Genomic DNA, 56,241 nt, shown 5'->3' with positions numbered 1-56,241 from the left:
CATCACATCGTGCTGTCGCTGGAGGGCAGCCCCAGTTCGCCCAATAGCCAGATCGCCGAAACCTTCCATCTGCAAGGCATCCTCGATCAGGACTGGCAGGACGGCCACGCCAGCTATCGCTTCTTCTACCAGGAAGCCTGGCACACCGTCGCGCACGCCATCGTCACCGAAGCGCCGGCCGTGCACCCGGAGCCGCGCGCCGGCAGCAAGCCCTATCCGCACCCCATCCCGCTGTACGCCGCCGCGCTGCAACAATCGCGCGTCAGCAGCAATCTGGCGCAGATGAAGTCCTTGGCCGGCCAGGCGGAAGAGCAGCTGAAGCAGCACGACAATATCGAGGCCGCGCTGAAGCAGCTGCATGCTGAAATCGCCCGCCTCGAAGGCAGGCACTAAACCGCCCCGCCTCATCCGCGCTTGTTCAAAGCCCAGGAGCGCCCGCCGGGCGCTCCTCGCCCTCTCTCAAGGACCCGCCCATGCTAGACGACAGCCCCGCCGTCCGCCCGGCACGCTATCTGGACGACGAAGACTTCAAGCGCTATGTCCCGGTGCACGTGGTTTGGGAAATCACCCTGGCCTGCGATCTGAAATGCCTGCACTGCGGCTCCCGCGCCGGCCACCGCCGCCCGAACGAGCTGTCCACCGCCGAATGCCTGGAAGTGATAGACGCGCTGGCGGCGCTGGGCACCCGCGAAATCACCTTGATCGGCGGCGAGGCCTATCTGCGCAAGGACTGGACCCAGCTGATCCGCGCCATCCGCGGCCACGGCATGTATTGCGCGATTCAGACCGGCGGCCGCAATCTGAACCCCGCCCGGCTGCAACAGGCGATAGACGCCGGCCTCAACGGCGTCGGCGTGTCGCTGGACGGCCTCGCGCCCCTGCACGACAAGGTGCGCAATGTGCCGGGCGCTTTCGACAAGGCGGTGGACGCCTTGCGCCGCGCCAAGGCCTCCGGCCTCGCCGTCAGCGTCAACACCCAGATCGGCGCGGCCACCATGCCGGACTTGCCGGCGCTGATGGATCAGATCATCGAGCTGGGCGCCACCCACTGGCAGATCCAGCTGACGGTGGCGATGGGCAATGCGGTGGACAACGACGAACTCTTGCTGCAGCCCTACCAATTGCTAGAGCTGATGCCCTTGCTGGCGCGGCTTTACCGCGAGGGGGTGGAACGCGGCCTGTTGATGAACGTGGGCAACAATATCGGCTACTACGGCCCTTACGAGCGGCTGTGGCGCGGCTTCGGCGACGAGCGGGTGCACTGGAGCGGCTGCGCCGCCGGCCAGACCGTGCTGGCGCTGGAGGCGGACGGCACCGTCAAGGGCTGTCCCTCGCTGGCCACCGTCGGCTTTTCCGGCGGCAATGTGCGCGATATGAGCCTGGACGACATCTGGCATCACAGCGAGGGCATCCATTTCGGCCGGCTGCGCTCGGTGGACGATTTATGGGGCTATTGCCGCGGCTGCTACTACAACGACGTCTGCCGCGGCGGCTGCACCTGGACCTCCCACTCGCTGCTGGGCAAGCCCGGCAACAATCCCTACTGCCATTACCGCGCGCTGGAACTGGAAAAACAGGGCCTGCGCGAGCGCATCGTCAAACTGCAGGACGCCGCGCCGGCCTCCTTCGCCGTCGGGCGTTTCGACCTGATCACCGAGGACATCGCCAGCGGCCAGGAAGTCGGCCGCATCAGCCGCAGCGGCCAGGTGATCGCGCTGACTTGGAAAAACAAGGGCAAGACCGCGCCGCGCGAAGGCCGGCCGCCGGCCAAGCTGGCGCTGTGCCGGCAGTGCCAGCAATACATCCACCCCGACGAGACCTGTTGTCCGCACTGCGCGGCCGACGTCGCCGCCGCCGAACGCGATTACCTGCAAGAACAGGCCAGACGCCAGCAGGTGATCAACAATCTGCGCCGCCTGCTGGGTTTGCCGGACGATTAAGGCGCCGCGCCGGCGCCGAAACGCGGTTTTATGCCAAAAAACTCGGCGCCGCCGCCACGGCCATCCACTGGCCATAGCTCATTTGACGAAAATCGGTCTACAATCGCGGCTTGCCTAGCCTCACCACGCCGCCATGGGAGCCCGATGCCCGCATGAACCGTTTCGCGCCGTTCGCCCTATCCCCGGAAGCCGTCGCTTCCGCCTTGCCGGGCCCGCGTCATGAGCGATAAGCCGCGCCGCCCGTCGCTGCAGGACATCGCCGACCGGGTAGGCACTTCCAAGATGACGGTCAGCCGTTATCTGCGCAACGCCAGCCTGGTGTCGGACGCCACCGGCCAGCGCATCGCCGGCGCGATGGAGCAACTGGGCTATATCCCCAACCGGGTGCCGGACCTGCTGGCCCGCGCCAAGAGCCGCGCCATCGGCGTGCTCTTGCCGTCCATGTCCAATCAGGTGTTCTCCAGCCTGGTGCACGGCGTCGAAGCCATGACCCGCGAGGCCGGCTACCACACGCTTTACGGCCATTACTGCTACGACATCGAACAGGAAACCCGGCAAGTGGAGCAGCTGCTGTCCTTCCAGGTGGACGGGCTGATCCTATGCGAAACCGTTCACTCCGAACGCACTTTGCGCATGCTGCAGGTGGCGGCCATCCCGGTGGTGGAAGTGATGGAGTTGCCGACCCAGCCCATAGACCTGGCCGTGGGCCTGGACCATCGGGCCGCCGCCGAGGACATGACCCGGGCCATGATCGCGCGCGGCAAGCGGCGCATCGCCTATCTGGCCGCCCGCCTCGACCGCCGCACCCGCTTGCGCGCCGCCGGCTACCGGGCGGCGATGGAGCAGGCCGGGCTGATCCCGCTGGAGATCCAGACCGAACAACATTCCAGCTTTCAGCTTGGCGGCGAAATGCTGCGCCAGGCCATGGCCTCCGCGCCGGATCTGGACGGCGTGTTCTGCACCAACGACGACATCGCCGCCGGCGCGCTGCTGGAGGCCCAGGCCATGGGCCTGGCGGTGCCGGAGCGCATCGCCGTCGCCGGCTTCAACGCGCTGGACATCGGCGCCGCGCTGCACCCGCGGCTGGCCAGCGTCGTCACGCCGCGCGAAGCGATAGGCCGGCTGGCGGCGCAACGCCTGCTCGGCCGCATCCACGGCCAGCGTTACGCCGATCCGGTCGTGGACCTGGGCTATACCCTGAGCCTGGGCGGCAGCGTCTAAGCCGGTGCCGGAATACGACACCGGCCTCCCCGTAAAATCCCTTAGCAATCAAGCCCTCAAGCAATGACGCCGGTTCCGGATCAAGCCCGGCGCTCAAAACGCTTGCCTGCTCGCCGCAAAGCCGACATATTGTCATCGGCATGATGTTACCGGTAACAATCACGATCCGCCTTCAAACGAAAGCGACAACTCATTGGAGTGGCTTCATGAATTCCACACCACATCAGGTTTACGTGCTGATGGGCGTCTCCGGCTGCGGCAAATCGGCGCTCGCCGCGCGGCTGGCCCAACACCTGACATGCGCCGTGCTGGACGGCGATTTCCTGCATCCGCGCGCCAATATCGACAAAATGGCCGCAGGAACGCCGCTGGACGACGCCGATAGGCTGCCCTGGCTTGCCGCGCTCAGCGACGCCGCCTACGCCATGCAACGCAGCAACGCGCTGTCCATCATCGTCTGCTCCGCGCTGAAACGGCGATACCGCGATCAGTTGCGCGCCGGCAACCCCCAGCTGTCCTTCCTCTACCTGAAAGGCGACTTCGACTTGATCCTGCAACGGCTTCAAGCCCGGCAAGGCCATTTCCAGAAGGCCGATATGCTGGCCTCTCAATTCGCCGCGCTGGAAGAGCCGGGGCCGGACGAGACCGACGTCCACGCCCTGGACATCCGACCCGAGCTGGACAGCGTCGTCGCCGGCGCGCTGCGCCTGATCCAGTCCCGCCAGGAGCGCTGACATGTCCATCGCAACCCTGGTATTGACCGCGCTGGGCTCGGTCGCTCTGTTGTTGTTGCTGGTGATGAAGGCGCGCCTGCACGCCTTCATCGCGCTGATGCTGGTCTCGATCGGAGCCGGCGTGGCCTCCGGCATGCCGGTGGAGAAAATCGCCGACACCATGCAAAAAGGCATGGCCGGCACGCTGGGTTTCCTCGCCGTGGTGGTGGCCTTGGGCGCCATGTTCGGCAAGATCCTGCACGAAACCGGCGCGCTCGATCAGATCGCCGACCGGCTGCTGAGCCGCTTCGGCGAACGACGCGCGCATTACGCGCTGGGCGTGGCCGGCCTGGTCTGCGCGTTGCCGCTGTTCTTCGACGTCGCCATCGTGCTGTTGATCGGCGTGGTGTTCGCGGTGGCGCGCCGCACCGGCGGCAATGTGGTCAAGCTGGCGGTGCCGCTGTTCGCCGGCGTGGCCGCGGCGGCGGCCTTCCTCTTGCCCGGCCCCACGCCCATGCTGCTGGCTTCGCAGATGCAGGCCGACTTCGGCTGGATGATTCTGATCGGGCTGGCGGCGGCGATTCCCGGCATGCTGCTGGCCGGACCGCTGTTCGGCAGCTTCATCAGCCGGCACGTCAGCCTGGCGCTGCCGGACGACATCAGCGAGCCGGCTCTGGACCGCGGCCGCATGCCCTCCTTCGCCTTCAGCCTGACCCTGGTGCTGTTCCCGCTGGTCATGGTGGCCTGCAAGACCCTGGGCAGCCATCTGGCCGCGCCGGGCTCGGCCGTCTACCACTGGCTGCAGTTCATCGGCCACCCGTTCAGCGCCATCCTGGCCGCCTGCCTGATCGCCATCTACGGCCTGGCGATCCGCCGCGGCATGGACGCGGAACAGGTCATGCGCGTCTGCAACGCCGCGCTGCAACCGGCCGGCATCATCCTATTGGTGACCGGCGCCGGCGGCGTGTTCAAGCAGGTGCTGGTGGATTCGGGCGTGGGGCCGGCGCTGGGCAACGCGCTGATCGGCGCCGGCCTGCCCATCGCCGTCGCCTGCTTCGCGCTGGCGGCCGCGGTCAGGGTCATACAGGGCTCGGCCACCGTCGCCTGCCTGACCACGGTGGGCCTGGTGCTGCCGGCCATCGAAACCATGGGCTTGTCCGGCGCGCAGCTGGCGGCGCTGTCCATCTGCATCGCCGGCGGCTCCATCGTGCTCAGCCACGTCAACGACTCCGGCTTCTGGCTGTTCGGCAAATTCACCGGCGCCGACGAGGCTCAGACGCTGAAAACCTGGTCGCTGATGGAGACCATACTGGGCACGACCGGCGCCCTGGTCGGCATGGCGGCCTTCGCCATGCTGTGACGCGCGGCATGCGCCTTGGCAAGCATGGCCGCCGGGTACGATACTCACTGAAACACGCTTGAGTAGCCCACCGCCATGACGGACCCCCTCTGCACCACCCTGCTTGCCTTGCTGGACGACAGCGCGGTCCTGATCGCGCTGTTCGACCCGCAAGACATGCTGCGCTACGCCAACACCGCCTTTCGCCAAAGCTTCTTCCTGTCCCAAGAAGAACACCTGAGTTGGGCGGAACTCATGCGACGAAACTACCGGCAGAAGCAAGGCTCGCGGATAGAAACCGACGATATCGAAGCCTGGCTGCGCTCCGCCTGTTCGCGCCGCGGCAAACTGCCTTACCGCGCATTCGAGGCCGATCTATGCGACGGCCGCTGGATGTGGATGACGGAAACCATGAGCGCGGACGGCTGGATGCTGTGCCAGGCCAGCGATATCACCGAACTGCGCGCCGACAAGCGCGAACTGCGCCAGGCCCGCGACGTGGCCGTGCGCGCCGCCCAGACCGACCCGATGACCGGCATCAGCAACCGCACCCATCTGATGCAGTTATTGCAACTGCTGTTGCAGCAGCGGCTTCAGCACGCGGCGCCGTCCTGTCTCGCCATTCTCGATCTCGACCACTTCAAGCGCATCAACGACCTGGAGGGCCATCCGGCCGGCGACCACGTCATCTGCGGCTTCGTCCAGACCGCGCGCGCTCAGTTGCGGCAAAGAGACGGCTTCGGCCGCTTGGGCGGCGAGGAATTCATGCTGCTGCTGCCGCAAACCTCGCTGCTGGAGGCCGAGCAATGCTGTGAACGGATTCTCGCCGCCGCGCGGCTGGACCGCCCCCTGGCGGCCAAGCCGGAGCTGGGCTACACCTGCTCGATCGGGCTGACCGAGCTGCGGCCCGACGACGACATCGCCAGCTGCTACGCGCGCGCCGACGAAGCGCTGTACCACGCCAAGGGCAGCGGGCGGGATTGCGTGAGCAGCGTGCGTTAAAACCGGCTCAGTCGGCCGTGGCCAACAGCTCGGACGCTTGCCAGCGCAGGAATCGCCGCTGCGCCGCCGCCACGCTGGACGCGGTCAGCGTCAGGCCGCCGCAAGCCGGCGCCCAGTCTTCCGCGCGCTCCGGCGCGTCGTCGAAGGCCAGCAAATGCGGCGCGCCGCCGGCCGCCATGCCTGCGCCCAGCAACACCGCGCCGTCCGGATTGCCGGCGCTTTCCACCAGGCCCACCCGCCCCTCGTTCAGCAGCATCGGGAAGCGATGGCTGGCCGCCACCGCCTGGCGCGCGTCGCGAGCGATCTGCAGCTTGTCCGCGTCGCCGGGCTCCAGCAATACCGGGCATGGCAGCGCCGAAGCCAGCTCCCGATGAATCTGACTCTCGATCACGGTGGGCGGCAGCAACACCGCGCTGACCAGATCGCTCAGATACGCCATCTCATTGGGCTGAATCAAGACATGCGCCAAGGGAACGCCCGCGACCAGGCATTGCAGATAAATCTTTCTTTGCTCCAACAGCGCTTGCCGTCCGCGCCCCGTCGTCGCGACGGCAAGCGGCTGGGCCAACACGCTCCAGCCCGCCTCCCGCGCCAGCCAGGCGCTCAGCTGTTCAGCCTGCTCCAGCAAGGCCGGCAGCGGCAAACGCAGCAACAGCAGGCGGCGCGTCCCCGCTCCGGCTATCGCGGCCTGAGTCAGGCGGCGGCCGCGCGCCACCGTCTCCCGCGCCCTGTCGTCCGCCATCGCGTCGGCCATCAGTTCCCGCGGCGAGGGCAAGCGCAGCAAGCCCATCGGCTCCGCCGCCTGCGCACTATCGGGAACACCGTCCATGCTGTCGCTGCCTTCAAAATACATTGTCGTTCTCCATCCTGCGCCTGCCATGCAAGCGGTTCAATTGGCGGCTACGATATTTTTATTGAGAATGATTGTCAATTGCGTTTTTACCAAAATTAGTCCAATCCCTCGGCATGAGACACCGCCTCCCGCCCTTGCGCCGCATGCCAAAAAGTAGCTGAGAACGGCCTCTGGCGCGCCTTTGAGATGACGTCAACATGAGGCGGCGCCGCCAAATCCGGACCTGCGCCTCCACGAAGTCCTAGAGCAAAAATGTGGAATCAATATCATCTGTACGCAATATCACCGTATTGCAATGGATAACGATTATCATTTATATTCGCCCTCGACGCTCAGACGAGCCATCCCCCACCTACCCAGTGGACTCAGGAATAGCGATGAACCAAACCTCACTCGACCCAGCCTATAGCGGCGAACACAATCTGTTGGCCGCCTACCAGGCCGATTCCGCCTTCTTCTTCGCCTCGCCATGCCACACCCTGCTGGCCGAAGGCATCCAGCAAGTGATCACCGACACCGATCCCAGCGCCGCCATCGCCGCCGCGCTGGCCGCCCAGCCGGACCCGGCTCAGGCCGTGGTCGTCGGCGCCATCCCCTTCATGCCGGAACAACAGCCGTGGTTGTTCGTGCCGCAACAAGTGCGCCGCGCCGACGCGCTGAGTCAGGAACAGCGCAGCGCCCTGCGCCAGCCCTTGCAAGCCGATTGCCAATTGACGCCGCAGCCGGCGCCGGCCGCTTACTGCCAGGGCGTCAGCGACGCGCTGGCCCGCATCGGCAGCGGCGCGCTGGACAAGGTGGTGCTGTCGCGCACCTTAGAGCTTTCCGCCAAGCAGGCCATAGACCAGCGTCAATTGCTGCTCAATCTGGCCAGCCAGAACCAGCACGGCTACACCTTCGCCGTGCAGCTGAGCGAAGACGGCGCGCCGCGCCGCGCGCTGATGGGCGCCAGCCCGGAACTGCTGCTGGCCCGCTACGGCCGGCAAGTGATCACCAATCCGCTGGCCGGCTCCGCCGCGCGCAGCCCGGACCCGGCGGAAGACCGCCGCCGCGCCGACGCGCTGCTGGAGTCCGGCAAGGACTTGTTCGAGCACAAGCTGGTGATCGACGCCGTGGTCGAGGCGCTGGCGCCGTACTGCCGCGATCTGCAAGTGCCGGCCGGTCCGTCCCTGGTGTCCACCGCCACCATGTGGCATCTGTCCACCCGCATCAGCGGCGAGCTGATCGATCCGGCGGTGGGCTCCTTCGAACTGGCGCGCGCGCTGCACCCCACCCCGGCGGTGTGCGGCTTCCCGGCGGACCCGGCGCGCAGCCTGATCCGCGAGATCGAGCCCTTCGACCGCGGCTTCTTCACCGGCATGGTGGGCTGGTGCGACGGCAAGGGCGACGGCGAATGGGCGGTCACCATCCGCTGCGCCGAAATCGCCGAACGCACGCTGCGCCTGTTCGCCGGCGCCGGCATCGTCACCGGCTCGCTGCCGGAAAGCGAATTGGCCGAAACCGCGGCCAAATTCCGCACCATGCTGCGCGCAATGGGCCTGGCCGACCTGGCGGAGGCGGCATGAGCGAGCAACAACTGGACTGGACGCCGTGGCCTGAAGATTTCGCCCGCCGCTACCGCGAGGCCGGTTATTGGCAAGGCCAGACCCTGTTTTCCATGCTGGCGGCCCAGGCCGAGCAGCAGCCGGAAAAGCTGGCGCTGGTGGCCGGCAAGCAGCGGCTGAACTACCGCGAGCTCAAGCTCTACGCCGAACGCCTGGCCGCCGGCCTGTACGCGCGCGGCCTGCGTCCCGGCCAGCGCGCCGTGGTGCAGCTGCCCAATTGCGCCGAATTCTTCATCGTCGCCTTCGCGCTGTTCCGCCTCGGCATGCTGCCGGTGTTCGCTTTGCCGGCGCACCGCCGCGCCGAAGTGTCCTACTTCTGCCAGCACACCGACGCCGCGGTCTATTTCTGCGCCGATCAGCACGCCGGCTTCGACTACCGCGCGCTGGCGGCCGAGCTGCTGCCGCTGGCGCCCTCGCTACAGCAGGTGATCGTGGCCGGCGACGCCGGCGACTACACCCCGCTCAACAGCCTCTATCTGATGGACCAGCCCTTGCCGGCGGAGCCGGACCCCAGCGGCCTGGCCTTCTTCCAGCTCTCCGGCGGCAGCACCGGCGTGCCCAAGCTGATTCCGCGCACCCATGACGACTATCTGTACAGCTTCGCCGCCAGCGCAGAGATCTGCGGCCTGAGCCGCGACAGCGTCTATCTGTGCGTGCTGCCGGCCGGCCACAACTTCCCGATGAGCTCGCCCGGCAGCTTCGGCGTCTTCCACGCCGGCGGCACCGTGGTGCTGGCCTCCGGCCCCAGCGTCGACGAATCCTTCGAGCTGATCGAGACCGAGGCCGTCACCATCGCCGCCCTGGTGCCGCCGCTGGTGCCGCTGTGGCTGGACGCCGCCGCCAAGCAGCCGGGCAAGCTGGCCAGCCTGCGCCTGCTGCAAGTGGGCGGCGCCAAGTTCGGCCCCGAGCTCGCCGCCCGCGTCGAGCCCGCGCTCGGCTGCAAGCTGCAGCAGGTCTTCGGCATGGCCGAAGGCCTGGTCAACTACACCCGGCTGGACGACGGCCCGGAACAGGTGCTGAACACACAAGGCCGGCCGATCAGCGCCGACGACGAAGTGCGCATCGTCGACGACGAGGACCAGCCGGTGGCGCCGGGCGAAGTCGGCCACCTGCTGACGCGCGGCCCCTACACCATCCGCGGCTACTGGCGCGCCGCCGACCACAATCAGCGCGCCTTCACCGCCGACGGCTTCTACCGCACCGGCGACCTGGTCAGTATGAACGCCGACGGCTATCTGACGGTGGAAGGCCGCGCCAAGGACCAGATCAACCGCGGCGGCGAGAAAATCTCCGCCGAGGAAGTGGAAAACCACCTGCTGGCCCACCCGCTGGTGCGCGACGTCGCCATCGTGGCGATGAGCGACCCCTATCTGGGCGAGCGCTCCTGCGCCTTCATCATCCCGCGCGAGCAACAGGCGATCCGCCTGCCCCAGGTGGCCGCCTTCCTGCGCGAGCGCGGCCTCGCCGCCTACAAGATTCCGGACCGGCTGGAGCTGGTCGACACCCTGCCGCAAACCAGCGTCGGCAAGGTCAGCAAGAAAACCCTGCGCCAGATGCTGGAACAGAAACTGGCCGCGCAGTCCACCCAAAGGTCACAAGCATGAGCATTCCCCGCATCGCCCCCTACGCCATCCCGTCGCAACTGCCGGACAACCGCGTCAACTGGACGGTGGCGCCGCAGCGCGCCGCGCTGCTGATCCACGACATGCAGGAATACTTCCTGGATTTCTATGACCGCGAGGCCGAGCCGGTGGCCACCGCGCTGCGCAATATCGCCGCCATCCGCGCGCGCTGCCGCGAGCTGAACATTCCGGTGTTCTACACCGCCCAGCCGGCGGAACAGGCCGACAGCGACCGCGGCCTGCTCAACGATATGTGGGGCCCCGGTCTGCCGGCGCGTCCGGAACGCCACCCCATCGTCGCCAGCCTGAGCCCGGCCGCCGACGACACCGTGCTGACCAAGTGGCGCTACAGCGCCTTCCAGCGCTCGCCCTTCCTCAACCTGCTGCGCCAGCAAGGCCGCGACCAGCTGATCATCTGCGGCATCTACGCCCACATCGGCTGCATGAGCACCGCGCTGGACGCCTTCATGTACGACATCCAGCCCTTCTTCGTCGCCGACGGCCTGGCCGACTTCTCCGCCGACCGCCACGCGATGGCGCTGGAATACGTGGCCCAGCGCTGCGGCGTGACCCTGGACAGCCAGCGTCTGCTGGGCCAGCTGGACCAGCAGGCCGCACCGGCCAGCGCCGCGCCCAGCGCGGAAGCGCTGCGCGCCGCCATCGCCGAACTGCTGCAACAGCCGGCCAGCGACATCGGCCTGGACGACAATCTGCTGGACTGGGGCCTGGACTCCATCCGCCTGATGAGCTTGCTGGAACAATGGCGCGCGCTGGGCGCGGAAATCGACTTCATCGAACTGGCGCAACAACCCACCGTCAACGCCTGGCAGGCGCTGCTGGCGCGCCAGCTGGACGGGGCCGCCGCATGAGCGCCAGCTACCCGGAATTCCACGGCCGGCTGGCCGTGGTCAGCGGCGCGGCCCAGGGCATAGGCGCGGCGCTGGCGCGCTCGCTGGCGGACCAGGGCTGCCGCGTGGCGGCGCTGGACCTGCGCGCCGACGGCCTGCAGCAGCTGGCGCTCCACGCGCCGGCCCACGCCGACGGCCGCATCATCCCGCTGCCGCTGGACATCCGCGACGGCGCGGCGGTGGAACAGGCGGTGGCCCGCATCGAGGACGAGATCGGCGCCATCGACATGCTGGCCAATGTCGCCGGCGTGCTGCGCCTGGGCACGGTGGAACAGCTCAGCGACGAGGACTGGCTGCAAAGCTTCGCCGTCAACACTCACGGTGTGTTCTTCCTCAGCCGCGCGGTGGCGCGGCGCATGCAGGCGCGCCGCCGGGGCGGCATCGTCACCGTGGGCTCCAACGCCGCCGAAGTGCCGCGCACCCAGATGGCGGCCTACGCCGCGTCCAAGGCCGCCACCACCCAGTTCAGCAAATGCCTGGGCCTGGAGCTGGCCGAGTTCGGCGTGCGTTGCAACATCGTGTCGCCCGGCTCCACCGACACTGCGATGCAGCGCCAGTTGTGGAGCGACGACGCCATCCCGCCGGCCATTCTGCAAGGCTCGCTGGAGCAGTACCGCACCGGCATCCCGCTGCAACGCATCGCCGCGCCGCAGGATGTGGCCAATGCCGCGCTGTTCCTGCTGTCGGATCAGGCGCGCCACATCACGCTGCATAATCTGTACGTGGACGGCGGCGCGACGCTGGGGATCTAAGCACCTATTCACGAGCCGCAAAGAAAAACGGGCAAGACCATTGGTCTTGCCCGTTGTCACGTCGCCGCGCCAAGCGCGGCGCGGCTCCGGCGGATCAGTTCACCGGGCAGCGGTTGGCGGCGCGGTAATCCACCACCTTGATCTTGCCGCTGACGATGTCCTTGCGCGCCTGCAGAATCTTCTTCTCCATCTCAGGCGTGATCAGCGAACGGTTGTGCGGGTCCAAGGCCCAGTCCACGCCGTTTTCCTTCAGGCCCATCAGCTTGACGTCCGGCTTCCACGCGCCGTTCTTGGCGTCGCGCATGGTTTCGTACACCGCGTTGTCCACGCGCTTGACCATGGAGGTCAGCACCACGCCAGGCTGCAGATAGTTCTGATTGCTGTCCACGCCGATGTAGAACTTCTTGGCGCCCTTGGCCGCCTGGATCACGCCCATATTCGACAGCGCCGCCGCGGCGAACACCACGTCCACGCCGCGATCGAACTGGCTCTTGGCCAATTCCCCGCCGCGCGCCGGGTCGTTGAAGGCGGCGTGGGTGGTGCCTATCATGTTCTGCATCACCACCGCCTTGGGATTGGCGTACTTGGCGCCCTGGGCGTAACCGCAGCCGAAGGCGCGGATCAGCGGCACGTCCATGCCGCCCAGATAGCCCACCTTGCCGCTCTTGGACTTGAGCGCGGCGGCCATGCCCACCAGGAAGGAGCCTTCCTGCTCCTTGAAGGCGATGCTCTGCACATTCGGGCCCTTGGCCACCGAATCCACCAGGGTGAACTTCACCTTGGGGAATTCCTTGGCCACGGTCTCGATGGACTGGGTGTAGGCGAAGCCCACCGCCACCACCAGGTCGGCGCCCTTGCGCGCCATATTGCGCAGCATCTGCTCTTTCTGAGCGTCGTTGCTGACCTGGCCTTCGCGGTAGTTGATGTGGAATTCTTTCTTGAAACGTTCGGCGCCGTTGAATGCCGCTTCATTGAAGCTCTTGTCGAACTTGCCCGCCTGATCGTAGATCACGGCGACAGTGAAATCCTTGGCTGCAACCGGGCCTGCCAGCAAGATGGCAGCGGTTGCGCCTGCGATGTGTTTCAGCGCAAACGTCATGTTTTATCTTTTCTATGTGGATTACAGGCGATGCGACAGCGCCGCGGGCGGCGTTGCCGGCGCTTCAAGCGAAAGACGGAGGGGGAAACCGAGTGGACCGCGGCTGCCGGAGCAGACGGGACGAAACAGAACCACGCCGCTGCGAACCGCAGCGGATACAACGCGCCAATTGAAGCTGCCGGATTGTAGGCAGCCCGCCGCCGGCTGTAAACCGGCGTGGCCGAATCCTGCAACAACAGGTCGAAAAACGGACAGCCCGCCGTAAGAACCTGTTCACGATCTTTTCAAACCGGAACGGAAGTATTGTTCAAAGCATTGAATCCGCTACGCGGATGATGATTTAGGGCCGGTTCCGCCCGGCGAACGGAAAGGGAGATTTGCGCGGCCAAATCTCCCTTTACCCTAAAGGCCGCCCTGCAAGCCTGGCCTGCGGCTACCCGTCGGGTCCCGTCAGGCCCGAGGCGCGGCTGAACTCGCAGCGCGCTAACGTCGCGCTGCTCGAACAAGCAGCCGCTTAAAACCTCGGGCCTGCCACCCGACGGCAGGCTTGAAGGGACCCGGGGCGCGTCGAATACATGGTTTCCTACGTATCTAGCAACGGTTAAACACATCTACAAAAGATCGTAAACAGGTTCTAAGATCTTGTTCAAAGTCCGCAGCGCCTCATGAGAGGTGACGGCTTCGAAATGCTCATATACCAAACGTACATTCCGCTTTCTCAGCCGCGGCACCTTGTCCCGCTCCCGCTCGCTAGACTTTGAACAGGCTCTGAAAACTAGGGCGACGGGCCGTCGGCAACGCTCAACACACGCTCAGAGCGGAAACAGCTGGCCGATGTCCTTGGCCTCCCAATGCGGGAAGTATTTGCGCACCAGCGCGTTCAACTCCAGCTCGAAGGCGCGCAAGCGCTGCAATTCGTCCTGCGGCGCGGCAGCCTGCTCCGTCCTGGCCGCCGTGATCATGCCGGCGCCGGCGGTGGCGTTGCTCAGCCGGTCGATCACGATGAAGCTGCCGGTGCCGCGGCAGGCGGCGTAGGCGTCTATCACCGCCGGCGCGTTCAGGCTGATCCGGCACAGCGCGATCTCGTTCAGGTGCAGCGCCTCGGCCGGCTTCTGCTCCAGCGTGTTGACGTCCACCTGGTGCAGGATGGCCTCCACCCGGCCGGTGACGAATTTGCCGGCCAGCTTGAAGCCGTACTCCTTGCCGGCGCGCAAGGGCGCGTCCTGCATCCACACCAGATGCGCGTCCAGGCTGGCCGCCACCGCCGGCGGCGGCTGGTCGGCGCGCACCAGCATATCGCCGCGCGACACGTCGATCTCGTCCTCCAGCGTCAATGTGATCGCCTCGCCGGCCCCGGCCGCGGCCAGTTCGCCCTCGTAAGCCACCACGGCCTTGACCTTGCTGCGGCGGCCGGACGGCAGCGCCAGCACCTCGTCGCCGGGGCGGATCTCGCCGGCGGCGATGGTGCCGCAGAAGCCGCGGAAGTCCAGATTGGGCCGGTTCACGTACTGCACCGGCAGGCGGAAGCCTTCCAGCGCCGCGTCGCTGCGCACTTCCACCGTTTCCAGCAACTGCATCAGCGTCGGCCCCTGATACCAGGGCGCGCCCTCGCCGCGGCTGACCACATTGTCGCCGCGCAGCGCGGAGATCGGCACAAAGCGGATGTCCGGAATCGCCAGGCCCTCGGCGAAGGCCAGATACTCGTCGCGAATGCGCTCGAACACCGCCGGATCGTAATCCACCAGGTCCATTTTGTTCACCGCCACGATCACATGACGGATGCCCAGCAAGCTGACGATGTAGCTGTGGCGGCGGGTCTGGGTCTGCACCCCGCGCCGCGCGTCGATCAGAATGATGGCCAGATTGCTGGTGGACGCGCCGGTGGCCATATTGCGGGTGTACTGCTCATGGCCCGGGCAATCGGCGATGATGAACTTGCGCTTGTCGGTGCTGAAATAGCGGTAGGCGACGTCGATGGTGATGCCCTGCTCGCGCTCCGCCTGCAAACCGTCCACCAGCAAGGCCAGGTCTATCTCCTGATCGGTGGTGTTGTATTTCTTGGAGTCGCGCTCTATCGCCGCCAGCTGATCCTCGAAGATCAGCTTGGAATCGTGCAGCAGCCGGCCGATCAAGGTGGACTTGCCGTCGTCCACGTTGCCACAGGTGATGAAGCGCAGCAGATCCTTGTTTTCGTGCTGGCGCAGGTATTCCAGGATGTCGCCGGCGATCAGATCGGATTGGTGGGTCATCAGAAATATCCTTCCATCTTTTTCTTTTCCATCGAACCGGCGCTGTCGTGGTCTATCACCCGGCCCTGACGCTCGGAAGTGCGGGTCAGCAGCATCTCCTGAATGATGTCCGGCAGTGTGGCCGCCTGCGATTCCACCGCGCCGGTCAGCGGATAACAGCCCAGGGTGCGGAAGCGGACGCGGCGGGTTTCAATGCTCGCCTTCTCCGCCGGGCTCAGATAATCCAGTATCCGCTCGTCGTCTATCATGATCAGCGTGCCGTCGCGCGCTATCACCGGCCGTTCGGCGGCGAAGTACAGCGGCACGATCTCGATGTTTTCCAGGAAGATGTATTGCCAGATGTCTAGCTCGGTCCAGTTGGACAGCGGGAACACCCGTATGCTCTCGCCCTTGTCTATCTTGCTGTTGTAGATGTTCCAGAGCTCGGGCCGCTGGTTCTTCGGGTCCCAGCGGTGGTTGCGGTCGCGGAAGGAATACACCCGCTCCTTGGCCCGGCTTTTTTCCTCGTCGCGGCGAGCGCCGCCGAAAGCGGCGTCGAAACCGTATTTGTTCAAAGCCTGCTTCAGGCCCTCGGTCTTCATCACGTCGGTGTGCTTGGCGCTGCCGGCGGTGAACGGATTGATGCCGGCGTCCACGCCCTCCTGGTTGACGTGGACGATCAGATCCCAGCCGTACTCGCGCGCCTGCTTGTCGCGCAGCGCGATCATTTCCTTGAACTTCCAGGTGGTGTCCACGTGCATCAAGGGAAACGGCGGCTTGCCCGGCGCAAACGCTTTCTTGGCCAGATGCAGCATCACCGCCGAATCCTTGCCTATCGAATACAGCATCACCGGGTTTTCGAATTCCGCGGCCACTTCGCGAATGATGTGGATAGACTCCGCTTCCAACTGCTTGAGGTGAGTCAGCCTCTGTTGACCGATGTTCATGCTTCCTGCCCATCCTGTAGATGCGCTCAAATCTACCGAAAGCCCATCGGCGCATCAAAACCGATGGGTTATATCAATATGCTCTTAGCAAATCAACAATTAGTCCAAAGGGCAATAAGAACGCCAGGACGGACGCTGCGGAATCTTCGGCCCACGCGGCAATAACTGTCTACATTAGTACAAATACGCAAGCCGCACGGAGACAGCGATGAGCCCCGCCGCAGAGCCGGAATACCAAATCGTCGCCACGCTGCACTGCCCGGACGGCCTGTCGGTGCTGCTGGCCAGCCGCGACGGCGCGGCGCTGGCGCTGGTGGAGTCCGCGTCCGAGCTGCCGGACGCGCCGCCGCGCCCGGCCTTCCGCCATCCCTTGCTGCAAGCCTGGCAGGGCCAGGCCCGCCTGGACGGCAAACCCTACGCCGTCTATCGGCAGGACACGCTGCAGCCCTTGCGTCTGAAGGCGCTGGCCGCGCTGCCGCTGGCCGAGCGCATCGGCCTGGCCTGCGACATCCTGGAGCCGCTGATCCACCTGCACGCCAGCGGCAAATGCCTGGGGCGGCTCTATCCCGAAACCGTGCTCGCCGACATCCACCAGCGCGTCGCGCTGCTGGGCGAACACGCCTGCCAGGCCTTGAACCCGGAACGGCTGCGCCAAGAGCTGTCTCAGGCCGAACAACTGCTGCGCTGGCTGATCAGCGCCGGCGCGCCGGAGCGGGACTGCGATCCGGAGCTGGAACAATGGCTGGACGCGCTGCGCGATCCGGCGGCCGACGCCGGCGCCTGTCGCCGCGCGCTGGCCGGGCTACAGGACTGGCTGGCCCGCCATCAACGCTTCAACCGCCAGGAAGGCGGCCGCGCCGCGCTGGACCACTTGCTGCAACGCATGCGCCACGCGCCGGACTTTCCGGCGCTGTCCCAGGCCATCGCCGCCATCAACAAGAGCAACAACGCCGACAGCGAGCGCCTGCAAGCGCTGTCCAGCGCCATCCTCAAAGACGTGTCGCTGACCAATAAGCTGCTGAAAGTGGTGAATTCCGCCAATTTCAGCCAGTACGGCGGCGCGGTCAGCACCATCTCGCGCGCCATCGTGATCCTGGGTTTCGACACCATACGCAATCTGGCGCTCAGCCTGCTGCTGTTCGAACACCTGCACAACCGCGCCCACGCCGACGAGATCCGCGACGTGGCGATCAAGACCTTGTTCACCGGCCTGCTGGCCCGCTCGCTGGCGCCGGCCTGCGGCGTGCGCGAGGCGGAAGAAGCCTTGATTTGCGGCATGCTGCAAAACCTGGGCGAACTGCTGTGCGTCAACTACTTCCGCGACGAGTACCGGCAAATCCAGACGCTGATCGCCGCCGGCGCCGGCGTCGACCAGGCCGCGCACCAGACGCTGGGCGCTCATTACGCCGACCTGGGCGCCGCCACCGCCGCCTTGTGGCGTTTTCCGGAACGGATTCTGACCGGCATGGAACCGATGCCGGCCGGCGCGGTGCGCCAGCCGCAAACCGGCGAGATGCGGATGAAGGCGCTAAGCTCGCTGTGCCGCGAACTGGTCTGCCAGCTGACCCAGAGCGGCATCGACCAGGCCGAGGCCAGCCGCAAGCTGCTGCAACGCTACAGCCGGGCGCTGGCGCTGGAGTGGGCGCCGCTGGAACGGGAACTGGCGCAGGCGCAAACCCAGCTCACCGCCTATCTGGCGGAACTGGGCCCGGAAGCCGGCCAAGGGCCGCGCTCGCAGGCCTTGCGCCAGGCCAGGCTGGACAAAAGCGCGCCGCCGCCCAGCCCCGCCGCGCCGCCGCCGCCCGCGCCGGACCCCACCCGGCTGCAGGCCACCGCCGGCTCCGCCGGCCGGATCGCCGTGCTGTCCGCCGGCGTGCAGGACATCACCAACACCCTGCTGGGCGATTACAAGCTCAACGACCTGCTGCGCATCATTCTGGAAACCATGTACCGCGGACTGGGCTTCGACCACGCGCTGATCTGCGCGCGCAGCGGGGCCGATCTGCCGCTGCAGGCGCGCTTCGGTTTCGGCGAAAAAGTGGAGTTGCTGCTGCCGGCGCTGCGCGCCGACATCGACAGCGGCGACAGCCTGTTCCGCAAGGCGCTGGAACGCAACGCCGACATGCTGATAGACGACATCGACGCGCCGGCCATCGCCCAGCACATCCCGGCCTGGTTCCGCCAGATGGGCGTCGCCCATACCTTTGTGCTGCTGCCGCTGTCCTTGGACAAACGCAAGCTGGGCATACTCTACGGCGACCGCCGCCAGGCCGGCTCGCTGGCCATCGCGCCGGAGCAGCTCAGCCTGCTGAAGACGCTGCGCAATCAGGCCTTGCTCGCCATCCGCCAGCAGCCCGCGCGCTAAGAAGCGGTTTACGATCTGCTGCGCGTCGTGAGACGTGGCACGGTGAGTACCGCTTCGAAATGCTCACGCCCCCCTTGTACACTCCGCTTTCTCAGCCGCAACGCCTTGTTCCGCTCTGGCTCGCGAGGGGTTGAACCGGCGCTAAACCACCTCGCCGGCGAAACCGTCCAAGGCCTCCAGCAGGCGATCGATGTCGGCGAACTCCGCGTCCGGACACAGCAGCAACATATTGTGGAAGGGCGTGATCAGGAAACCGCGGTTGAGCAGGTAAAGATGGATCACCCGCTCCAGCTCCTCGTCCAGCATCGCCCCCGCCTCGCTGCCGTTGCGCGGCGGGCGCGGGGAAAACTGGAACTCGCAGCGCGCGCCGACGCGGCTCACGCACCACGGCAGCCGCCAGCGTTCTATCCAGTCCTGCAAGCCGTCCGCCAGATGCTGGGCCAGCGCGAACATCCGCTGATAGGCGGCGTCGCTCATCACCTCGGCCAGGTTGGCGCGCATCGCCGCCGCGGCCAGCATATTGCCGCTCAAGGTGGTGCCGATGCCGGAATGACCGGGCGCGGCCGCGCGCTTGGCGCGCTGCGCCCGCTCCGCCAGCTCGGCGCTGAAGCCGTACACCGCGCACGGCAGGCCGCCGCCCAGCGGCTTGCCCAACACCAGCGCGTCCGGCTTCAGGCCGTAGGCCGCGCCGTAGCCGCCCGGCCCGCTGCTGATGGTGTGGGTTTCGTCCAAGAGCAGATAGCTGCCGTAGCGGCGGATCAAATCCTGGGCCTCGCTCCAGTAACCGGGATCCGGCAACACCATGCCGATATTGGTCATCACCGGCTCGGCCAGCACGCAGGCCGCCCGCTCGTCGCTGAGGGCCCGCTCCAGCGCTTCCAGATCGTTGAACTCCACCACCCGGGTATGCGCGGCCGGATCGTGGACCTGGCCCAGCAGGCTGGCGCGCCGCCTGGGCCGGCCGTCGACCAGATCGACGAAGGCATCGTCCACCGTGCCGTGGTAACAGCCGTTGAACACGACGACCTGATCCCGGCCGCTGGCGGCGCGCAGCCAGCGCAGCGCGAAGCGGTTGGCGTCGCTGGCGCTGAGGGCGAACTGCCAGTGCGACAGGCCGAAGCGCCGCGCCAGTTCCTCCGCCACCCAGACCGCGTCCGGCGACGGCAGCATGGCGGTCAGGCCGCGCGCCGCCTGTTCGGCGATGGCGCGCGCCACCGGCTCCGGCGAATGGCCGAACATCGCGCCGGTGTCGCCCAGGCAGAAATCCAGGTATTCATGGCCGTCCACGTCGCGCAGCCGCGCGCCCCGGGCCTCTTCCACGTAGAGATTGAAGGGAGTGGACCAGTCCGCCATCCAGTGCAAGGGCGCGCCGAACAGCAAATGCTCGCCGCCGGCGGCGGACAGCTGCCGCGAGCGCGGGCGCCGCTCGGAAAACATCGCCAGTTCCTGCCGGTGCAAGGCCTGGGCCTTGTCGAAATCGATGCCGTGACGCAAAGCCATGAAGCTCTCCTTGAAGGGGAAGACTGCGCGTCAGTATATCCAGATGCCGCCGACGGCGGCAGCGGCGCCGGCCCTCCCCGGCACAAGGAACAGCCTGAATGCGACGAAGCCCGGCCGAGGCCGGGCTTCGTCAGCGCCGCGATGGCGGCTTTACAAGGGCAGATGGCCTGCCAGAGCGTTGATTTTTTGCAGCGCGCGTCGGAAGCGGCTGTGAGCGCGGGACACGGTGGACTCGCTGATGTCCATTTGCTGGGCGGCGAAGTAGCCGGTCATGCCCTCCACCTCCATCAGCCACACCGCTTCGCGCGAGCGTTTTTTCAGGCCGATCAGATCGGCCACCTGGTTGAAATCGTCAAGCTTCATCGCGCTGTTCTCCTCAGGCGTTCGCCTTCGCATCATGACAATCCATGCAGTGGGCGGCTTTCTCGACAATGACGTGGCCGCGCGTTTCGCGCGACATTACCAGTATAGGGGCTTGCAAAAAAAATGCAGGCAGCGCTCCGTGTAAACACGCAGTCGCCGCCTATTGCGCTGGCGTGGACGCAACAGGCTTCAAGCCTGCCGCATCCAGCGCAGCACGCCGCCGGCGGCGGCGCGCCCGGTGGAGAAGCAGGCGGTCAGCAGATAACCGCCGGTGGGCGCTTCCCAATCCAGCATCTCGCCGGCGCAGAACACGCCGGGCATCGCCTGCAACATCAGATTGTCGTCCAGCGCGCCGAAGGTCACGCCGCCGGCGGTGCTGATCGCCTCGTCCAGCGGCCGCGGCGCCAGCAAGCGCAAAGGCAAGGCCTTGATGCCCTCGGCCAGCTTGGCGGGGTCGTTGAACACGTCCTTGTCCAAGCATTCGCGCAGCAAGCCCATGCGCACGCCCTTCAGACCCAAGCGGCTTTGCAAATGGCTGGACATCGAACGCGAACCCCGCGGCCGCGCCACCTCGCCCAGAATGCGCTGCAAGCTCCAGTCCGGCATCAAGTCCAGATAACACAAGGCCGCGCCGCTGCGCGCGATTTCGTCGCGGATGGCGCCGGAGCAGGCGTAAATCAGATTGCCCTCCACGCCGCCGGCGGTGATGACGAACTCGCCGCGGCGGCTGAACGGATGACCGACGGCCGGATGGAACTGCAAAGTCACCGATTTCAACGGCGCGCCGGCGAACTTGTCGGCGAAATACTCGCTCCAGCCGGCGTCGAAGCCGCAGTTGGACGGCTGCAGCTTGGACACCTCCACGCCGCGCTCCCGCAGCATCGCCGCCCAGCTGCCGTCCGAACCCAGCTTGCGCCAGCTGCCGCCGCCCATGGCCAGCACCACGGCGTCGGCCTCGGCCAGGCGCTCGCCGTCCGGCGACGACAGCCGCAGGCGGCCGCGCTCGTCCCAGCCCAGGAAACGATGGCGCACGTGGAAGCTCACTCCCGCCTCGCGCAAGCGCGTCAGCCAGGAGCGCAGCAGCGGCGCCGCCTTCATTTCCTTGGGAAACACCTTGCCGGAACTGCCGATGAAGGTTTCTATGCCCAGGCCGTGCACCCAGGCGCGCACATGCTCGCCGTTGAACACGTCCAGCATGGGCCGCAACTCGGCGCTGTGAGCGCCGTAGCGCTGCACAAAGCTGGCGTGGGGCTCGGAATGGGTGATGTTCATGCCGCCCACGCCGGCCAGCAGGAATTTGCGGCCGACCGACGGCATCGCGTCGTAGACATCGACCCGCACGCCCGCCGCCGCCAGTTGCTCGGCGGCGGCCAGGCCGGCCGGCCCGCCGCCGATGATGGCTACGCGGCGTCCGCTTGTGTCACCCATATACTGCGCTCCTTGAAATCCATGGTGAAGAATGCGCCCAAACTGCGGCGAGGGCGGGATTTTCACAGAAAACCGCCGCAAACCCAAGCCTAATCGTTTTAACTATAAGTTTGATTTAAACCAACATTCCTACGTCATCAAATCACTACCATCGCGCTGCGACCCATTTCAATAAACCTATAGCGGCAATCGCGCGATTCTACAAACACACCGGGAGAACGGACCCTCCGTCCGCACACGCATGCGCAAATTTTCCGATTGGCCGATCTGGCTGAAACTGACCATGGCGGTATGGTGCTGCCTGGTCCTGGCCTGGAGCGGGCTGATTGCCTGGGAAACCAGCGTCAGCCGGGACATCGCCGTGGAACAGGCGCAAGACCTGGCCCACAGCATGAATGAAATGACCATGGCCGGGCTCACCGGCATGATGATTACCGGCACCGTGGGCCAACGCGACGTTTTTCTGGACCAGATCAAGGAACTGTCCGCGGTGCGCGATCTGAGGGTGATCCGCGCCCCGGCCGTCAGCAAGCAGTTCGGCCCCGGCAACGCCGGCGACAAGAATCTGAACGGCGACGCGGTGGAGCAACAGGCGCTGCGGGACGGCAAGCCTCATATCCGGATTGAATCCACGCCGGCGCTGGGCGAACATCTGCGCGTGGTCTATCCGGCGCTGGCCTCGCGCAACTATCTGGGCAAAAACTGCATGATGTGCCACCAGGTGGCGGACAAGACGCCGCTGGGCGTGGTCAGCATGCGCGTCTCCTTGGAAAAGCCTTACGCCTCGGTCAGCCGTTTCCGCGATCAGAGCATTCTGTTCGCCATCCTGGCTTCCCTGCCCCTGATGGCGGTGGTCTTCCTGCTGGCGCGCCGCCTCGTCACCCGCCCGCTGCAGGCGATGTCGGCCGGGCTCGCCGAACTGGCCCAGGGCGAAGGCGACCTGACGCGACGGCTGCCGGTGCGCAGCCGCGACGAAATCGGCGACACCGCCTTGCGCTTCAACCAGATGCTGGCCGCCATCGCCGAGCTGGTGCGCCACGTCGGCGCCTCCGCCGGCGCGGTGTCGCAGTCCTCGCGCCAACTGGCCGACGGCGCCGCCCACCTGGCGGAAAGCTCGCACAGGCAAAACCGCCAGTCCCAGTCCGCCGCCGGCGCGGTGGAGCAACTGGCCAGCCATATCGGCGAAATCGCCGGCAAGGCCGAGGACGTCAGCGCCGAAGCCGACCAGAGCCTGCAACGCTCCGAAGACGGCCGCGCCAGCCTGAGCCAGCTGCAACGCGAAGTCAGCCAGGTGGAGCAGGCGGTGCGGCTGATGGCGCAGGCGGAAACCGAGCTGGCCAGTTCCACCTCCAGCATCACCAATATGACCAAGGAAGTGCGCGAGATCGCCGAACAGACCAATCTGCTGGCGCTGAACGCGGCGATCGAGGCCGCGCGCGCCGGCGAACAGGGCCGCGGCTTCGCGGTGGTGGCCGACGAGGTGCGCAAGCTGGCGGAGAAATCGGCCCGCTCCGCCAGCGAGATCGACGCCGTGACCGGCGCGCTCAACCAGAAAACCGACGCGGTGCGCGCCGCGGTCAACGCCGGCCTCAGCTCGCTGGCCGCCAGCCGCCAGTCCGCCGACAGCGTGTCCAGCGTGCTGGACGCCGCCAATCAATCGGTGGCCGAGGTGCGCCAGGGCCTGCGCCAGATCGTCGCCGTCACCGAGCAGCAGCGCGCCGCCAGCCAATCCGTGACCGGCAGCATAGACGCCATCGCCGAAATGGCGCAGACCAACGATCAGGAGATCGGCCAAACCGTGAACGCCGCCGAACAACTGGAACAATTGGCCCAGCGGCTGACGGAATCGGTGTCGCGCTTCACCGTGTGAATCCAACTCCATGGAGCCGCCAGTCAATTTCGGCCCCGTTCGCGCGGGGCCTTCGCCTTCTTGCGGGCCGGAGCCGAAATAAATCCGCCGGCGGCGGATATCCGATTTGGCCGTTGGCCGCCGGCCTGTTACACTCGCAGCCCGATACCGTAATACGCCAAGTCATTGTGAAAAAAGCCGCTTTCTCCACCCTGCCCCTGTCCGCCGCCCTCTTGTCCAATCTGGACAGCCTGGGCTACCACAGCATGACCGCCATCCAGGCGGCCAGCCTGCCGGCCATTCTGGACGGCCAGGACCTGATCGCCCAGGCCAAGACCGGCAGCGGCAAGACAGCGGCTTTCGGACTCGGCATCCTGGCGCGCTTGAACCCGCGCTGGTTCGGCGTGCAAGCGCTGGTGCTCTGCCCCACCCGTGAGCTGGCCGACCAGGTAGCCCAGGAAATCCGCCGGCTGGCGCGCAGCATAGACAATGTCAAAGTGGTTACCCTGACCGGCGGCAGCCCGATGGGCCCGCAAATCGGCTCGCTGGAACACGGCGCCCACATCGTGGTGGGCACCCCCGGCCGGCTGCAGGATCACCTGTTCCGCGGCTCGCTGAATCTGTCCGGCGTCGGCACCCTGGTGCTGGATGAGGCGGATCGCATGGTGGACATGGGCTTCATCGAGGAAATCGTCGGCATCGTGCGCGCCTGCCCGCGCCAGCGCCAGACCCTGATGTTCTCCGCCACCTATCCGGAAAACATCCGCAAGATCAGCGCCCAGTTCATGCGCCGCCCGCAGGAAATCCAGGTGGAATCGCTGCACAGCGGCGAACGCATCGAACAATGGTTCTACAAGATCAAGCCGGAACAGCGGCTGGAAACCGTCACCACCATACTGCGGCACCTGCGCCCGACGTCCGCGCTGGCCTTCTGCAACACCAAGGAACGCTGCAAGGAGCTGGTGCGAGACCTGCAGGCGCGCGGCTTCAGCGCGCTGGCGCTGTACGGCGACCTGGAGCAGCGCGAACGCGACCAGATCCTGCTGCGCTTCGCCAACAAGAGCGCCACCGTGCTGGTGGCCACCGATGTCGCCGCGCGCGGCCTGGACATCAAGGAACTGGACCTGGTGATCAACGTCGACGTCACCCATGATCCGGAAATCCACATCCACCGCATCGGCCGCACCGGCCGCGGCGAGGCGATGGGCCTGGCGCTGACCCTGACCGCCGACAACGACGACAAGCGGCTGGCGCTGATCGAAAGCTATCAGCAGGCGCCGCTGACCTGGGCCAAGCTGGAACAGCTGACCCCGGCCCCCGGCGGCCCGCTGCTGCCGCCGATGGTCACGCTGGAAATCGCCGGCGGCAAGCGCGAAAAACTGCGCCCCGGCGACATCCTCGGCGCGCTGACCGGCGACGCCGGCTTTAGCGGCGCCCAGATCGGCAAGATCAGCATCTTCGAATTCGCCAGCTTCGTCGCGCTGGACCGCGCCATCGCCGAGCAGGCGCTGGAGCGCTTGTCCGCCGGCAAGATCAAGGGCAAGCAGTTCAAGATGCGCCTGATTTGAACGACGACGCGCCCCCGGCCCGACAAGCACTGCCGGGCCGGGGGCGTTTTTGCTAGAATACGTCTCATTAGCCGCAGACACGCACATCACCAGAATCCCATGAGCATCCAACTGAAAAACGCCCAAGACATCGAAAAGATGCGGATCGCCGGCCGCCTGGCGTCGGAAGTCCTCGACTACATCACCCCCTTCATCAAGCCCGGCGTCACCACCGAAGCCATCGACAAGCTGTGCCACGACTACATCGTCAATGAGCAGGGCGCGATCCCGGCGCCGCTGAACTACGCGCCGGACGGCCACAATCCCTACCCCAAATCCGTGTGCACCTCGGTCAACTATGTGATTTGCCACGGCATCCCGAACGACAAGCCCCTGAAAAGTGGCGACATCATGAATCTGGATGTCACCGTGATCAAGGACGGCTACCACGGCGACACCAGCCGCATGTACCACGTCGGCAACGTCAGCGAACACGCCCGCCGCCTGTCCCGCATCACTTACGAATGCATGTGGCGCGGCATCGACAAGGTCAAGCCGGGCGCCACGCTGGGCGATATCGGCTACGCCATCCAGCAGCACGCGGAAAACTCCGGCTACAGCGTGGTGCAGGAGTTCTGCGGCCACGGCATCGGCACCAAATTCCACGAAGAGCCGCAAGTGCTGCACTACGGCCGCCCCGGCACCGGGCTGGAACTGCAAGCCGGCATGATCTTCACCATCGAGCCCATGATCAACCAGGGCAAGCGCCACCTGCGCATGCTGGGCGACGGCTGGACCGTGGTCACCAAGGACCGCAGCCTGTCCGCGCAATGGGAGCACACCGTGCTGGTCACCGACAGCGGCTACGAGATCCTGACCCAGTCCGCGGGCACGCCGCCCAAGCCCGGCAAATAAGCCGGAAACGCCATCCCCAGCCCGGCGCCGCCGGGCTTTTTCACGCCCATGCCCGCGCCATCCGCCGCGACGCGACTTTACCCAAAACCCGGCTTGCCCTGCCCCGCGCGCTTTCTTACACTGAAGAAGTGAAACCACATCCAGCGGGAGCCGGCCATGGCACTGACCATCAATAGCAATCTGAGCGCGCTGCAGGGGCAGAACCAGCTGAACCAGACCCAGAAAGCCAAAGACAAGCTGCTGGCTCAACTCTCGGCCGGCAAGACCACCAACAACGCCGCCAACAACCCGGCCAACGCCGCCATTTCCGAAGCGCTGCTGGCCCAGATCAACGGCAACAATCAGGCGATCAACAACGCCAACGACGGCATCTCGCTGGCGCAAACCGCCGACGGCGCGCTCAATCAGCTGCAAAGCAATACCCAGCAAATCCAGGAGCTGGCGATCCAGGCCGGCAACGGCGCGCTCAGCGCCAGCAACCGCCAGGCGCTGCAACAGCAGGTGGACCAGCTGACCCAGGCCAACTCCGCCATCGTGCAAAGCACCGAATTCAACGGCACCCCGCTGCTGAACAGCAACGCCTCCACCACCTTCCAGGTGGGCCCCAACGGCAGCGCGGACAACCAGGTGAACATCTCCGGCGTCAATCTGTCCGCCGCGCCGGCCAGCGGCGGGCTCAACAGCTACAACGCCAATCTGAACGCCACCGGCACCATAGACATCAGCACCCAGGCCGGCGCGCTGGCCGCGCAGCAAAGCACCAACGCCGATCTGAACACCCTGGCCAACACCCGCAGCACGCTGGGCTCGATCAGCAACCGTTTCGAGGCCAGCATCAACAATCTGCAAACCGCCTCGGTCAACACCGCCGCCGCCAATAGCCGGATCAGCGACACCGACTTCGCCGCCGCGACGGCGCAGCTGGCGGCCAAACAGATCCTGGGGCAAACCGGCCTCGCCGCCCAGGCTCAGGCCAATGTCGGCCCGCGCGCGGCGCTGTCCCTGCTGGGCTGAAGCGCGAGGCCGGGGCTCCCCCCGGCCCAAAGCCCAGTATTAGCGGCGATTGCGCCGCCAAGCCTTGTTACACGCGGTTACAAGCGATATCATTGGCACACACGCTTTTCGCGCACTAAATCATCGGGCACCCTGCGGTGCCCTTTGTCTATCTGAAGGAGTTGCATATGTCGACAAGCCCGGCCATCACGGTGTCCTCTCTGGACTATGAGCGCCTCGCCGCGCTGCTGGAGGATTGCGAGAGCGGCCACCCCACCGCGGCCGCGCTGGAAGCCGAGCTGGAGCGCGCCGATGTGGTGGAGCCCGCCGCCATGCCCGCCGGCATCATCACCATGAACAGCTGCGCGCGGGTCAAGCTGGACGACGCCCAGGAAAAAACCCTGACCCTGGTCTACCCGCGCGAAGCGGACAGCGAACAGGGCAAGATCTCGGTGCTGGCGCCCATCGGCGCCGCGCTGCTCGGCCTCTCCGCCGGACAGAGCATAGATTGGCCGACGCCGGCCGGCAGCATCCGCCTGAAGGTGCTGGAAGTCACCTACCAGCCAGAAGCCGCGGGCGAACTGCACCGCTGATAAAAAAACCGGCCATCGCATGGATGACCGGTTTTTTTGCGCCAGGGCCTGACGACGCCCTACCAACAGCGCTGAATCGTCTGCGCCAGCTGCACCAGGCGGCCATGGAAGAAATGGCCGGCGCCGGGAAACACCACCACCGGCAAGCCTTGCGGCCGCGCCCATTCCATCACCGCGGACAGCGGAATCACCTCGTCCTCCTCGCCGTGAATCACCAGCGCATCGGCCGGCACCTCCGGCGTCGGCGTTTCGTATTTGCCCACCGCCACGCCCATCAGCAGCAATTTGTCCGACGCTATGCGCGCGCGGGTGCGCGCCGCAACGAAGCCGCCGAAGGAAAAACCGGCCAGCGCCAGCGGCAGATCGCCCTGCTCGCGGCGCGCGTGTTCCACCACGGCGATCACGTCCTCCACCTCGCCGATGCCGTAATCGTGCTGTCCCTCGCTGTCGCCCACGCCGCGCAGATTCGGGCAGTAGCAGACATAGCCCAGCTGCGACAAGGCCTTGGCCGCGGTCTGCACCACCTTGTTGGTGTTGGTGCCGCCCTGCAGCGGGTTGGGATGGCAGATCACCGCAATGCCGCGCGCCTCGGCCTGGGCCGCCACCACGATGGTTTCCAGACCGCCGGCGGGCCCGGCCACCACTTGCTTGTTCATCGCCTTCAACATCAGATCTTCAACCTTTCCACCACGCGCCCGCCCACCATGTGCTCGGCGACGATTTCGTCGATGTCTTCCTTGTCGACGAAGGTGTACCAGGTCTCCTCCGGATACACCACCATCACCGGGCCGTCGTCGCAGCGCCCAAGACAGCCCGCCTTGTTGACGCGGATCTTGCCCTCGCCGGCCAGGCCCAGGGCCTTGACCTTGTCCTTCATATAGCCCAGCAGTTCGCTGGCGCCGTGATTATTGCAGCAATCCTCGCAGCCGGCGCGCTGATTACAGCAGATGAATACATGCTTGTCGAAAAAGCTCATGGAATGCCTCGTATGCTCACAGAACCATCTTAGAACGTGTTTACGATCTCGCGGGCCAAGGCGAGACAAGGCGAAAACGGTTGAGAAAGCGGAGTGTACAGACGGTACATGAGCATTTCGAAACCATTTTCAACGCCGTATCGCCGACGCGCAGCAGATCGTAAACAGGTTCTTAGGAGTCGCTGTCCGCCCAACCGCTGACGCCCAGCGTGGCGGCGTTGTCGAACTTGGCGTACTTGCCGACGAAGGCCAGCCGCACCGCGCCGGTGGGACCGTTACGGTGCTTGCCGATGATGGCCTCGGCCAGGCCCTTCACTTCCTGGTTCTCCGGGTTGTAATACTCTTCCCGGTACATGAAGACGATCAAGTCGGCATCCTGCTCGATGGCGCCGGATTCCCGCAAGTCCGACATCATCGGCCGCTTGTTGGGACGCTGCTCCACCGCCCGCGACAGCTGGGACAGCGCGATCACCGGCACCTGCAGCTCCTTGGCCAGGCCTTTCAGGCCGCGCGAAATCTCGCCCAGCTCGGCGGTGCGGTTGTCGCCGCGGCCCGAGCCCGACATCAGCTGCAAGTAGTCGATCACGATCAGACCCAGCTTGCCGCCGTGCTGGCGCGCCAGACGGCGCGCGCGCGCGCGCACTTCCAGCGCGGTCAGCGCCGCGGTTTCGTCGATGTACATCGGCGCCTCGGACAGCTTGCCTATCGCGTAAGTCAGCTTCTGCCAGTCGTCGTCGCCCAGCTTGCCGGTGCGCAGCGTGTGCTGATCCAGCCGCCCCACCGAACCCAGCATACGCATCACCAGCTGCGTGCCGCCCATCTCCATCGAGAACACCGCCACCGGCAGATGCTGCTCCACCGCCACATGCTCGGCGATATTCATCGAGAACGCGGTCTTGCCCATGGACGGACGTCCGGCGACGATGATCAGATCGCCCGCTTGCAGGCCCGAGGTCTTGGCGTCCAGATCGATGAAGCCGGTGGGCACGCCGGTGACCTCGTCCGGGTTCTCCCGGCTGTAGAGCATGTCGATGCGCTCCACCACCTCTTTCAACAGGCCCGGCATCTCCAGGAAACCCTGCTTGGACTTGGCGGTGGATTCGGCGATCTGGAACACCTTGCCCTCGGCCTCGTCCAGCAGCTGCGAGGCGTCGCGCCCCATCGGCGCGTAGGCGGCCTCGGCGATCTCGGTGCCCACCAGCGCCAGCTGGCGCATGATGGAGCGCTCGCGCACGATCTCGGCGTAGCGGCGGATATTGGCGGCGGACGGCGTGTTCTGCGCCAGCGTGGCCAGATAGGACAGGCCGCCGATATTGCCCAGCTCGCCGTTCTTGTCCAGGCTTTCGGAAACGGTGACCACGTCGGCCGGACGCGCCAATTCCACCAGCCTGGCCACGTGTTTGTAGATCAGCCGGTGGTCATGGCGGTAAAAGTCCGCCTCGGACACCACGTCGGCGATCTTGTCCCAGGCGCTGTTGTCCAGCAACAAGCCGCCCAGCACCGATTGCTCGGCTTCGATCGAATGAGGCGGCGTGCGGATCGCCGCCATCTCGCTGTCAAAATTCTCGTACGATTCAGTCATGTAGACTCGGAGTGATGGCGCGGCCTGGCCGCGCGAATGAAGCAAGCCTGGATCAGGCAAAACCCGATTTTAACCCGAAACCGCCACTCGCTGAGCATGCGTTGACAAGCGCCCCGCGCGGCCCCAGCATCGAAGCTTCGTTCATCTGGAGCCGCCATGACGCCCACCGCCCTCGTCCAAAGACAACTCGACGCTTACAACCAACGCCAGCTGGAACCCTTCCTCGCCGTCTACGCCGACGACGTGACGGTGTACCGGCTGCCCGGCGCGGAGCCCAGCCTGCGCGGCAAAGCCGCCCTGAGAGATTTCTACGCCGGCCAGCGCTTCAACTTGCCGGACCTGCACGCCGAACTGGTCAAACGCATCGAGTTCGGCAACAAGGTAATCGACCACGAACGCGTTAGCGGCGTGGCCGAGCAGCCCTTCGAAGTGGCGGCCGTCTATGAAATCATCGACGGCAAGATCCAGAACGTGTGGTTCCTGGCGGCGGACTAAGAACCTGTTTACGATCTGCTACGCGTCGGCGATACGGCGTTGAAAACATCTTCAAAATGCTCATGTACCGTATGTACACTCCGCTTTTTCAGCCGTTTTCGCCTTGTCTCGCCCTTGCTCGCGAGATCATAAACAGGCTCCAAGATCAGCAATGCATCCCGGCCACATAGCCTGACGACCAGGCCCACTGGAAATTGTAGCCGCCCAGCCAGCCGGTGACGTCCACCACCTCGCCGATGAAGAACAGGCCGGGCACCGCGTTGGCCATCATGGTCTTGGACGACAGCGCCTTGGTCGACACCCCGCCCAGCGTCACCTCAGCCTTTTTATAGCCTTGGGTGCCGTTGGGTTTAACCCGCCAGCCGTGCAAGCGCTCGGCCAGCTGCTGACGCTGCTTGGGCGACAAGTCCTTCAGCCGCTTATTGCAGCCCTCGCGCTCAAGCCAGGCCTCGGCGAAGCGCTTGGGCCAGCCGAACTCGGCCAGCGCGTTGGCGATAAGCTGCTCGCTGCCCGCCTTTTGCTCCAGCCAGGCCGCGGCGTCCGCGTCCGGCAGCAGGTCCAGTTCCAGCGTCATGCCCGGCTGCCAATAGGACGACACTTGCAGAATGGCCGGGCCGGACACGCCCTTGTGAGTGAACAACACGTTCTCGCGGAAGCGCCCCTTGCCGGCGCGCGCTTCCACTTCCAAAGACACGCCGGCCAACGGCGCGAACGCTTCCGCGTCCTCCACATGAAAGGTCAGCGGCACCAGGGCCGGCGTCAGCGGCGTCAGCTCCAGGCCGAACTGTTCGGCCAACTGGTAGCCGAACGGCGTCGCGCCGATCTGCGGGATGGACAAACCGCCGGTCGCCACCACCAGCGACGCCGCGCGAAAAACGCCGGCGCCGGTCTCCAACGCGAAACCGTCCGCGTCCCGGCTCACCCGCAGAACCTGCGCCTCCATGCGCCGGTCCACCCCGCCCAGCCGGCACTCCTCGTCCAGCATGGCGATGATGCGTTCGCTGCCGTCGTCGCAGAACAGCTGGCCCAGCTTTTTCTCGTGATAGCCGATGCCGTGGCGCTCGACCATGGCGATAAAATCCTGCGGCGTGTACTGCGCCAGCGCCGAACGGCAAAAATGCGGATTGGCCGACAGATAACAGTCGAAACGGGCGTGGAGATTGGTGAAATTGCAGCGGCCGCCGCCGGAAATGCGGATCTTCTCGGCCAGCTTGCGCGCATGGTCCAGCAAGAGCACGCGCCGGCCGCGCTGGCCCGCGGTGGCCGCGCACATCAGGCCGGCGGCGCCGGCTCCAATGACAATAACATCATACTGCAATGGCGTTCATCCTTACTTTACTTTTTTAGTCAACTATTGGCGACCAGCGGCTTAATCCAGTAAACTTGCGGCTAAAGCATCCGCTTATGCGGCTTACTTTCTCAACAAGGAGAGCATAATGGAACACAAACTGCCGGAACTGCCGTACGCGCTGGACGCGCTTGCCCCGCACATTTCCAAGGAAACCCTGGAATTCCACTACGGCAAGCATCATCAGACCTACATCACCAACCTGAACAACCTGGTCAAGGGCACCGAGTTTGAAAACGCCTCCCTGGAAGAGATCGTGAAGAAATCCTCCGGCGGCATCTTCAACAACGCGGCCCAAGTTTGGAACCACACCTTCTACTGGCTGGGCTTCGCCCCCAACGCCGGCGAAGAGCGCAAGCCCACCGGCGCGCTGGCCGACGCCATCAACGCCAAATGGGGTTCCCACGACGAATTCAAGAAAGCCTTCACCCAAACCGCCATCGGCACCTTCGGTTCCGGCTGGGCCTGGCTGGTGAAGAACACCGACGGCTCGCTGGACCTGGTATCCACCAGCAACGCCGCCACCCCGCTGACCACCGACAAGAAGCCGCTGCTGACCTGTGATGTGTGGGAGCACGCGTATTATATCGATTACCGCAACAGCCGCCCGAACTATCTGGACAGCTTCTGGAAGCTGGTGAACTGGGACTTCGTCGCCAAGAACTTCGCCTGATTCGACGCTGCCTGACAGCCTGATGCAAAAGGGACCTCCGCGGTCCCTTTTTTGTCGCCCTCGCGCCATGGCCTCTCAGGTTTTTACGCCCTGCATCCGCTGCCGCAAGGCCGCCGCCGCGCGCAGGGCGAAGGCGTAAATGGACAGCTGCGGATTGGCCCCCACGCTGCTGGGAAACACCGAACCGTCCACCACGGTCAGATTGTCCAGCTGCCAATGCCGCCCCCATTCGTCCACCACCCCGGACTCGGCGTCGCCCGACATCGCCAAGCCCCCCATCACATGAGCGCTGACCACCTTGGCCAGCAAGGGCTTGAGCGTCAGCCCCGCAATCATGCCCCGGGCCTCGCCCCAGCTGCGGGCCAGGCCGGCCTGCTCATGCACCGTCAGCACCTGCCTGGCGCCGGCCGCGAACTGGATCTCGGCCATGCTCAACCAGGCGCGGCGCGCGCCCTCCCACAAGACCTCGTTCAAGGGATAGTCCAGCTCCGGCGAACCATCGCCGCGCAAGCGCACCTGGCCGCCGCGGCTTTCCGGATGAAAACCGTCGCGCAACAAGGCCAGCGTCGCGTGCAGATGCGGCAAGCGCCGCAGCAAGGCCGGCTGCGCCGCGCCGAAGCCGGGAAAGGTGATGCCGGCCAGCAAGGGATGGATGGGCGGCACCTCCAGCTTGTAGCCCACGGGACCGTCCAGCGCGTGAACATGCATGAAGTGATCGCTGTACACCGTCTGCGGCGCGCCGTTGAACGGCTCCACCGGTTCCGGCATCAAGGCCGCCGACAGCAGCACCGGATGCAGAAAGGTCCGCGTCCCGGTATGGCCGCCCGGATCGATCAGGCCGCTGCGCAGCAGAATGGCCGGCGAACCGATGGCGCCGGCGGCCAGCACCACCTGAGCCGCCTTCACCTTGAAGCGGCGCCCGGTTTCCCCCACCCCGTCCGCCGCCAGAAAACGCCCTTCCAGCCCTTCCAGCCGGGTTCTGGCGGCATTGGCGCGCAGCCGGTCCACCCGCGCCCGGCTGATCAGCCTGGCGCCATGCTCCAGCGCGGCGGGAATTGCCGTCACCAGCATGGACTGCTTGGCGTTGGTGGGGCAGCCCATGCCGCAATAACCCAGGTTCCAACAGCCGCGCACATTGCGGCGGATACGCGCATGGGCGATGCCCAGCGCCGCGCAGCCGCGGGCCAGCGCCGCGTTGTTGGGGTTCGGGTCCGGCAGCCAGTCGGCGATGCCCAGCCGCGCCTCGGCTTGCTCGAACCAGGGCCGCATCGCCTCCTCGCCCACGCCGCTCAAACGGTGGCGCTCCCGCCACCAGTTCAGCGTGTCCGGCGGCGTGCGGAAGGAACTGGTCCAGTTGACCACGGTGCTCCCGCCCACGGCCCGGCCCTGCAGGATGGAAATCCCCTTATCCGCCGTTTTGCGACAGGCGGACTCCTGATACAGCTCCGGGTAGGCCTTGGCTTCCAACAGACGAAAATCGCGCGAGCTGTACAGGCCGCCCTCCTCCAACAGCAGCACGTCCAACCCGGCCGCGGCCAATTGCTCGGCCGCCATGCCTCCGCCGGCGCCGCTGCCGACGACGACCACATCGGCCCGCAGCTCCAGATCGGGCAGGCTCGCGCCGTCCAGCGCCTTCCAGCCCGCGGCGACGCCGGCGGCCACCGGATCGGGTATCGTCGCGCGGCTCACGGCAGCATCTCCATCACCGCCGCCGGCTGCCGATAGCCCAGCGCCGGCCAACTGGCCGGATTGCCGTACCAGGCCGCGTTCAGCAATTGGTGCAAGGCCTGATAGCCGCTGCGCAGCAAGGGAAAAACGCTGCCGCGCCAGCGCCGCAGAAAGGCTTCGATGTCCTCGACCGACGCCTGGCGCCACGGCGCGGACACTCCGGCGATCCAGCGCCGCCCCCAGGGGTTGCCGAGCAAATCCAGCAATTGACGCAGTTCGGCCCGCATCGCCGGCGGCAAGCCGGCCACCGCGCGGTCCACGCCGCGCACCACGTCCTCGGGCGGCGCGACGCCCGCCCCCAGGACGCCCGGGGCGATCGCCGCCAGCAACTGGGCGTCCCGCAGCGTCAAGGCGCGCAGCTTCAAGGGCTTGGCCCAGTCCTCGGCCGGGCCGTCCGGCTGCGGCGAGGCCAACAAGGTGGCCAGCGCCAAGGCCGCGGCGCCGCCCAGACCGGTTTTGAGCAATTGGCGGCGGCTCAGCATCTCAGCGCAGCATCCACTTCAACAGCCGCTCCACGCCGGCGCCGTAAGGCGCGCGCGTCAAGGCGGTGCCGGCCCAGCGGCTTTGCCGGAACACCGGCTTGAGCTTGGAGAAGGCCATAAAGCCCTCCTTGGCGTGACAATGCCCCATCCCGGACGGGCCGACGCCGCCGAAAGGCAAATCCTCCTGCACCACCTGCAGGGCGATGTCGTTGATCGCCACCCCGCCCGACACGGTTTCGCGCAAGGTTTTCTCTATGCGCAGCGCATCCCGGTCGAACAGATACAAGGCCAGCGGCCGCGGCCGCGCGTTGACGTAGGCCAGCGCCTCGTCGAATTTGTCGTAACTCAGCACCGGCAGAATCGGCCCGAAAATCTCCTCCCGCAACAAAGTCGCGTCTTCCGGGCAGCCCTGCACCAGGGTCAGCGGGAATTTGCGGCTGGGCCGCCAGTCCTCCGCCGCCGGGTTGATCTGCTCCACCTCGGCGCCGGCCGCGCGCGCCTCCTCCAGCCATTGCAGCAGGCGCTGGCAATGACGCTCGTTGATGATGGCGCTGTAATCGGGATTGTCCGCCAGCGTTGGATAGGCGCGCCGCGCCGCGCCGCGCAACTCGTCCAGCAAAGCCTCGCGGTCCTTATCGTTGACCAGCACATAGTCCGGCGCCACGCAGGTCTGGCCGGCGTTCAGCATCTTGCCGGCGACGATGGCCTCGGCCGCGTGACGCAGATCGGCGCCCCGGGCGACGATGACCGGCGATTTGCCGCCCAGCTCCAAGGTCACCGGCGTCAGATTCTCCGCCGCCGCGCGCATGACGTGACGGCCCACCGCGGTGGAGCCGGTGAAGAACAGATGGTCGAAAGGCAGCCGGCTGAAGTCTTGGGCCAGTTCGGCATCGCCGTTGACCACGACCATCACCTCCGGCCCCAGGTAGCGCTCGGCCAGGCGCTGCAACAGCGTGCCGGTTGCCGGCGTGTATTCCGACATCTTCACCATCACCCGGTTGCCGGCCGCCAAGGCGGACACCACCGGCCCCAGCGCCAGAAACAAGGGATAGTTCCACGGCACCAGCACACCGATGACGCCCAAGGGCTGCGGCATCACGCTGTTGCCGGCCGGCTGGAACCACATAGACACCCCACGCCGTTCCGGCCGCATCCAGCGCCGCAGCCGCCGACGCGCGTAACGTATGGCCTCCAGCGAGGGAAACAGCTCGGCCAGCCGGGTTTCCACCGCGCTGCGGTGGCCGAAGTCCTGGCTGATAGCGTCGACGAAAGCCTGGCGGTTGTCCTGCAACATGCTCTCCAGGCGCTTGAGCCAATCCTGGCGCTGCTCCAGCGGCGGAAACGCTGAAGCCCGGCTAAGGCGGTACAGGCGGGAAAACTCCGCTTGCAGATGATCATCCCGGCAAATGGGCATGGCGGCGGCATTCATTGTATTATCCTTAGGATAGCAGTATCCGAACGATTGTTTAGAGCCGTGACTCTAAAACAAGAATATCATCGCCCACCCACGCTGTCACCCTCTAGCCGCGCCATGTTGATCGATTTTTTTTACGCCCTGCGCGAAGCCGGCCTGCCGGTCACGCTGAAAGAATTCCTCACCTTGCTGGAGGCGCTGCAAAAACGCGTCGCCTTCGGCGATCTGGACGCGTTTTACTATCTGGCGCGCACCGCGCTGATCAAGGATGAGAAACACTTCGACCGTTTCGACCAAGTGTTCGGCAGCCATTTCAAAGGCCTGTCGCTGGCGCTGGACGAACTGAAAACCGGCATCCCGGAAGACTGGCTGCGCAAGCAGGTGGAAAAGCACCTGTCAGAGGAAGACAAGCGCCGCCTGGAAGCGCTGGGCTGGGAGCAGTTGATGGACACCCTGCGCCAGCGGCTGCAAGAGCAGCAGGAACGGCACCAGGGCGGCAATAAATGGATAGGCACCGGCGGCACCAGCCCCTTCGGCGCCTTCGGCTACAATCCGGCCGGCATCCGCATCGGCCAGCATGAGTCGCGCCATCGCCGCGCGGTGAAAGTGTGGGACCAGCGCGAATTCCGCAATTTCGACGATTCGGTCGAGCTGGGCACCCGCAATCTCAAGATCGCGCTGCGCCGGCTGCGCGAGTTCGCCCGCGACGGCGCCGAGGAAGTGCTGGATCTGGACGCCACCATCGCCGCCACCGCCGGCAAGGCCGGCATGCTGGACCTGCGCATGCAGCGCGAGCTGCGCAACGCGGTCAAGGTGCTGGTGCTGTTCGACATCGGCGGCTCGATGGACGACCACGTCAAGGCCTGCGAGGAACTGTTCTCGGCGGTGAAGTCCGAGTTCAAGCACCTGGAGTATTTCTACTTCCACAACTGCGTCTACGAAGCGGTATGGAAGGACAACGCCCGCCGCCACACCCAGACCCTGCCCACCTGGGACCTGATCCATACTTTCGGCGGCGATTACAAACTAATCATCGTCGGCGACGCCACCATGAGCCCCTATGAGATCAGCTATCCGGGCGGCAGCGTGGAACACATGAACCAGGAGGCCGGCGAAGTCTGGCTGCGCCGCCTGCTCGCTCACTTCAAGCACGCCGCCTGGCTCAACCCGGTGCCGGAAGCGCACTGGGACTACACCCAATCGCTGCACATGCTGCGGCAACTGATGTCCGGGCGCATGTACGGGCTGACGTTGCAAGGCATTGATCAGGCGATGCGGGCGCTGAAGCGCAGCGCGCCTTGAATTTTAACTTTCCGACACAAATTATTACTTGAGCTTGCGGCGGCTTGTGTTCCAGAATGAAATCACAGGGGGCCGCCATAGACGACTTTGCTTCCAGGCCGGTTGGCCGGCAATCGTCTTCACCAACAAGTTCGTACTCAAGCCTCGGGGAGCCATGCCATGGAAATTTTGCTTTTATTCGCCCTCATCGCCGCTGTGGTCGTCGTCGCCAAGATGTTGAGCGGCCCGGTGGAAGACCAGGACCAACTGGCTCCGATCCGCATTCGCAACGATCAGGACCAGCGCCGTCGCTGACCCCCGTCCACGCATAAGAAACGAAAAAGCGCGCCGCTAGGGCGCGCTTTTTTCATGCGGCGACACGCGGATCAGAACTCGCGCTGCGGCACCAGCACCGTCCGGTTGCCGTTGCTTTCCATCGGGCTGACGATGCCCGCCGCTTCCATTTCCTCGATCAGCCGCGCGGCGCGGTTATAGCCTATGCGCAGATGGCGCTGCACCGATGAAATAGACGGCTTGCGGGTGCGCATCACGATTTCCACCGCCTCGTCGTACAGCGGGTCGCTTTCCGTCGCCGCCTGCGCCTTGGCCGTGGCCGCGGCGGACTCCTCCTCCGCCTCGCTCTCGCCGGTCAACAGGCCTTCCACGTAATCGGGCTCGCCGAACTGCTTCAGATGCTCGACGATGGCGTGCACTTCGTCGTCGGTGACGAAGGCGCCGTGCACGCGCTGCGGATAACCGGTGCCCGGCGGCAGGAACAGCATATCGCCCTGACCCAGCAGGCTTTCCGCGCCCATCTGGTCCAGAATGGTGCGGCTGTCCACCTTGCTGGACACCTGGAAGGCGATCCGCGTCGGAATATTGGCCTTGATCAGACCGGTAATCACATCCACCGACGGCCGCTGAGTGGCCAGGATCAAATGGATGCCGGCGGCGCGCGCCTTCTGCGCCAGCCGCGCGATCAATTCCTCGATCTTCTTGCCGGCCACCATCATCAGATCGGCGAACTCGTCCACCACCACTACGATGAAGGGCAGCGCCTCCAAAGGCTCCGGCGTTTCCGGCGTCAGGCTGAACGGATTGCCGATGCGCTGCCCCATGGCTTCGGCCTCGCTCACCTTGTCGTTGTAACCGGCCAGATTGCGCACGCCCAGCGCGCTCATCAGCCGGTAGCGGCGCTCCATCTCGCCCACGCACCAGTTCAAGGCGTTGGCCGCCAGCTTCATATCGGTGACCACCGGAGCCAGCAGATGCGGGATGTCGTTGTACACCGACAGTTCCAGCATCTTGGGATCTATCATGATGAAGCGCACTTCGTCCGGCCGCGCCTTGTACAGCATGGACAAAATCATCGCGTTGACGCCCACTGATTTGCCGGAGCCGGTGGTGCCGGCCACCAATAGATGCGGCGCCTTGGCCAGATCCATCGCCACCGGCTGGCCGGTGATGTCCTTGCCCAAGGCCAGAGTAAGGCGCGAACGCGGCTGCTGGAACACTTCGGAGGAGAATATCTCGGACAAACGTATCATCTGGCGCTTGGGATTGGGCAGCTCCAGACCCATGCAGGTTTTGCCGGGTATGGTTTCCACCACCCGGATCGCGGCCAGGCCCAGCGCGCGCGACAAATCCTTCATCAGATTGACCACCTGATTGCCGCGCACGCCCACCGCCGGCTCCACCTCGTAACGGGTGATCACCGGGCCGGCGTAAGCGTCCACCACGCTGACCTTGACCTTAAACTCGGCCAGCTTTTCCTCGATGACGATGCCGCGCTCCAGCAACTCCTCCTCCGAGCACGTCACCGTCGCCTCGTCCGCCGGGCGCAGCAAATCCAGCCCCGGCAAACCGTAATCGTCGTATATCGGCCGCGGCTTGGCTTCCGCTTTGGCGTCCGGCGTCGCCGCCTGCTCCACCTCGGCCTGCGCCTGCCGCGCCCATGCCTCGGACGCCTCCGGCGCCGGCTCGGCGTCCCAGGGCGGACGAAGCTCGGCCAAGACTTCCGCCGGCTTCGCTTCCGCCGCCGGCGGCTCGATCAAGACCCAGGGCATGGGTTTGGCCGCCAGCTGCCGCGCCGCGGCCGCCGCCGAAGGCGGCTCTTCCGCCGGCAACACCGCCTGCTGCACCACCGCGGGCTTTTCATCCTCCTGCACCAGAACCGAACGCGTTTGCGGCCAGCGCCACGGCGCCGGCTCCGGCGGCCGCGTCGGCTCCGCCTCGTCTACGGTCTGCGGAACGGAAACCGGAACCGGGTCGATAAGCGGCAACGCCGCCTCGTCAGCCGCGGGAGCCGGCGGCGCGGCCTCGGCCGGCGGCGCCCATTCCTGCTCGGACCTGGGCTCCACGTCAAGCAGAAACGCCGGCGCGGCGGGCTCGACCGGCGCGAATACCGGCGACGCCGGCTCCGACGACGGGGCCTGGGCCTCGTCCTCCGGCCTAGGCGGCGCGATCTCCGCCATCGGCGCGGACATCTCCTCGAACGCCACCACTTCGGGCTCGATCAACGGCGGCGCCGGTCGCGCCTGCGCAGGCGGCGGAGACAGCCAGCCGTGATGCGCGGGCCGCGCGCTGGCCGGCAATTCATGCCGCACCACGGGCGGCGGCACGATTTGCGGCTCCTCCGCCTCTTGCGGCTTCAGCGCCTGGGGGCGAATCACGAAAGCTTGAGGCGCGGCCATGGTTTTGCCGCGCTTGGAATGGATGTGGCGCAACTGCTCGCGCACCTCGCTGGGCTCGATCACCGGCAAGGCGGATGCGCCCTGATCCTTGGCGCTCTGCGTCAGAACCCGGGAGGCCTGGCGGCGACGGTAATCCGACTGCAGATTATGTTGCAGCTCATGCAGGCCGATCACCGGCAGATCCTTGGCCTGTTCTTGCTCGGCCGACGGCTGGCGCACGCGCTTGCGGTATTCGCGGGACAGTTCCAGCGTCGGCAGTTCCGGCTTGGCCTGCGGCGGCGCGGCCGGCCGTTTCGGCAAGACTACGGTTTCGCGCTCGACGGCGGCCGGCGGCGCTTCGCGTTCAGGGGACGGCTGTGGCGCGGACGGTCTGGCCGGCTCCGGCTCGGCTGGAGCGGGAGACGCGTCGCGGGGCGCGATCGGCTCGGTCCGAGGACGGCTCCACGCCTCCGCGGCGTGCGACCCGGCGTCGGCCTCCTCAGCAAAGTAGTCCGGCTCATGACGCTCCGTCGGCGACATGCCCAACAAGCGATCCAGCTTTTGGGTCCATTCGGACAAGACGACGCGGCCGGTATACACCAGCCAAGCCAGCGCACCCAGCACCAACAGCAGCACACACAGCACAAACCACACAGTTCACAACCTCTGACGATGTCGAAAATTAACGGCCGGACCCGCACCCGCTGCGGGCCCGACTGCGGCGATTGTACCGTTTTTTATAGTGTTCGCGGCAGGCGCGCGCGGACGATGAGCGCCCAGACGGAGAAAAAAATTAAGCCGCAGCATGATGCGGCGGCTTAATCCCTGCTGGCGGCGCGGTCCGGCTAGGCGGCCAGTTGCAAATACCCCTGCAGCTGACCATTGGCCAACAAGCGGCGCAGATGGCTGCCCGGCGTGGGGCCGGCATAGGCGACGCCGGCCTGTTTGCAACGCAGCACCTGACCGGTGGCCAGGGTCACGAGCTCCATTTCCAACACCCAGGCCTGAACGTCGTCCACGCCTTCGACTTCCGGCTCCAGCGTCGCGGTCAGGCGATAGCGGCCATCGCCGGAGTTCACATCCAACAAGCCCATCAGCCCCAGATTGTTGCGCACATCGGCATCGTCCGCGTCAAAAGCGCCCGTCGCCAACGCGGCGGCCGGCAGCTTGTCTTTAACAGTGTTTGCAACCATGACAGTTAATCCCCTTTGATGTTGTTATCGTTTGCCGCTTTGGGCTGGCCGCGGTTCAAAGCGCCGCGCGGGCGCGGGCTCCCGAACTAAATCAGCCGCGGAGACGGGAAACGCCGCAACATCATGCTGCATTTCATTGGCCTACTGCAATCCCTTGCCAGAGGCCTCTGCGTTGCGAGACGGACAAACTGTCCTTTTTGCCACTTCTTCACATTGCGGGACGATTACAGCAAACGCGGATTTAGCGTATAGCGGCCGCTCAGGCTGGCCGAGGCCAACACATGGCCGTCCAAAGCCGCAACGATGTTGGCAGGCGTCAAGGCGCCGTCCACCGGCAAAGCTGCCACATCCAAGGCGTAGACGGTGAACACGTAGCGGTGCTCCAGGCTGTCGTTCCACGGCGGGCAGGGGCCGTCGTAGCCGTAGTAGTCGCCGGCCATAGCCGCGTCGCCGGCGAACCAGCCGGTGTAGTCGTTGATGCCGTGACGCAAGCCCTGCGGCGCATCCGGACCGCTCTTGCCGCGCGCGCTCACCCCCGCGCTGTGGCCGCCCTCGGCGATCTCGCTCTGTCCGGCGGGAATGTCCAGCAGCAGCCAGTGATAGAAGTCCACCCGCGGCAGATCCGCCGGCACCTCCCTGCCCTCCTGATTGACGTCGTCGCCGCGCGACGGCACGTCCGGATCATGGCATATCAGCGCGAACGAGCGCGTCCCCTCCGGCGCTCCGCTCCAGACCAGATGCGGGTTGAGGTTGTCGGACAGCGCGACATGGCTGTCGGCGTCCGGCACGCAGAAGGCCAGGCGGCCCGGAATGCGTTCCCCGTCTTGAAAGCTGCGGCTGTGCAATTGCATGAATCTGCTCCTTGACTACGGCCGGCGATAGGCCGATTGAAAAAAAGCCCCGACTTGCGGGGCTTTGGCGATGCTGGATATCAAAACCGGCCAGGCTTAGCCCGCCTTCACCACCTGGGCGATGGCGGAAGCCACATAGGTCAGGTTCTTGCTGTTCAACGCCGCCAGGCAGATGCGGCCGGTGGACACGGCGTAGATGCCGAAGTCGGCGCGCAAGCGCTCCACCTGGGCCGCGCTCAGGCCGGTATAGGAGAACATGCCGCGCTGCTGGGCGACAAAGGAGAAGTCCTGAGCCACGCCTTCGGCCTTGATCGCCTCGACCAAGCCGACGCGCATCGCGCGAATGCGATCGCGCATGCCGGCCAGTTCGTCTTCCCACAGCTGGCGCAGTTCAGGGTTGGACAGCACCGCGGCCACCACCGCGCCGCCGTGAATCGGCGGGTTGGAATAGTTGGTGCGGATCACGCGCTTCAGTTGGGACAGCACGCGCGCGGATTCTTCCTTGCCGGCGGTGACGATGGACAAGGCGCCCACGCGCTCGCCGTACAGCGAGAAGCTCTTGGAGAAGGAGCTGGACACGAAGAACTGCAGGCCGGAGGCCGAAAACAGGCGCACGGCGACGGCGTCGGCGTCGATGCCGTCGGCAAAGCCCTGATAAGCCATGTCCAGGAAAGGCACCAGGCCGCGCTCGCGGCAGACCTTCACCACCTCGGCCCATTGCGCGTCGGACAGGTCGGCGCCGGTGGGATTGTGGCAGCAAGCGTGCAGCACGATCACGGAGCCGGCCGGCAGTTGCGCCAGGAAGGCGCGCATGCCGTCGAAATCGACGCCGCGGGTGGCCGCGTCGTAATACGGGTAGTTTTCCACCTCGAAGCCGGCGGACTCGAACAGCGCGCGGTGGTTTTCCCAGCTCGGGTTGCTGATATAGACCTTGGCCGCCGGGTTCAGGCGCTTCAGGAAATCCGCGCCGATTTTCAGGGCGCCGGTGCCGCCCAGCGCTTGAGCCGTCACCACCTGGCCCGCCTTGATCAGCTCGCTGTCCGCGCCGAACAGCAGGTTCTGCACCGCGCTGTCGTAAGCCTGAGCGCCTTCGATCGGCTGGTAGCCGCGCGGCGGCATGGTTTCAAGACGCGCCTTCTCCGCCGCCTTCACCGCCGCCAACAGCGGAATCTTGCCGTTGTCGTCGGAGTAAACGCCAACGCCCAGATTCACCTTGGTGGTGCGGGTGTCGGCGTTGAATGCTTCGTTCAGGCCCAGGATAGGGTCGCGCGGCGCCAGTTCTACGGCGGAGAAGATCGAGGTCATGCAAGGCTCCATTACTTTACGCAACAACCGGCCAAAAGCGCTCGCCCTGGCCGGCTGGACAAGAAAAACCGGATGGCCACAGTCTAACATGGAGAGCCGTTCTCCGGGCTCTCATCCACCGTCGCCGCGTTTTGACAGTGCGTCGCCCGGCCATTACCCTGACATCAGCCACCCAAGCATTTCCTTGCGGCAGCCACAGGAGCATGACTCAATGAAAAAAGGCATCTTGCTGTTCTGGCCCTCCTTCATCATCGCCATTCTGGCGACAGGGGTGTTCTTCTCCATTTTCGATCCGGCCGAGCTCAGTCTGCACGGCAAAATCCTGTTCAACGACAAGCTATCGGCCTACTCGGTGTTTTTCCTGGTCAGCTGGGCTTTCGGCGCGCTCAACACCAGCATTGTGCTGCTGTTGGAAAAAAACGCCCGCGAACTGAACGGCTTCACCCCGCCGCCGGTGGTGATCCCGGAAGACGACGCCGCCCAGCCCTAAACCCCTGCCGGCCGGCATGAAAAAAGGAGCCTCGCGGCTCCTTTTTCTGTTTGACGGCACGGGCTCAAATCACGCCCAGGCCCTTCAGCATCACCACCAGGATCAACAGCGGCGACACATAGCGCAGCACGAAGAACAGCGCTTTCAACAAGCCCTCGTTCTTCAGGGCGCCCTGATTGCTCAGCGCCTGCTTCAGCTGTTCGAAGCCCCACACCCAGCCAACGAACAGGCAGAGGAAGATGCCGCCCAATGGCATCAGCAGGTTAGAGGTCACGAAGTCGAACAGATCGAACAAGGTCATGCCGAAGAGCTTGAAGCCGGACAGCGTGCTGTTGGACAAGGCGCAGCCCGCGCCCACCAAGGCCAGCAGCAGCAGGTTGATCACCGTGGCCTTGACGCGGCTGATGCCGAAGCGCTCGCTGAACACCGACACCGGCACTTCCAGAATGGACAGCATCGCGCCGGTGGCGGCGATCGCGGCCAGCACGAAGAAGGCCACCATGAACACATTGCCCAGCGGCATGCTGGCGAACACCGCCGGGATGGTGATGAAGAGCAGCGACGGGCCCGCCGCCGGCTCAAAGCCGAAAGCGAACACCGCGGGGAAAATAGCGATGCCTGCCAGCAGGGAAACGAACAGGTCCGCGCACATCACCCGGAAGGTGGTGACCGGGATGTTCTGATCATCGCGGAAATAGCTGCCGTAGGTAATCATGGTGCCCATGCCTATGGACAGCTTGAAGAAGGCCAGCCCCACCGCGGTCAGCACCACCGCGCCGCTGATCTTGGAAAAATCGGGGGTAAACAGGAAGTCCAGCCCTTTGGCCGCGCCGGGCAGCATCAGGCTGCGCGCGCCTATCACCAGCAACAGCAGGAACAGCAAGGGCATCAGCTTCTTGGTCACCGCCTCGATGCCTTTGGACACCCCCATCAGCAGAATACCGCCTATCAGCAGCAAGACCAGCCATTGCCACAGCAAGGATTGCACCGGATCGGAGATCAAGGCGCCAAACGCCTGCGAGGTCACCTTGGGATCGCTGGACAAGAGGCCGCCGCCCAAGGACTTGAACACATAGGCGAAGACCCAGGCCGCCACTTCGGAATAGAAAGCCATGATCAGGAAGGCGGCCAGCACGCCGAAAGCGCTGATCAGCCACCAGGGCTGACCGGCCGGCGCCAGCGTCTTCAGCGCCGTCACCGCGTCGCGTTTGGCTTTGCGGCCCAGCATGATCTCGGCGATCATCACCGGCAAACCCACCAGCAGCGTGGCCAGCACATACACCACCAAAAAACCGGCGCCGCCATTGGTGCCGGTCAGATAAGGAAACTTCCAGATATTGCCGAGGCCCACGGCGGAACCGAGAGTCGCCGCCAACACGCCAAAGCTGGAGGTGAAGCCGTCTCGCGACTTGGCCGCGCCTCCCTGCCGCACAGATCCCACGTTCTGACTCATTTATTTTTTCTTTCTGACTACCGCGGCGCCAACGCTCGCCGGCCCCTTGGGACCGGGCGTTGAACAGCTGCTCACGCCGCCATAAAACAAGCCCGCCTAAGGGATCCCCCCGGCGGGCAACTTGAGTGTTCGGCTTGTCGCCGGCAGCGATTTTGCGGCTATTCGGTCATCAGCGCAAAAAAATCTTCACGGTTTTTGCGTCAGCTCATCTCCCAGTCGCCGCAACCAGGCTGCGCACTGCTCCAGTTGATCGATGTCGATGTATTCGTCGGGCCGGTGCGCTTGTTCGATGTTGCCGGGCCCCAACACCACGCAAGCGATGCCGGCCTCGCTGAACAGGCCGGCCTCGGTGGTGTAGGCGACGCCCTTGCCGCCGTCGCAGCCGCACAAGCGCGCCACGGTGCGGCGCACCGCGCTGTCTTCCGACGATTCGAAGGCCGGGCTGTACACCACCCGTTCGATCTCGATCTGCGCCTCCGGCGCCACCTCGCGCATCTCCAGCAACAAGGTGGCGGCGTAGTCCCGGACGGAACTGACAAAACGCTCAGGCCCATCGCCCGGCAACCAGCGGCACTCGAACATGAATTCGCAATCCTTGGGCACGATATTGCAGGCGGTGCCGCCATGAATGGTGCCGGTCTGCAAGGTGGTGAACGGCACATCATATAAGGACTGACGATGGCCGAAGGACGCTTCGGCGTCGGCCAGCTTGCGGATATGGGTGATCAGCCGCGCGGCGAACTCGATGGCGTTGACGCCTTGCGGGGTGAGCGAGGAATGCGCGGCGCGGCCTCCCACCTTGCACAGGAAATGAGCGATGCCCTTGTGCGCGATCACCGGCTGCATGCTGGTGGGCTCGCCGACGATGCAGCCCGACACCTTGACCCCGTCCGCCGCCAGGCGGTCTATCAGCCGGCCCACGCCCAGGCAGCCGACTTCCTCGTCGTAAGACAGGGCGATGCCTATGCCCTGCCTTAACTCTCCGCGCGCGGCCAACTCCGCGAACCAGGGCGCCAGCGACAGCACGCAGGCGATGAAACCCTTCATATCGGCGGAGCCGCGGCCATACAAGCGCCCATCGCCCTTATCGGTCAGAACGAAGGGATCGCTGCTCCAGACCTGGCCGTCCACCGGTACCACGTCGCTATGTCCGGACAGCATCACCAGCGGCAGTTCCGGCGCGCCGATGCGGGCGAACAGATTGGCCTTGCTGCCCTCGTCGTTGAAGGTCAGCGTGGACTCCACGCCCAATTGCGACAGATAAGCGCGCGTCCACTCGATCAACTGCAGATTGGAATGCCGGCTGGTGGTGTCGAAGCGGATCAGTTCCGCCAACAGTTCTTGCGCCGATTGAACCATCACACACTCCCACGCTTGCCGCGGTATTAATATAGATGCCGCCCAGTCTGCCTGCGCGGCCGCGCTTCGGCAACCGACGCCGCGGCCGGCGTCGCGACAAAAACGCACGCCGAGCTTGGCAAAACGGCCGCTTGTCGTTAGAATGCGTCTTCTCTTGAGGCGGGTCTCCCCGCATTGCGCGATAGCGAACCTGGTCAGGTCCGGAAGGAAGCAGCCACAGTTATTTAGCGCAAGTGCCGGGGGTCAGGCTCGCCGCCCCTCCCCTTTTTTTTCAGTCTCAAATGCCAAAACGCTTTACAAAAAAGCGACCACACAGTATCTTTTTGCGTCTCGACCTGCAAATCCCATTGTCCTTGACAATAAGAATCCACTAACATTGCAAAAAACGAAGTCGACTCTTAACGGAACTTCATGAACTTTTTTGCATCAGAATTATTCCTGATGGATTTTTTTTGCTATTTTTAGGGTGCAGGGCACGAAACCTAAAAAATATTAGAACCAATATTCTTTGATACTGAGAGGAACACTCATGAAACTGTTTGAAAAGATCCCCAACCCGCGTGAGATCCGCCGCAAGCTCGGCCTGAACCAGCAAGAATTCTGGAGCCGCATCGGCGTGACCCAGTCCGGCGGCTCCCGCTACGAAAGCGGCCGCAACATGCCCAAGCCGGTGCGCGAACTGTTGCGCCTGGTTCACGTCGAGCAGATCGACCTGTCCAAGGTTCGCCGCGAAGACTTCGAAATCGTCGAGTATCTGAAGGAAACCCACCCGGACCTGTACAAGAGTCTGCGCAAAGCGGTTCGCACCAAGCTGGAAGCCCAGGACGGCAGCGTGGAAGCCACCGCCGGCTGATCCCCTTCCGCGAGGAAAGCCAGCCCGCAGCGATGCCGGCTGGCTTTATTTTTGCCCGCGTGATTGTCCGACAAGCAACGGCGCGCCTCACTCCGTCCATGCAAGGCGCCCGCCATGCCATCAGCCTAGTCCCCCGGGTTGCGCACCAGCAACACCGGCACGTCCGCCAGTTTAAGCACGCCCTCCGCCACGCTGCCCATCAGCAAATGCATTAAGCCGCTCCAGCCATGGGTACCCATCACTATCAAATCGGCGCCCCAGACGCCGGCGTCGTCCACCAGCACCGCGGCGATTTTGTCGCCCCAGCTTTCCAGGATCTTGCAATCCGCCGTCACGCCCAGCTCCTTGGCCTTGGCCCCGGCCTGGCCCAACACCTGCTCGCCCGCCTGCTTGATCGATTTCTGCAGCTCGGTCGCGTCCAGAAACTCGGTGCCGCCCCAGCCGAACTGGGCCAAATCCACCACATGCACCAACTTCAGGCTGGCGCCCACCTCCTTGGCCAGATGGCAAGCCTCGTGCAATGCCAGGTTGGAGGTTTCACTATCATCCACGGGTACGAATATGCGCTGATACATGACTCTGCTCCTTGTTGTATTTGCCTTACACTTGCAGTCTATCAAACCATGCCACTGCCCTGTTGACTCAGGTTAAGACAAACAACTCAGCCAAACCACTCGCCCAAAGCCCACATCATGCCCAGAATCCAGATTGTCCTGCCTGAGCGCTTCGCATTCGAAACCCGCGTCGACATCCGCATCGGAGACATCAACTACGCCGGCCACCTAGGCAACGACGCCGTACTGAGACTGGCTCAGGAAGCGCGGCTGCGCTTTTTACAAAGTCTAGGCTATCCGCACGAACTCAGCATCGAGGGCCTGGGCGTCGTGGTGGCGGACACCGCCATCCTCTATCGCGCGGAGGCCTTTCACGGCGAGGTGCTGCGCTTCGCGCTGGCCGTGGACGACGTCGGCGCGCGCGGTTTCGATCTGCTCTATCAGGCAAGCAATGACAAAACCGGGAAAGAAGTGGCAAGATTGAAGACAGGCCTAGTCTTCTTCGACTACGTCAGCCGCAAGCCTGCCGCCATGCCCCCAGCGTTTCTGGAGCGGCTAGGCGTCACATCAGAATAAAGGAAAGGCGTCATGAGAAAATACGCACTCAATAGCCCGGAAGCACTGGCGCGCCTGCTGGCCATGTTTATGATCACGGATGGCAATATGGACCCGCGCGAGCTGGAGCTGCTGGAGAAACTCCACGTCTACGACCTGATCGGCCTGCCGCGCAAGCAGTTCACCAAGGTGCTGGTGGATTACTGCGACGACGTCTCCGACGAAGCCAACGACGACGGCACCATTCATTTGCTGGACGCGGAGCGCATCAACGGCCTGCTGGCCGAGGTGAGCGACCACCGCAAACGCATCCTGGCCTGCGTGCTGGCCATGGACATCAGCAAGTCCGACGGCACCATCAGCGAGCCGGAAATGGCCTTGCTGAGCCATATGATGAAAAGCTGGGGCATTTCGCTGGACGATCTGGAACGCGAATTCGCCCGTTAACCCCTTTCCGCGCCAAAGCAGCCGTCCGCGCGGCTGCTTTGGCCATTTTGAAGCCTCCCCCGCCCATGACGAGCAATACCCGATTTTCCGGCACCGACAACTACATCGCCACCGAAGACCTGATGATGGCTGTGAACGCCGCCATCACGCTGGAGCGCCCGCTCCTGATCAAGGGCGAACCCGGCACCGGCAAGACCATGCTGGCCGAGGAAGTGGCCCGCAGCCTGGGCCGAGAGCTGATTGTCTGGCCGATCAAGTCCACCACCAAGGCGCAGCACGGCCTGTACGAATACGACGCGGTTTCGCGGCTGCGCGACTCGCAGCTGGGCGACGCCCGCGTGCACGACATCCGCAACTACATCGTCAAGGGCAAACTATGGCAGGCTTTCGACGCCGACGCCGCCCCGGTGCTGCTGATCGACGAAATCGACAAGGCCGACATCGAATTCCCCAACGATCTGCTGCGCGAACTGGACCAGATGGAGTTCTTCGTCCACGAAACCCAGGAGTTCGTGCGCGCCCGCCAGCGCCCCATCATCATCATCACCTCCAATAATGAAAAAGAGCTGCCGGACGCCTTCTTGCGCCGCTGCTTCTTCCATTACATCCGCTTCCCGGACCGGGACACCATGCAGGCCATCATCGACGCCCACTTCCCCGCCCTGCGCCAGCAACTGGTCAGCGAAGCGCTGGAGGTGTTCTTCTCCATACGCGAGCTGCCGGGCTTGAAGAAGAAACCCAGCACCTCGGAATTGCTGGACTGGCTGAAACTGCTGTCGGCGGAAAACATGGACGCCGCCGCGCTGAAGCAGCGCCATCAGGACAACGCCCCGCCGCCGCTGGCGGGCGCGCTGCTCAAGAGCGAACAGGATCTGCAATTGTTCGAGCGCCTGATGCAGATGGCCAGGCTGCGCCGCTGAAATGGACATCCTGGAGCGCTTCGCCGCCTCGCTGGCGCTGGCTGGCCGCAGCGGCCACACCGCCGCCGCCTACCTGCGCGATCTGGAACAACTGGCCGCCCTGCTGAGCCCCGCTCCGCTGGAGCGGGCCGAACACGCCCAGTTGCGCAGAATCCTGGCCAAGCTGCACGCGCAAGGCCTGCACAGCCGCAGCCTGGCGCGCAAGCTCTCCGCCTGGCGCCGCTTCTACCAATGGCTGTTGGACAACGGACAGCGCGGGGACGACCCCAGCCAGGGTCTGCGCGCGCCCAAACAGGACAAGCCGCTGCCCAAGGCCTTGCCGGTGGACAGCACCGCGGCCTTGCTGGACCGCATCGACGACGACGACGCGCTCTCCATACGCGACCGCGCGCTGTTCGAGCTGATGTATTCCTGCGGGCTGCGCCTGTCCGAAGCGGTGGGATTGAATCTGGAAGACCTGGACTTTTCCGACGATCTGCTGCGCATCCGCGGCAAGGGCGGCAAGGAACGCATTGCGCCGCTGGGCGCCGAGGCGCGCGCCTGCCTGCAGCGCTGGCTGGCGCAACGCCAGGCGGCGCAGGAGGAGCGCGCGGTCTTCATCGCCCGCCACGGCGGACGGCTGGGCGGACGGCAAGTGGAAAAACGCCTGCGTGACTGGGCGATCAAGACCGGCGCGCAACAACACGTGCATCCGCATATGCTGCGCCACTCCTTCGCCTCTCACCTGCTGCAATCATCCGGGGACTTGCGCGCGGTGCAAGAACTGCTGGGGCACGCCAATCTGTCCAGCACCCAGATCTACACCGCGCTGGACTTCCAGCACCTAGCCAAGGTCTACGACGGCGCGCACCCGCGCGCGCGCAAAAAACCGGACAACAAAGACTAAGAGCCTGTTCAAAGCCCGCCGCACTTCAGCAGGTGGACGCTAAGCGGCGCGGCTGCGCGCGGCCAACAGCTCGTCCAGACGCTGCAAGGCGCGGATCACGGTTTGCGCGCGCACCTGCGCGCGATCGCCGTCGAAGCGGCAGCTGAAAGCCTCGCTCCAGCCGTCAGGACCGGCGATGCCGAACCAGACCAGCCCCACCGGCTTGGCCGCCGTGCCGCCGCCGGGGCCGGCGACGCCGGACACCGCCACGCTCCAATCCGCGCCGGACAACGTCTGCGCGCCGGCGGCCATCTGCCTCACCACCGCCTCGCTGACCGCGCCGTGCTCGCGCAAGGTGCCGTCCTCCACCCGCAGCAGACGCTGCTTGGCCTCATTGCTGTAAGTGACCACGCCGTAGCCGAACCAGGCGGAACTGCCGGCGATGTCGGTCAGCGCCGCGGCGATCATGCCGCCGGTGCAGGATTCGGCGGCGGCGACGCTCTCGCCCGCCGCCAACAAACGCTCGCCCAGACGGCGAGCCAATTCCAGACTTTCTTGCATGGCCATCCTCTCAGCCTCGCCGCGCTTTGAAATGGCGGATCAAGCCGTTGGTGGAGCTGTCGTGCGCCAGCGCGTCGTCGCCGGCGGCCAGCTCCGGCAGAATGCGGCGCGCCAGTTGCTTGCCGTACTCCACCCCCCATTGATCGAAGGAGTTGATACCCCAGATCACGCCCTGCACGAACACCTTGTGCTCGTACAGCGCCAGCAGCATGCCCACGCTGCGCGGACTCACCTCGTCCAGCGCCAGGGTGTTGGACGGCTGATTGCCCGGGAAGAGCTTCTGCGGCAACAACATGTCCAGCTGCTCGCCCGGCAAATGCGCCAGCTCCCGCATCGCCTCGGCCTCGCTCTTGCCGCGCATCAAGGCTTCGGTCTGGGCCAGGCAGTTGGCCACCAGCACCTGGTGCTGGTCCGCTACCGGATAATGACTGCGCATCGGGATGATGAAGTCGCAAGGCACCAGTCGCGTGCCCTGATGCAGCAGCTGGAAAAAGGCGTGCTGGCTATTGGCCCCCTCTTCGCCCCAGATCACCGGGCCGGTGTCGAAATCCAGCGCTTCGCCGTAACGGCCGACGCGCTTGCCGTTGGACTCCATGTCCAATTGCTGCACATGGGCCGGCAAACGCCGCAAGCCGTGGTCGTAAGGCATGATGGCGTGGGTATGGGCGCGGTAGAAGGTGTTGTACCAGACGCCGATCAGCGCCAGCAGCACCGGCATATTGGCGGCGAAGGGCGCGCTGAAGAAATGCCGGTCCATCGCGTGACCGCCGGCCAGGAATTCCTGGAAGCGGTCGAAGCCTATCGACAGCATCACCGGCAGGCCGATGGCCGACCACGTGGAGTAGCGGCCGCCCACCCAGTCCCAAAAGCCGAACATATGCGCCGGATCGATGCCGAAAGCCTGCACCGCCGGCTGATTGGTGGACACCGCGACGAAATGACGCGCGATATCGGCCTCGCTCCCCGCCTGCAAAAACCACTGCCGCGCCGCCTGGGCGTTCAGCAGCGTCTCCGGCGTGGTGAAGGATTTGGACGCGATGATGAACAGGGTTTCGGCGGGGTCCAGCCGCTGCAGCGTGCGCGCGACGTGCGCGCCGTCCACATTGGAGACGAAATGCACGTCCAGCTCCGGCGACGCGTACGCGGCCAGCGCCTCTTTCACCATCAGCGGCCCCAGATCGGAACCGCCTATGCCCAGATTGACCACGTGACGGATGCGCCGGCCGCTGAAGCCTTTCCACTCGCCGCCGCGCACCTGTTCGCTGAAAGCGCGCATCCGCGCGAGCACCGCCTGCACCTCGGCCACCAGCTCGCAGCCGTCCAGCAGCAGGCTCTCGCCGGCCGGCAGCCGCAAGGCGGTGTGCAGCACCGCGCGGTCCTCGCTGACGTTGATGCGCTCGCCACCGCGCATTTTCTCCATCCAGCCGGCCAGATCGGCCTCGCGCGCCAATTCGAACAACAGCTCCAGCGTGCGTTCGGTGATGCGGTTCTTGGAGTAGTCCAGCAACAGGCCGTCCAGCTCCAGCGAAAAGCGCTGGAAACGCTGCGGATCGGCGTCGAACAACTCGCGCATATGCATGTGCCGGGTTGCGCGCTGATGCTGATGCAGCCGGGCCCAGACCCGGGTGGAATTAATGTCGGAACTGCGTTGCGAAGCCATATGGATTGCCGCTGGAATAAGTGTTCGCCAATAAAAAGGAGCAGGCTCCGCTGCGGAGCCGCTCCTGTGGGACAGTACCCCGCTTAAAACGTGTCTACGATCTCGCGAGCTAGAGCGGGACAAGGCGTTGCAGCTGAGAAAGCGGAATGTACTCGTGGCACATGCGCATTTCGAAGCGGCACTCGCCGTGCCACGTTTCACTACGCGCGGCGGATCGTAAACAGGTTCTTAGAGCTTGAGGAAATGCTCACGGTAGTAACGCAACTCCTCGATGGACTCCAGGATGTCCGCCAGCGCCTCGTGCTTGCCGCGTTTGACCACGCCGCGCGCCACCTCCGGCTTCCAACGCTTGCACAACTCTTTCAGCGTAGACACATCCAGGTTGCGATAGTGGAAATACTCTTCCAGCTTGGGCATCCAGCGCACCATGAAACGACGATCCTGGTGGATGGTGTTGCCGCACATCGGCGTGATCCGCGGCGGCACGTGCAGAGCCATGAAATCCAGCAGGATTTGCTCGGCCTCGGCTTCGCCCAGCGTGGAGGCCTTGACCTTTTCGATCAGGCCGCTCTTGCCGTGGGTGTTCTTGTTCCAGTCGTCCATGCCGTCCAACACCTCGTCGGGCTGGTGGATCACCAACACCGGCGATTCCGCCACCACGTTCAGCTGGCTGTCGGTCACGATCATCGCCACTTCGATGATGCGGTCGGTCTCTGGATTCAGGCCCGTCATTTCCATGTCGAGCCAGATGAGGTTCATTTGATCTTGTGTCATACTTGCCAATCTTTGCAAAACCCTTCTATTTTCCTTCATTGCCGCGCTGGCGGCAAACCTGACAGCAGATAACGGACTCCGATGACCGAGGCATTCAGCTCTCTCTTCCTGGCCGCGCTGGCGGCCACACTCGCGCTAAAACTCTGGCTGGGCTGGCGCCACGCCCGCCACATCGCCCGCCACCGCGCGGAAGTGCCCGCCGCTTTTCGCGACGCCATCGCCTTGCAACAACATCAATTGGCCGCCGATTATTGCATCGCCAAGACCCGTTTCGGCCTGTTTTCCGCCGTGCTGGACAGCCTGGTGATCCTGGCGCTGACCTTTGGCGGCGTGCTGCAATGGCTGGCGGGCGCCGTGGCCGCCGCAGGCGTCTCGCCGCTGCCGTCCGGCCTGCTGCTGATCGTGGGCGTGGCGGCGCTGACCGGCTGCGTCAGCTTTCCGCTCAGCCTGTACTCCACCTTCGGCATCGAGGCCCGCTTCGGCTTCAACAAGACCACGCCCAGGCTGTTCATCATCGACCAGATCAAGGGCCTGCTGCTGGGCGCCGTCATCGGCTTGCCGCTGGTGGCGCTGGTGCTGTGGCTGATGGACATTTCCGGCCCGCTGTGGTGGCTGTGGGTCTGGCTGGTCTGGACCGGCTTCCAGCTGCTGATGGTGGCGATCTACCCGACGCTGATCGCGCCGCTGTTCAATAAATTCACCCCGCTGGAAGACCTGGAGCTCAAGGCGCGCATCGAAGCGCTGCTGCGACGCGCCGGCTTCCAGAGCCAGGGCGTGTTCGTGATGGACGGCTCCCGCCGCTCCAGCCACGGCAACGCCTACTTCACCGGCTTTGGCGCCGGCAAGCGCATCGTGTTCTTCGACACCTTGCTGGGGCAATTGGACCATCAGGAAATCGAAGCGGTGCTGGCTCACGAGCTGGGCCATTTCAAGCGCCGCCACATCGTCAAGCGCATCGCGCTGGCCTTCGCGCTGTCGCTGGGCTTCCTCTTCTTGCTGGGGCAGCTGCTGGACGCGCCCTGGTTCTACGCCGGCCTGGGCGTTTCCACGCCCAGCACCGCGATGGCGCTGATCCTGTTCTTCACTGCGGTGCCGGCCTTCACCTTTCCGTTCACCCCGCTGTCCAGCAGCCTGTCGCGCCGCCATGAATACGAGGCCGACGACTTCGCCGCCAGCGAAACCGACGCGGGCAAACTGGTGTCCGCCCTGGTCAAACTTTATCGCGACAACGCGTCCACGCTGACGCCGGACCCGCTGCATTCCGCTTTTTACGACTCGCACCCGCCCGCCGCGCTGCGCATCAACCATCTACAAGGAAACCGCTGACATGAACCTGCTCGAACTGTCCTGCGAAGCCCAACACGGCGCCAGCCCGCTGGCCGCCAGCACCGTCAACCAATTGATGGGTTCCCTGCCCGGCTGGAACATCCGCGGCATCGAACTGACCAAGACCTTTCCCTTCGCCAACTTCCACGACACCATGGCCTTCGTCAACGCGCTGGCCTGGATCGCCCACCGCGAAGACCACCACCCGGACCTGTCGGTGCATTACAACCGCGTCGTCGTCAACTTCAGCACCCACGACGCCGGCGGCCTGACCCTGAACGACTTCATCTGCGCCGCCAAGACCGAAGCGCTGCTGGCCCGCCCATGACAGGTCAGACCGGACAAATCATCCGCAGCCACGGCCGCCGCTTCATCGTTGAATCCGACGGCCAGGTTTACGATTGCACCACCCGCGGCAAACGCGTCGATTTCGCCTGCGGCGACTGGGTGGACATCCTGGTGCAGAACAAGGAACAGGCCGTCATCGAGCGCTCGCAAGAGCGACGCAGCCTGCTCTACCGCCAGGACGACTGGAAAACCAAGGTCATCGCCGCCAATGTGACCCGCATCCTGTTCGTGATCGCCGCCGTGCCCAGCCCCAACGAAGAACTGCTGGGCCGCTGCCTGATCGCCGCGGAAGCCGGCG

Annotated in this window: 53 protein-coding genes and 1 other RNA gene (2 of these 54 running past the window's edge); 30 read left to right on the top strand and 24 right to left on the bottom strand. The window is 65.2% G+C overall.

The window, feature by feature from the left end; all coding sequences use genetic code 11:
- The 6 genes from NK214_RS01660 to NK214_RS01635 form a co-directional block, all read left to right on the top strand.
- Positions 1-393, top strand: the 3' portion of a protein-coding gene (locus NK214_RS01660) for a DUF1842 domain-containing protein (protein ID WP_107798861.1). The gene continues 210 nt to the left of window position 1, outside the view; only the last 393 of its 603 coding nucleotides appear in the window; its start codon lies off the left edge, out of view; it ends in the stop codon at positions 391-393.
- 80 nt (positions 394-473) lie between these two features.
- Entirely contained in the window at positions 474-1,940 is a 1,467-nt protein-coding gene (locus NK214_RS01655; RefSeq protein ID WP_253313631.1) for a GDL motif peptide-associated radical SAM/SPASM maturase, read from the top strand.
- A gap of 219 nt (positions 1,941-2,159) precedes the next feature.
- Entirely contained in the window at positions 2,160-3,161 is a 1,002-nt protein-coding gene (locus NK214_RS01650; RefSeq protein WP_227103352.1) for a substrate-binding domain-containing protein, read from the top strand.
- A 206-nt stretch (positions 3,162-3,367) separates the two neighbouring features.
- On the top strand, positions 3,368-3,895 hold the full coding sequence (gene gntK / locus NK214_RS01645) for a gluconokinase (RefSeq protein ID WP_235088454.1): 528 nt from the start codon (positions 3,368-3,370) through the stop codon (positions 3,893-3,895).
- A gap of 1 nt (position 3,896) precedes the next feature.
- Positions 3,897-5,234: a gluconate transporter gene (gntU, locus tag NK214_RS01640; protein ID WP_253313630.1), complete on the top strand. Its 1,338-nt coding sequence runs from the start codon at positions 3,897-3,899 to the stop codon at positions 5,232-5,234.
- Positions 5,235-5,309: 75 nt separating this feature from the next.
- A complete protein-coding gene (locus NK214_RS01635; RefSeq protein ID WP_107798856.1) occupies positions 5,310-6,215 on the top strand; it encodes a sensor domain-containing diguanylate cyclase in 906 nt (301 codons plus the stop codon).
- Positions 6,216-6,222: 7 nt separating this feature from the next.
- Here the strand turns inward: NK214_RS01635 and NK214_RS01630 are convergent, their stop codons facing one another.
- Positions 6,223-7,068, bottom strand: coding sequence for a hypothetical protein (locus NK214_RS01630; RefSeq protein ID WP_253313629.1), 846 nt, complete (start codon positions 7,066-7,068; stop codon positions 6,223-6,225).
- Between the two features lie 377 nt (positions 7,069-7,445).
- On the opposite strand from NK214_RS01630, the gene dhbC reads away from it, so the two are divergent.
- Genes dhbC through NK214_RS01610 form a run of 4 tightly spaced genes read left to right on the top strand, consistent with a single transcriptional unit; the run spans position 7,446 to position 11,951 of the window.
- Positions 7,446-8,630: an isochorismate synthase DhbC gene (gene dhbC / locus NK214_RS01625; RefSeq protein WP_253313628.1), complete on the top strand. Its 1,185-nt coding sequence runs from the start codon at positions 7,446-7,448 to the stop codon at positions 8,628-8,630.
- Positions 8,627-10,273: a (2,3-dihydroxybenzoyl)adenylate synthase gene (locus NK214_RS01620; protein ID WP_253313627.1), complete on the top strand. Its 1,647-nt coding sequence runs from the start codon at positions 8,627-8,629 to the stop codon at positions 10,271-10,273. Before dhbC ends, NK214_RS01620 begins: the two co-directional genes overlap by 4 nt.
- Positions 10,270-11,160 (top strand): isochorismatase family protein, encoded by an 891-nt coding sequence (locus tag NK214_RS01615; RefSeq protein WP_107798852.1) that lies wholly within the window; start codon positions 10,270-10,272, stop codon positions 11,158-11,160. Before NK214_RS01620 ends, NK214_RS01615 begins: the two co-directional genes overlap by 4 nt.
- Positions 11,157-11,951 carry a 2,3-dihydro-2,3-dihydroxybenzoate dehydrogenase gene (locus NK214_RS01610; RefSeq protein ID WP_107798851.1) on the top strand — a complete coding sequence of 265 codons (795 nt, stop codon included), beginning with the start codon at positions 11,157-11,159 and terminating at the stop codon, positions 11,949-11,951. Before NK214_RS01615 ends, NK214_RS01610 begins: the two co-directional genes overlap by 4 nt.
- 94 nt (positions 11,952-12,045) lie before the next feature.
- Here NK214_RS01610 and NK214_RS01605 read toward each other — a convergent pair whose 3' ends face one another.
- From NK214_RS01605 to cysD, 3 genes are all read right to left on the bottom strand, one after another.
- Complete coding sequence (locus NK214_RS01605) at positions 12,046-13,050, bottom strand: BMP family protein (protein WP_107798850.1); 1,005 nt, start codon at positions 13,048-13,050, stop codon at positions 12,046-12,048.
- A gap of 812 nt (positions 13,051-13,862) precedes the next feature.
- Positions 13,863-15,299 carry a sulfate adenylyltransferase subunit CysN gene (gene cysN, locus NK214_RS01600; RefSeq protein WP_253313626.1) on the bottom strand — a complete coding sequence of 479 codons (1,437 nt, stop codon included), beginning with the start codon at positions 15,297-15,299 and terminating at the stop codon, positions 13,863-13,865.
- Positions 15,299-16,225, bottom strand: coding sequence for a sulfate adenylyltransferase subunit CysD (cysD, locus tag NK214_RS01595; protein ID WP_107798848.1), 927 nt, complete (start codon positions 16,223-16,225; stop codon positions 15,299-15,301). The genes cysN and cysD overlap by 1 nt, the downstream gene beginning before the upstream one ends.
- Positions 16,226-16,433: 208 nt before the next feature.
- On the opposite strand from cysD, the gene NK214_RS01590 reads away from it, so the two are divergent.
- Positions 16,434-18,590, top strand: coding sequence for an HDOD domain-containing protein (locus tag NK214_RS01590; protein WP_253313625.1), 2,157 nt, complete (start codon positions 16,434-16,436; stop codon positions 18,588-18,590).
- Positions 18,591-18,731: 141 nt separating this feature from the next.
- On the opposite strand, the gene NK214_RS01585 is transcribed toward NK214_RS01590, so the two are convergent.
- The 3 genes from NK214_RS01585 to NK214_RS01575 all read right to left on the bottom strand — a co-directional run bounded on the left by NK214_RS01585 (position 18,732) and on the right by NK214_RS01575 (position 21,881).
- A complete protein-coding gene (locus NK214_RS01585; RefSeq protein WP_235088448.1) occupies positions 18,732-20,090 on the bottom strand; it encodes an aspartate aminotransferase family protein in 1,359 nt (452 codons plus the stop codon).
- A gap of 150 nt (positions 20,091-20,240) precedes the next feature.
- The gene (locus NK214_RS01580) at positions 20,241-20,453 is read right to left on the bottom strand and encodes a sigma factor-like helix-turn-helix DNA-binding protein (protein WP_048415477.1); all 213 of its coding nucleotides are present in this window, start codon (positions 20,451-20,453) and stop codon (positions 20,241-20,243) included.
- Between the two features lie 189 nt (positions 20,454-20,642).
- Entirely contained in the window at positions 20,643-21,881 is a 1,239-nt protein-coding gene (locus tag NK214_RS01575; RefSeq protein ID WP_107798845.1) for a TIGR03862 family flavoprotein, read from the bottom strand.
- A gap of 241 nt (positions 21,882-22,122) precedes the next feature.
- On the opposite strand from NK214_RS01575, the gene NK214_RS01570 reads away from it, so the two are divergent.
- The 5 genes from NK214_RS01570 (at position 22,123) to rnk (ending at position 27,778) form a co-directional block, all read left to right on the top strand.
- Positions 22,123-23,751 carry a methyl-accepting chemotaxis protein gene (locus tag NK214_RS01570; protein ID WP_107798844.1) on the top strand — a complete coding sequence of 543 codons (1,629 nt, stop codon included), beginning with the start codon at positions 22,123-22,125 and terminating at the stop codon, positions 23,749-23,751.
- 167 nt (positions 23,752-23,918) lie between these two features.
- Positions 23,919-25,298, top strand: coding sequence for an ATP-dependent RNA helicase DbpA (dbpA, locus tag NK214_RS01565; protein ID WP_107801722.1), 1,380 nt, complete (start codon positions 23,919-23,921; stop codon positions 25,296-25,298).
- Between the two features lie 99 nt (positions 25,299-25,397).
- Positions 25,398-26,192 carry a type I methionyl aminopeptidase gene (gene map, locus NK214_RS01560; RefSeq protein WP_253313624.1) on the top strand — a complete coding sequence of 265 codons (795 nt, stop codon included), beginning with the start codon at positions 25,398-25,400 and terminating at the stop codon, positions 26,190-26,192.
- A 156-nt stretch (positions 26,193-26,348) separates the two neighbouring features.
- Positions 26,349-27,206, top strand: a complete 858-nt coding sequence (locus tag NK214_RS01555) for a flagellin (RefSeq protein ID WP_253313623.1) — start codon at positions 26,349-26,351, stop codon at positions 27,204-27,206.
- A 167-nt stretch (positions 27,207-27,373) separates the two neighbouring features.
- Complete coding sequence (gene rnk / locus NK214_RS01550; RefSeq protein ID WP_107798842.1) at positions 27,374-27,778, top strand: nucleoside diphosphate kinase regulator; 405 nt, start codon at positions 27,374-27,376, stop codon at positions 27,776-27,778.
- 59 nt (positions 27,779-27,837) lie between these two features.
- Here rnk and NK214_RS01545 read toward each other — a convergent pair whose 3' ends face one another.
- The 3 genes from NK214_RS01545 to dnaB form a co-directional block, all read right to left on the bottom strand.
- A complete protein-coding gene (locus tag NK214_RS01545) occupies positions 27,838-28,446 on the bottom strand; it encodes an alpha/beta hydrolase (protein ID WP_253313622.1) in 609 nt (202 codons plus the stop codon).
- The gene (locus NK214_RS01540) at positions 28,446-28,754 is read right to left on the bottom strand and encodes a ferredoxin (RefSeq protein ID WP_107798840.1); all 309 of its coding nucleotides are present in this window, start codon (positions 28,752-28,754) and stop codon (positions 28,446-28,448) included. Before NK214_RS01540 ends, NK214_RS01545 begins: the two co-directional genes overlap by 1 nt.
- A 172-nt stretch (positions 28,755-28,926) precedes the next feature.
- Positions 28,927-30,336 carry a replicative DNA helicase gene (gene dnaB / locus NK214_RS01535; protein ID WP_107798839.1) on the bottom strand — a complete coding sequence of 470 codons (1,410 nt, stop codon included), beginning with the start codon at positions 30,334-30,336 and terminating at the stop codon, positions 28,927-28,929.
- Between the two features lie 156 nt (positions 30,337-30,492).
- On the opposite strand from dnaB, the gene NK214_RS01530 reads away from it, so the two are divergent.
- Complete coding sequence (locus NK214_RS01530) at positions 30,493-30,831, top strand: nuclear transport factor 2 family protein (protein ID WP_107798838.1); 339 nt, start codon at positions 30,493-30,495, stop codon at positions 30,829-30,831.
- A 145-nt stretch (positions 30,832-30,976) separates the two neighbouring features.
- Here NK214_RS01530 and NK214_RS01525 read toward each other — a convergent pair whose 3' ends face one another.
- Complete coding sequence (locus NK214_RS01525) at positions 30,977-32,149, bottom strand: NAD(P)/FAD-dependent oxidoreductase (protein WP_107798837.1); 1,173 nt, start codon at positions 32,147-32,149, stop codon at positions 30,977-30,979.
- A 118-nt stretch (positions 32,150-32,267) separates the two neighbouring features.
- Between NK214_RS01525 and NK214_RS01520 the strand changes: the two genes are divergently transcribed.
- Positions 32,268-32,852, top strand: coding sequence for a superoxide dismutase (locus tag NK214_RS01520; RefSeq protein ID WP_107798836.1), 585 nt, complete (start codon positions 32,268-32,270; stop codon positions 32,850-32,852).
- A gap of 75 nt (positions 32,853-32,927) precedes the next feature.
- On the opposite strand, the gene NK214_RS01515 is transcribed toward NK214_RS01520, so the two are convergent.
- From NK214_RS01515 to NK214_RS01505, 3 genes are read right to left on the bottom strand one after another with little or no spacing between them, the layout of a single operon-like run.
- Positions 32,928-34,541: a GMC family oxidoreductase N-terminal domain-containing protein gene (locus NK214_RS01515; protein ID WP_253313621.1), complete on the bottom strand. Its 1,614-nt coding sequence runs from the start codon at positions 34,539-34,541 to the stop codon at positions 32,928-32,930.
- Positions 34,538-35,062: a twin-arginine translocation signal domain-containing protein gene (locus NK214_RS01510; protein ID WP_253313620.1), complete on the bottom strand. Its 525-nt coding sequence runs from the start codon at positions 35,060-35,062 to the stop codon at positions 34,538-34,540. The genes NK214_RS01515 and NK214_RS01510 overlap by 4 nt, the downstream gene beginning before the upstream one ends.
- Position 35,063: 1 nt before the next feature.
- Positions 35,064-36,491 carry a coniferyl aldehyde dehydrogenase gene (locus tag NK214_RS01505; RefSeq protein ID WP_253313619.1) on the bottom strand — a complete coding sequence of 476 codons (1,428 nt, stop codon included), beginning with the start codon at positions 36,489-36,491 and terminating at the stop codon, positions 35,064-35,066.
- Positions 36,492-36,593: 102 nt separating this feature from the next.
- Between NK214_RS01505 and NK214_RS01500 the strand changes: the two genes are divergently transcribed.
- Positions 36,594-37,778, top strand: coding sequence for a VWA domain-containing protein (locus NK214_RS01500; protein ID WP_107798832.1), 1,185 nt, complete (start codon positions 36,594-36,596; stop codon positions 37,776-37,778).
- Between the two features lie 159 nt (positions 37,779-37,937).
- Positions 37,938-38,072, top strand: a complete 135-nt coding sequence (locus NK214_RS24975) for a hypothetical protein (RefSeq protein WP_019100128.1) — start codon at positions 37,938-37,940, stop codon at positions 38,070-38,072.
- Positions 38,073-38,143: 71 nt separating this feature from the next.
- Here the strand turns inward: NK214_RS24975 and NK214_RS01495 are convergent, their stop codons facing one another.
- The 4 genes from NK214_RS01495 to NK214_RS01480 form a co-directional block, all read right to left on the bottom strand.
- Positions 38,144-41,083, bottom strand: a complete 2,940-nt coding sequence (locus tag NK214_RS01495) for a DNA translocase FtsK (protein ID WP_253313618.1) — start codon at positions 41,081-41,083, stop codon at positions 38,144-38,146.
- 191 nt (positions 41,084-41,274) lie between these two features.
- On the bottom strand, positions 41,275-41,622 hold the full coding sequence (locus NK214_RS01490; protein WP_107798831.1) for a hypothetical protein: 348 nt from the start codon (positions 41,620-41,622) through the stop codon (positions 41,275-41,277).
- A 224-nt stretch (positions 41,623-41,846) separates the two neighbouring features.
- Positions 41,847-42,473 (bottom strand): YbhB/YbcL family Raf kinase inhibitor-like protein, encoded by a 627-nt coding sequence (locus NK214_RS01485; RefSeq protein WP_253313617.1) that lies wholly within the window; start codon positions 42,471-42,473, stop codon positions 41,847-41,849.
- Positions 42,474-42,569: 96 nt separating this feature from the next.
- Positions 42,570-43,778, bottom strand: a complete 1,209-nt coding sequence (locus tag NK214_RS01480; protein WP_253313616.1) for an amino acid aminotransferase — start codon at positions 43,776-43,778, stop codon at positions 42,570-42,572.
- Between the two features lie 211 nt (positions 43,779-43,989).
- Here NK214_RS01480 and NK214_RS01475 point away from each other — a divergent pair, with 211 nt between their 5' ends.
- Positions 43,990-44,268, top strand: a complete 279-nt coding sequence (locus NK214_RS01475; protein ID WP_253313615.1) for a hypothetical protein — start codon at positions 43,990-43,992, stop codon at positions 44,266-44,268.
- 64 nt (positions 44,269-44,332) lie between these two features.
- Here the strand turns inward: NK214_RS01475 and NK214_RS01470 are convergent, their stop codons facing one another.
- A complete protein-coding gene (locus NK214_RS01470; RefSeq protein ID WP_227103392.1) occupies positions 44,333-45,721 on the bottom strand; it encodes a sodium-dependent transporter in 1,389 nt (462 codons plus the stop codon).
- A 186-nt stretch (positions 45,722-45,907) separates the two neighbouring features.
- Positions 45,908-47,080: an acetylornithine deacetylase gene (argE, locus tag NK214_RS01465; protein ID WP_253313614.1), complete on the bottom strand. Its 1,173-nt coding sequence runs from the start codon at positions 47,078-47,080 to the stop codon at positions 45,908-45,910.
- A gap of 158 nt (positions 47,081-47,238) precedes the next feature.
- Between argE and ffs the strand changes: the two genes are divergently transcribed.
- An RNA gene (gene ffs, locus NK214_RS01460) (signal recognition particle sRNA small type) lies at positions 47,239-47,337 on the top strand.
- A gap of 272 nt (positions 47,338-47,609) precedes the next feature.
- Complete coding sequence (locus NK214_RS01455; protein ID WP_107798825.1) at positions 47,610-47,933, top strand: DNA-binding transcriptional regulator; 324 nt, start codon at positions 47,610-47,612, stop codon at positions 47,931-47,933.
- Positions 47,934-48,058: 125 nt separating this feature from the next.
- Here the strand turns inward: NK214_RS01455 and NK214_RS01450 are convergent, their stop codons facing one another.
- Positions 48,059-48,508 carry a universal stress protein gene (locus tag NK214_RS01450; protein ID WP_107798824.1) on the bottom strand — a complete coding sequence of 150 codons (450 nt, stop codon included), beginning with the start codon at positions 48,506-48,508 and terminating at the stop codon, positions 48,059-48,061.
- A 117-nt stretch (positions 48,509-48,625) separates the two neighbouring features.
- On the opposite strand from NK214_RS01450, the gene NK214_RS01445 reads away from it, so the two are divergent.
- The 4 genes from NK214_RS01445 to xerC all read left to right on the top strand — a co-directional run bounded on the left by NK214_RS01445 (position 48,626) and on the right by xerC (position 51,295).
- A complete protein-coding gene (locus NK214_RS01445; protein WP_107798823.1) occupies positions 48,626-49,063 on the top strand; it encodes a thioesterase family protein in 438 nt (145 codons plus the stop codon).
- Between the two features lie 12 nt (positions 49,064-49,075).
- A complete protein-coding gene (locus tag NK214_RS01440; protein WP_107798822.1) occupies positions 49,076-49,489 on the top strand; it encodes a hypothetical protein in 414 nt (137 codons plus the stop codon).
- 65 nt (positions 49,490-49,554) lie between these two features.
- Positions 49,555-50,409, top strand: a complete 855-nt coding sequence (locus NK214_RS01435) for a MoxR family ATPase (protein ID WP_107798821.1) — start codon at positions 49,555-49,557, stop codon at positions 50,407-50,409.
- 1 nt (position 50,410) lies between these two features.
- Positions 50,411-51,295, top strand: a complete 885-nt coding sequence (xerC, locus tag NK214_RS01430) for a tyrosine recombinase XerC (protein ID WP_227103399.1) — start codon at positions 50,411-50,413, stop codon at positions 51,293-51,295.
- Positions 51,296-51,334: 39 nt separating this feature from the next.
- On the opposite strand, the gene NK214_RS01425 is transcribed toward xerC, so the two are convergent.
- From NK214_RS01425 to orn, 3 genes are all read right to left on the bottom strand, one after another.
- Positions 51,335-51,823 (bottom strand): CinA family protein, encoded by a 489-nt coding sequence (locus NK214_RS01425; RefSeq protein WP_371926179.1) that lies wholly within the window; start codon positions 51,821-51,823, stop codon positions 51,335-51,337.
- Positions 51,824-51,845: 22 nt separating this feature from the next.
- Positions 51,846-53,495: a glucose-6-phosphate isomerase gene (gene pgi, locus NK214_RS01420; protein WP_107798818.1), complete on the bottom strand. Its 1,650-nt coding sequence runs from the start codon at positions 53,493-53,495 to the stop codon at positions 51,846-51,848.
- 228 nt (positions 53,496-53,723) lie between these two features.
- Positions 53,724-54,269 (bottom strand): oligoribonuclease, encoded by a 546-nt coding sequence (gene orn, locus NK214_RS01415; RefSeq protein WP_107798817.1) that lies wholly within the window; start codon positions 54,267-54,269, stop codon positions 53,724-53,726.
- An 81-nt stretch (positions 54,270-54,350) separates the two neighbouring features.
- Between orn and NK214_RS01410 the strand changes: the two genes are divergently transcribed.
- The 3 genes in view from NK214_RS01410 to rsgA are tightly spaced (at most 1 nt apart) and all read left to right on the top strand, a layout consistent with a single transcriptional unit that may run on beyond the window.
- Positions 54,351-55,595, top strand: a complete 1,245-nt coding sequence (locus NK214_RS01410; RefSeq protein WP_227103403.1) for a M48 family metallopeptidase — start codon at positions 54,351-54,353, stop codon at positions 55,593-55,595.
- Position 55,596: 1 nt separating this feature from the next.
- Entirely contained in the window at positions 55,597-55,923 is a 327-nt protein-coding gene (locus NK214_RS01405) for a 4a-hydroxytetrahydrobiopterin dehydratase (protein ID WP_048415508.1), read from the top strand.
- A protein-coding gene (gene rsgA, locus NK214_RS01400; RefSeq protein ID WP_227103405.1) for a ribosome small subunit-dependent GTPase A crosses the window boundary here: on the top strand, positions 55,920-56,241 show its start. It continues 554 nt past the right edge of the window; 322 of the gene's 876 nt are visible here — the first part of the coding sequence; it begins with the start codon at positions 55,920-55,922; its stop codon lies off the right edge, out of view. The genes NK214_RS01405 and rsgA overlap by 4 nt, the downstream gene beginning before the upstream one ends.

The organism is Chromobacterium sp. S0633 (genome assembly GCF_024158805.1).
In the GTDB taxonomy this organism is placed as follows: domain Bacteria; phylum Pseudomonadota; class Gammaproteobacteria; order Burkholderiales; family Chromobacteriaceae; genus Chromobacterium.
The sequence above is the reverse complement of the archived record's forward strand: the minus strand, read 5'-3'. Positions and strand labels throughout refer to the sequence as shown.

Bases quoted from the DNA above. Each gene is read 5' to 3' on its own strand.
- NK214_RS01655 (WP_253313631.1), top strand. From the start codon at position 474: ATGCTAGACGACAGCCCCGCCGTCCGCCCGGCACGCTATCTGGACGAC.
- NK214_RS01650 (WP_227103352.1), top strand. From the start codon at position 2,160: ATGAGCGATAAGCCGCGCCGCCCGTCGCTGCAGGACATCGCCGACCGG.
- gntK (WP_235088454.1), top strand. From the start codon at position 3,368: ATGAATTCCACACCACATCAGGTTTACGTGCTGATGGGCGTCTCCGGC.
- gntU (WP_253313630.1), top strand. From the start codon at position 3,897: ATGTCCATCGCAACCCTGGTATTGACCGCGCTGGGCTCGGTCGCTCTG.
- NK214_RS01635 (WP_107798856.1), top strand. From the start codon at position 5,310: ATGACGGACCCCCTCTGCACCACCCTGCTTGCCTTGCTGGACGACAGC.
- NK214_RS01630 (WP_253313629.1), bottom strand. From the start codon at position 7,068: ATGTATTTTGAAGGCAGCGACAGCATGGACGGTGTTCCCGATAGTGCG.
- dhbC (WP_253313628.1), top strand. From the start codon at position 7,446: ATGAACCAAACCTCACTCGACCCAGCCTATAGCGGCGAACACAATCTG.
- NK214_RS01620 (WP_253313627.1), top strand. From the start codon at position 8,627: ATGAGCGAGCAACAACTGGACTGGACGCCGTGGCCTGAAGATTTCGCC.
- NK214_RS01615 (WP_107798852.1), top strand. From the start codon at position 10,270: ATGAGCATTCCCCGCATCGCCCCCTACGCCATCCCGTCGCAACTGCCG.
- NK214_RS01610 (WP_107798851.1), top strand. From the start codon at position 11,157: ATGAGCGCCAGCTACCCGGAATTCCACGGCCGGCTGGCCGTGGTCAGC.
- NK214_RS01605 (WP_107798850.1), bottom strand. From the start codon at position 13,050: ATGACGTTTGCGCTGAAACACATCGCAGGCGCAACCGCTGCCATCTTG.
- cysN (WP_253313626.1), bottom strand. From the start codon at position 15,299: ATGACCCACCAATCCGATCTGATCGCCGGCGACATCCTGGAATACCTG.
- cysD (WP_107798848.1), bottom strand. From the start codon at position 16,225: ATGAACATCGGTCAACAGAGGCTGACTCACCTCAAGCAGTTGGAAGCG.
- NK214_RS01590 (WP_253313625.1), top strand. From the start codon at position 16,434: ATGAGCCCCGCCGCAGAGCCGGAATACCAAATCGTCGCCACGCTGCAC.
- NK214_RS01585 (WP_235088448.1), bottom strand. From the start codon at position 20,090: ATGGCTTTGCGTCACGGCATCGATTTCGACAAGGCCCAGGCCTTGCAC.
- NK214_RS01580 (WP_048415477.1), bottom strand. From the start codon at position 20,453: ATGAAGCTTGACGATTTCAACCAGGTGGCCGATCTGATCGGCCTGAAA.
- NK214_RS01575 (WP_107798845.1), bottom strand. From the start codon at position 21,881: ATGGGTGACACAAGCGGACGCCGCGTAGCCATCATCGGCGGCGGGCCG.
- NK214_RS01570 (WP_107798844.1), top strand. From the start codon at position 22,123: ATGCGCAAATTTTCCGATTGGCCGATCTGGCTGAAACTGACCATGGCG.
- map (WP_253313624.1), top strand. From the start codon at position 25,398: ATGAGCATCCAACTGAAAAACGCCCAAGACATCGAAAAGATGCGGATC.
- NK214_RS01555 (WP_253313623.1), top strand. From the start codon at position 26,349: ATGGCACTGACCATCAATAGCAATCTGAGCGCGCTGCAGGGGCAGAAC.
- rnk (WP_107798842.1), top strand. From the start codon at position 27,374: ATGTCGACAAGCCCGGCCATCACGGTGTCCTCTCTGGACTATGAGCGC.
- NK214_RS01545 (WP_253313622.1), bottom strand. From the start codon at position 28,446: ATGTTGAAGGCGATGAACAAGCAAGTGGTGGCCGGGCCCGCCGGCGGT.
- NK214_RS01540 (WP_107798840.1), bottom strand. From the start codon at position 28,754: ATGAGCTTTTTCGACAAGCATGTATTCATCTGCTGTAATCAGCGCGCC.
- dnaB (WP_107798839.1), bottom strand. From the start codon at position 30,336: ATGACTGAATCGTACGAGAATTTTGACAGCGAGATGGCGGCGATCCGC.
- NK214_RS01530 (WP_107798838.1), top strand. From the start codon at position 30,493: ATGACGCCCACCGCCCTCGTCCAAAGACAACTCGACGCTTACAACCAA.
- NK214_RS01520 (WP_107798836.1), top strand. From the start codon at position 32,268: ATGGAACACAAACTGCCGGAACTGCCGTACGCGCTGGACGCGCTTGCC.
- NK214_RS01510 (WP_253313620.1), bottom strand. From the start codon at position 35,062: ATGCTGAGCCGCCGCCAATTGCTCAAAACCGGTCTGGGCGGCGCCGCG.
- NK214_RS01505 (WP_253313619.1), bottom strand. From the start codon at position 36,491: ATGAATGCCGCCGCCATGCCCATTTGCCGGGATGATCATCTGCAAGCG.
- NK214_RS01500 (WP_107798832.1), top strand. From the start codon at position 36,594: ATGTTGATCGATTTTTTTTACGCCCTGCGCGAAGCCGGCCTGCCGGTC.
- NK214_RS24975 (WP_019100128.1), top strand. From the start codon at position 37,938: ATGGAAATTTTGCTTTTATTCGCCCTCATCGCCGCTGTGGTCGTCGTC.
- NK214_RS01490 (WP_107798831.1), bottom strand. From the start codon at position 41,622: ATGGTTGCAAACACTGTTAAAGACAAGCTGCCGGCCGCCGCGTTGGCG.
- NK214_RS01485 (WP_253313617.1), bottom strand. From the start codon at position 42,473: ATGCAATTGCACAGCCGCAGCTTTCAAGACGGGGAACGCATTCCGGGC.
- NK214_RS01480 (WP_253313616.1), bottom strand. From the start codon at position 43,778: ATGACCTCGATCTTCTCCGCCGTAGAACTGGCGCCGCGCGACCCTATC.
- NK214_RS01475 (WP_253313615.1), top strand. From the start codon at position 43,990: ATGAAAAAAGGCATCTTGCTGTTCTGGCCCTCCTTCATCATCGCCATT.
- NK214_RS01470 (WP_227103392.1), bottom strand. From the start codon at position 45,721: ATGAGTCAGAACGTGGGATCTGTGCGGCAGGGAGGCGCGGCCAAGTCG.
- argE (WP_253313614.1), bottom strand. From the start codon at position 47,080: ATGGTTCAATCGGCGCAAGAACTGTTGGCGGAACTGATCCGCTTCGAC.
- NK214_RS01455 (WP_107798825.1), top strand. From the start codon at position 47,610: ATGAAACTGTTTGAAAAGATCCCCAACCCGCGTGAGATCCGCCGCAAG.
- NK214_RS01450 (WP_107798824.1), bottom strand. From the start codon at position 48,508: ATGTATCAGCGCATATTCGTACCCGTGGATGATAGTGAAACCTCCAAC.
- NK214_RS01445 (WP_107798823.1), top strand. From the start codon at position 48,626: ATGCCCAGAATCCAGATTGTCCTGCCTGAGCGCTTCGCATTCGAAACC.
- NK214_RS01440 (WP_107798822.1), top strand. From the start codon at position 49,076: ATGAGAAAATACGCACTCAATAGCCCGGAAGCACTGGCGCGCCTGCTG.
- NK214_RS01435 (WP_107798821.1), top strand. From the start codon at position 49,555: ATGACGAGCAATACCCGATTTTCCGGCACCGACAACTACATCGCCACC.
- xerC (WP_227103399.1), top strand. From the start codon at position 50,411: ATGGACATCCTGGAGCGCTTCGCCGCCTCGCTGGCGCTGGCTGGCCGC.
- pgi (WP_107798818.1), bottom strand. From the start codon at position 53,495: ATGGCTTCGCAACGCAGTTCCGACATTAATTCCACCCGGGTCTGGGCC.
- orn (WP_107798817.1), bottom strand. From the start codon at position 54,269: ATGACACAAGATCAAATGAACCTCATCTGGCTCGACATGGAAATGACG.
- NK214_RS01410 (WP_227103403.1), top strand. From the start codon at position 54,351: ATGACCGAGGCATTCAGCTCTCTCTTCCTGGCCGCGCTGGCGGCCACA.
- NK214_RS01405 (WP_048415508.1), top strand. From the start codon at position 55,597: ATGAACCTGCTCGAACTGTCCTGCGAAGCCCAACACGGCGCCAGCCCG.